Annotated in this window: 52 protein-coding genes and 7 tRNA genes (2 of these 59 cut by a window edge); 23 read left to right on the top strand and 36 right to left on the bottom strand. The window is 29.1% G+C overall.

The annotated features are described in order from the left end of the window. A protein-coding gene (locus ACKTTQ_RS15435) for a TAT-variant-translocated molybdopterin oxidoreductase (RefSeq protein WP_408049735.1) crosses the window boundary here: on the bottom strand, positions 1–1,829 show its 5' portion. Its footprint begins 1,399 nt before the window's first position; 1,829 of the gene's 3,228 nt are visible here — the first part of the coding sequence; its start codon is at positions 1,827–1,829; its stop codon lies off the left edge, out of view. 31 nt (positions 1,830–1,860) lie between these two features. Continuing rightward, complete coding sequence (locus ACKTTQ_RS15430) at positions 1,861–3,153, bottom strand: c-type cytochrome (protein ID WP_408049734.1); 1,293 nt, start codon at positions 3,151–3,153, stop codon at positions 1,861–1,863. 216 nt (positions 3,154–3,369) lie between these two features. Between ACKTTQ_RS15430 and ACKTTQ_RS15425 the strand changes: the two genes are divergently transcribed. Further along, entirely contained in the window at positions 3,370–3,732 is a 363-nt protein-coding gene (locus ACKTTQ_RS15425; protein ID WP_093869832.1) for an SPOR domain-containing protein, read from the top strand. Between the two features lie 25 nt (positions 3,733–3,757). On the opposite strand, the gene ACKTTQ_RS15420 is transcribed toward ACKTTQ_RS15425, so the two are convergent. Continuing rightward, a complete protein-coding gene (locus ACKTTQ_RS15420; RefSeq protein WP_093869831.1) occupies positions 3,758–4,276 on the bottom strand; it encodes a CvpA family protein in 519 nt (172 codons plus the stop codon). A gap of 111 nt (positions 4,277–4,387) precedes the next feature. Here ACKTTQ_RS15420 and ACKTTQ_RS15415 point away from each other — a divergent pair, with 111 nt between their 5' ends. Both ACKTTQ_RS15415 and ACKTTQ_RS15410 read left to right on the top strand, forming a co-directional pair. Then, a complete protein-coding gene (locus ACKTTQ_RS15415) occupies positions 4,388–4,744 on the top strand; it encodes a hypothetical protein (protein ID WP_093869830.1) in 357 nt (118 codons plus the stop codon). Positions 4,745–4,947: 203 nt separating this feature from the next. After that, positions 4,948–6,327, top strand: coding sequence for a TlpA family protein disulfide reductase (locus tag ACKTTQ_RS15410; RefSeq protein ID WP_093869829.1), 1,380 nt, complete (start codon positions 4,948–4,950; stop codon positions 6,325–6,327). Positions 6,328–6,384: 57 nt separating this feature from the next. Here the strand turns inward: ACKTTQ_RS15410 and ACKTTQ_RS15405 are convergent, their stop codons facing one another. The 3 genes from ACKTTQ_RS15405 to ACKTTQ_RS15395 are packed head-to-tail and all read right to left on the bottom strand — an operon-like array spanning position 6,385 to position 8,169. Then, positions 6,385–6,744 (bottom strand): YraN family protein, encoded by a 360-nt coding sequence (locus ACKTTQ_RS15405; RefSeq protein ID WP_299133325.1) that lies wholly within the window; start codon positions 6,742–6,744, stop codon positions 6,385–6,387. Beyond that, on the bottom strand, positions 6,744–7,727 hold the full coding sequence (locus ACKTTQ_RS15400) for a S66 peptidase family protein (protein ID WP_408049733.1): 984 nt from the start codon (positions 7,725–7,727) through the stop codon (positions 6,744–6,746). Before ACKTTQ_RS15400 ends, ACKTTQ_RS15405 begins: the two co-directional genes overlap by 1 nt. 1 nt (position 7,728) lies before the next feature. Further along, the gene (locus ACKTTQ_RS15395) at positions 7,729–8,169 is read right to left on the bottom strand and encodes a GNAT family N-acetyltransferase (RefSeq protein ID WP_113786080.1); all 441 of its coding nucleotides are present in this window, start codon (positions 8,167–8,169) and stop codon (positions 7,729–7,731) included. A 103-nt stretch (positions 8,170–8,272) separates the two neighbouring features. Between ACKTTQ_RS15395 and metG the strand changes: the two genes are divergently transcribed. Together metG and ACKTTQ_RS15385 are read left to right on the top strand one after the other, a co-directional pair. Then, complete coding sequence (gene metG / locus ACKTTQ_RS15390; RefSeq protein ID WP_408049732.1) at positions 8,273–10,327, top strand: methionine--tRNA ligase; 2,055 nt, start codon at positions 8,273–8,275, stop codon at positions 10,325–10,327. Between the two features lie 65 nt (positions 10,328–10,392). Next, positions 10,393–11,976 (top strand): hypothetical protein, encoded by a 1,584-nt coding sequence (locus tag ACKTTQ_RS15385; protein WP_408049731.1) that lies wholly within the window; start codon positions 10,393–10,395, stop codon positions 11,974–11,976. Positions 11,977–12,266: 290 nt separating this feature from the next. Here the strand turns inward: ACKTTQ_RS15385 and ACKTTQ_RS15380 are convergent, their stop codons facing one another. Then, positions 12,267–13,367 (bottom strand): serine hydrolase domain-containing protein, encoded by a 1,101-nt coding sequence (locus tag ACKTTQ_RS15380; RefSeq protein WP_408049730.1) that lies wholly within the window; start codon positions 13,365–13,367, stop codon positions 12,267–12,269. A gap of 89 nt (positions 13,368–13,456) precedes the next feature. Continuing rightward, the gene (locus ACKTTQ_RS15375) at positions 13,457–14,254 is read right to left on the bottom strand and encodes a LytTR family DNA-binding domain-containing protein (protein WP_408049729.1); all 798 of its coding nucleotides are present in this window, start codon (positions 14,252–14,254) and stop codon (positions 13,457–13,459) included. Between the two features lie 107 nt (positions 14,255–14,361). On the opposite strand from ACKTTQ_RS15375, the gene ACKTTQ_RS15370 reads away from it, so the two are divergent. The 3 genes from ACKTTQ_RS15370 to ACKTTQ_RS15360 all read left to right on the top strand — a co-directional run bounded on the left by ACKTTQ_RS15370 (position 14,362) and on the right by ACKTTQ_RS15360 (position 21,112). Further along, positions 14,362–16,485, top strand: coding sequence for a Tex family protein (locus ACKTTQ_RS15370; protein ID WP_408049774.1), 2,124 nt, complete (start codon positions 14,362–14,364; stop codon positions 16,483–16,485). Between the two features lie 237 nt (positions 16,486–16,722). Next, positions 16,723–18,819 carry a PAS domain-containing sensor histidine kinase gene (locus ACKTTQ_RS15365; RefSeq protein ID WP_408049728.1) on the top strand — a complete coding sequence of 699 codons (2,097 nt, stop codon included), beginning with the start codon at positions 16,723–16,725 and terminating at the stop codon, positions 18,817–18,819. A 229-nt stretch (positions 18,820–19,048) separates the two neighbouring features. Further along, positions 19,049–21,112: a PAS domain S-box protein gene (locus tag ACKTTQ_RS15360; protein ID WP_113786086.1), complete on the top strand. Its 2,064-nt coding sequence runs from the start codon at positions 19,049–19,051 to the stop codon at positions 21,110–21,112. Positions 21,113–21,147: 35 nt separating this feature from the next. Here ACKTTQ_RS15360 and ACKTTQ_RS15355 read toward each other — a convergent pair whose 3' ends face one another. The 8 genes from ACKTTQ_RS15355 to ACKTTQ_RS15320 all read right to left on the bottom strand — a co-directional run bounded on the left by ACKTTQ_RS15355 (position 21,148) and on the right by ACKTTQ_RS15320 (position 24,053). After that, complete coding sequence (locus tag ACKTTQ_RS15355; RefSeq protein ID WP_093869818.1) at positions 21,148–22,248, bottom strand: slipin family protein; 1,101 nt, start codon at positions 22,246–22,248, stop codon at positions 21,148–21,150. Between the two features lie 377 nt (positions 22,249–22,625). Continuing rightward, positions 22,626–22,717, bottom strand: a tRNA-Arg gene (locus ACKTTQ_RS15350). A gap of 434 nt (positions 22,718–23,151) precedes the next feature. Next, positions 23,152–23,224: transfer RNA gene (locus ACKTTQ_RS15345), tRNA-Arg, on the bottom strand. Between the two features lie 40 nt (positions 23,225–23,264). Further along, positions 23,265–23,336, bottom strand: a tRNA-Gln gene (locus ACKTTQ_RS15340). Positions 23,337–23,375: 39 nt separating this feature from the next. After that, positions 23,376–23,457 (bottom strand) — tRNA-Leu (locus ACKTTQ_RS15335). An 11-nt stretch (positions 23,458–23,468) separates the two neighbouring features. Further along, positions 23,469–23,541: transfer RNA gene (locus ACKTTQ_RS15330), tRNA-Pro, on the bottom strand. A gap of 5 nt (positions 23,542–23,546) precedes the next feature. Then, positions 23,547–23,619 (bottom strand) — tRNA-Asp (locus ACKTTQ_RS15325). Between the two features lie 361 nt (positions 23,620–23,980). After that, positions 23,981–24,053: transfer RNA gene (locus ACKTTQ_RS15320), tRNA-Cys, on the bottom strand. Between the two features lie 802 nt (positions 24,054–24,855). Between ACKTTQ_RS15320 and ACKTTQ_RS15315 the strand changes: the two genes are divergently transcribed. Together ACKTTQ_RS15315 and ACKTTQ_RS15310 are read left to right on the top strand one after the other, a co-directional pair. Next, a complete protein-coding gene (locus ACKTTQ_RS15315; RefSeq protein WP_408049727.1) occupies positions 24,856–25,416 on the top strand; it encodes a TetR/AcrR family transcriptional regulator in 561 nt (186 codons plus the stop codon). Positions 25,417–25,476: 60 nt separating this feature from the next. Next, positions 25,477–26,037, top strand: a complete 561-nt coding sequence (locus ACKTTQ_RS15310; protein ID WP_408049726.1) for a carboxymuconolactone decarboxylase family protein — start codon at positions 25,477–25,479, stop codon at positions 26,035–26,037. 50 nt (positions 26,038–26,087) lie between these two features. Here the strand turns inward: ACKTTQ_RS15310 and ACKTTQ_RS15305 are convergent, their stop codons facing one another. The 12 genes from ACKTTQ_RS15305 to ACKTTQ_RS15250 all read right to left on the bottom strand — a co-directional run bounded on the left by ACKTTQ_RS15305 (position 26,088) and on the right by ACKTTQ_RS15250 (position 38,870). Then, positions 26,088–26,657, bottom strand: coding sequence for a hypothetical protein (locus ACKTTQ_RS15305; RefSeq protein WP_408049725.1), 570 nt, complete (start codon positions 26,655–26,657; stop codon positions 26,088–26,090). Positions 26,658–26,727: 70 nt separating this feature from the next. After that, positions 26,728–27,420, bottom strand: a complete 693-nt coding sequence (gene prfH, locus ACKTTQ_RS15300; protein WP_408049724.1) for a peptide chain release factor H — start codon at positions 27,418–27,420, stop codon at positions 26,728–26,730. Between the two features lie 221 nt (positions 27,421–27,641). Continuing rightward, positions 27,642–29,033, bottom strand: a complete 1,392-nt coding sequence (locus ACKTTQ_RS15295; RefSeq protein ID WP_093869814.1) for an RtcB family protein — start codon at positions 29,031–29,033, stop codon at positions 27,642–27,644. Further along, positions 29,018–29,704 carry a hypothetical protein gene (locus ACKTTQ_RS15290; RefSeq protein WP_408049723.1) on the bottom strand — a complete coding sequence of 229 codons (687 nt, stop codon included), beginning with the start codon at positions 29,702–29,704 and terminating at the stop codon, positions 29,018–29,020. Before ACKTTQ_RS15290 ends, ACKTTQ_RS15295 begins: the two co-directional genes overlap by 16 nt. A 655-nt stretch (positions 29,705–30,359) precedes the next feature. Beyond that, entirely contained in the window at positions 30,360–30,656 is a 297-nt protein-coding gene (locus ACKTTQ_RS15285; RefSeq protein WP_113786091.1) for a phage repressor protein, read from the bottom strand. A gap of 117 nt (positions 30,657–30,773) precedes the next feature. Next, entirely contained in the window at positions 30,774–31,445 is a 672-nt protein-coding gene (locus ACKTTQ_RS15280; RefSeq protein ID WP_408049722.1) for a hypothetical protein, read from the bottom strand. A 10-nt stretch (positions 31,446–31,455) separates the two neighbouring features. Continuing rightward, complete coding sequence (locus tag ACKTTQ_RS15275) at positions 31,456–32,157, bottom strand: DUF434 domain-containing protein (RefSeq protein WP_408049721.1); 702 nt, start codon at positions 32,155–32,157, stop codon at positions 31,456–31,458. Further along, positions 32,144–33,208 carry a nucleotidyltransferase domain-containing protein gene (locus ACKTTQ_RS15270; protein WP_408049720.1) on the bottom strand — a complete coding sequence of 355 codons (1,065 nt, stop codon included), beginning with the start codon at positions 33,206–33,208 and terminating at the stop codon, positions 32,144–32,146. The genes ACKTTQ_RS15275 and ACKTTQ_RS15270 overlap by 14 nt, the downstream gene beginning before the upstream one ends. 41 nt (positions 33,209–33,249) lie before the next feature. Further along, a complete protein-coding gene (locus ACKTTQ_RS15265) occupies positions 33,250–35,727 on the bottom strand; it encodes a T9SS type A sorting domain-containing protein (protein WP_408049719.1) in 2,478 nt (825 codons plus the stop codon). A gap of 136 nt (positions 35,728–35,863) precedes the next feature. After that, entirely contained in the window at positions 35,864–36,607 is a 744-nt protein-coding gene (locus ACKTTQ_RS15260) for a nucleotidyltransferase domain-containing protein (protein WP_408049718.1), read from the bottom strand. A gap of 9 nt (positions 36,608–36,616) precedes the next feature. Further along, the gene (locus ACKTTQ_RS15255) at positions 36,617–37,516 is read right to left on the bottom strand and encodes a hypothetical protein (protein WP_408049717.1); all 900 of its coding nucleotides are present in this window, start codon (positions 37,514–37,516) and stop codon (positions 36,617–36,619) included. After that, on the bottom strand, positions 37,458–38,870 hold the full coding sequence (locus ACKTTQ_RS15250; RefSeq protein WP_408049716.1) for an RtcB family protein: 1,413 nt from the start codon (positions 38,868–38,870) through the stop codon (positions 37,458–37,460). Before ACKTTQ_RS15250 ends, ACKTTQ_RS15255 begins: the two co-directional genes overlap by 59 nt. 119 nt (positions 38,871–38,989) lie before the next feature. On the opposite strand from ACKTTQ_RS15250, the gene ACKTTQ_RS15245 reads away from it, so the two are divergent. From ACKTTQ_RS15245 to ACKTTQ_RS15215, 7 genes are all read left to right on the top strand, one after another. Beyond that, positions 38,990–39,640 carry an HD domain-containing protein gene (locus ACKTTQ_RS15245; RefSeq protein ID WP_408049715.1) on the top strand — a complete coding sequence of 217 codons (651 nt, stop codon included), beginning with the start codon at positions 38,990–38,992 and terminating at the stop codon, positions 39,638–39,640. Beyond that, a complete protein-coding gene (locus ACKTTQ_RS15240) occupies positions 39,641–40,663 on the top strand; it encodes a helix-turn-helix transcriptional regulator (protein WP_408049714.1) in 1,023 nt (340 codons plus the stop codon). 192 nt (positions 40,664–40,855) lie between these two features. Continuing rightward, a complete protein-coding gene (locus tag ACKTTQ_RS15235) occupies positions 40,856–42,337 on the top strand; it encodes a M20/M25/M40 family metallo-hydrolase (protein WP_408049713.1) in 1,482 nt (493 codons plus the stop codon). A gap of 9 nt (positions 42,338–42,346) precedes the next feature. After that, positions 42,347–43,312 (top strand): pyridoxal-phosphate dependent enzyme, encoded by a 966-nt coding sequence (locus ACKTTQ_RS15230; protein ID WP_158530819.1) that lies wholly within the window; start codon positions 42,347–42,349, stop codon positions 43,310–43,312. Then, complete coding sequence (locus tag ACKTTQ_RS15225) at positions 43,296–44,249, top strand: Rossmann-fold NAD(P)-binding domain-containing protein (RefSeq protein WP_408049712.1); 954 nt, start codon at positions 43,296–43,298, stop codon at positions 44,247–44,249. Before ACKTTQ_RS15230 ends, ACKTTQ_RS15225 begins: the two co-directional genes overlap by 17 nt. A gap of 1 nt (position 44,250) precedes the next feature. Then, positions 44,251–45,702, top strand: coding sequence for a threonine synthase (gene thrC / locus ACKTTQ_RS15220; protein ID WP_408049711.1), 1,452 nt, complete (start codon positions 44,251–44,253; stop codon positions 45,700–45,702). A 1-nt stretch (position 45,703) separates the two neighbouring features. Then, positions 45,704–46,651, top strand: coding sequence for a phosphotransferase (locus tag ACKTTQ_RS15215; RefSeq protein ID WP_093869797.1), 948 nt, complete (start codon positions 45,704–45,706; stop codon positions 46,649–46,651). Positions 46,652–46,786: 135 nt separating this feature from the next. Here ACKTTQ_RS15215 and ACKTTQ_RS15210 read toward each other — a convergent pair whose 3' ends face one another. Continuing rightward, positions 46,787–47,122, bottom strand: a complete 336-nt coding sequence (locus ACKTTQ_RS15210) for a single-stranded DNA-binding protein (protein WP_299133267.1) — start codon at positions 47,120–47,122, stop codon at positions 46,787–46,789. A gap of 169 nt (positions 47,123–47,291) precedes the next feature. Between ACKTTQ_RS15210 and ACKTTQ_RS15205 the strand changes: the two genes are divergently transcribed. Both ACKTTQ_RS15205 and ACKTTQ_RS15200 read left to right on the top strand, forming a co-directional pair. Further along, complete coding sequence (locus ACKTTQ_RS15205; RefSeq protein ID WP_408049710.1) at positions 47,292–47,642, top strand: hypothetical protein; 351 nt, start codon at positions 47,292–47,294, stop codon at positions 47,640–47,642. A 60-nt stretch (positions 47,643–47,702) separates the two neighbouring features. Then, positions 47,703–48,398 carry a hypothetical protein gene (locus ACKTTQ_RS15200; RefSeq protein WP_408049709.1) on the top strand — a complete coding sequence of 232 codons (696 nt, stop codon included), beginning with the start codon at positions 47,703–47,705 and terminating at the stop codon, positions 48,396–48,398. Here the strand turns inward: ACKTTQ_RS15200 and ACKTTQ_RS15195 are convergent, their stop codons facing one another. Continuing rightward, entirely contained in the window at positions 48,399–48,866 is a 468-nt protein-coding gene (locus tag ACKTTQ_RS15195; RefSeq protein ID WP_113786105.1) for a CBS domain-containing protein, read from the bottom strand. It lies immediately after the preceding gene. Between the two features lie 100 nt (positions 48,867–48,966). Between ACKTTQ_RS15195 and ACKTTQ_RS15190 the strand changes: the two genes are divergently transcribed. Then, entirely contained in the window at positions 48,967–51,264 is a 2,298-nt protein-coding gene (locus ACKTTQ_RS15190; protein ID WP_408049708.1) for a M20/M25/M40 family metallo-hydrolase, read from the top strand. A gap of 74 nt (positions 51,265–51,338) precedes the next feature. On the opposite strand, the gene pyk is transcribed toward ACKTTQ_RS15190, so the two are convergent. The 5 genes from pyk to ACKTTQ_RS15165 all read right to left on the bottom strand — a co-directional run bounded on the left by pyk (position 51,339) and on the right by ACKTTQ_RS15165 (position 55,565). After that, positions 51,339–52,766 (bottom strand): pyruvate kinase, encoded by a 1,428-nt coding sequence (gene pyk, locus ACKTTQ_RS15185; RefSeq protein ID WP_408049707.1) that lies wholly within the window; start codon positions 52,764–52,766, stop codon positions 51,339–51,341. A gap of 3 nt (positions 52,767–52,769) precedes the next feature. Continuing rightward, positions 52,770–53,243: an IPExxxVDY family protein gene (locus ACKTTQ_RS15180; RefSeq protein WP_113786108.1), complete on the bottom strand. Its 474-nt coding sequence runs from the start codon at positions 53,241–53,243 to the stop codon at positions 52,770–52,772. Positions 53,244–53,335: 92 nt separating this feature from the next. After that, complete coding sequence (rnc, locus tag ACKTTQ_RS15175) at positions 53,336–54,064, bottom strand: ribonuclease III (protein ID WP_093869785.1); 729 nt, start codon at positions 54,062–54,064, stop codon at positions 53,336–53,338. Between the two features lie 6 nt (positions 54,065–54,070). Then, on the bottom strand, positions 54,071–55,321 hold the full coding sequence (gene fabF, locus ACKTTQ_RS15170) for a beta-ketoacyl-ACP synthase II (protein WP_093869784.1): 1,251 nt from the start codon (positions 55,319–55,321) through the stop codon (positions 54,071–54,073). Between the two features lie 7 nt (positions 55,322–55,328). Continuing rightward, on the bottom strand, positions 55,329–55,565 hold the full coding sequence (locus ACKTTQ_RS15165; RefSeq protein ID WP_093871978.1) for an acyl carrier protein: 237 nt from the start codon (positions 55,563–55,565) through the stop codon (positions 55,329–55,331). A gap of 180 nt (positions 55,566–55,745) precedes the next feature. Between ACKTTQ_RS15165 and purN the strand changes: the two genes are divergently transcribed. Together purN and ACKTTQ_RS15155 are read left to right on the top strand one after the other, a co-directional pair. After that, on the top strand, positions 55,746–56,315 hold the full coding sequence (gene purN, locus ACKTTQ_RS15160; RefSeq protein WP_113786109.1) for a phosphoribosylglycinamide formyltransferase: 570 nt from the start codon (positions 55,746–55,748) through the stop codon (positions 56,313–56,315). Beyond that, positions 56,308–56,943, top strand: a complete 636-nt coding sequence (locus tag ACKTTQ_RS15155) for a ribonuclease H1 domain-containing protein (RefSeq protein WP_408049706.1) — start codon at positions 56,308–56,310, stop codon at positions 56,941–56,943. The genes purN and ACKTTQ_RS15155 overlap by 8 nt, the downstream gene beginning before the upstream one ends. 55 nt (positions 56,944–56,998) lie before the next feature. On the opposite strand, the gene ACKTTQ_RS15150 is transcribed toward ACKTTQ_RS15155, so the two are convergent. Then, the gene (locus ACKTTQ_RS15150) at positions 56,999–57,343 is read right to left on the bottom strand and encodes a toxin-antitoxin system YwqK family antitoxin (protein WP_113786111.1); all 345 of its coding nucleotides are present in this window, start codon (positions 57,341–57,343) and stop codon (positions 56,999–57,001) included. 150 nt (positions 57,344–57,493) lie between these two features. Between ACKTTQ_RS15150 and ACKTTQ_RS15145 the strand changes: the two genes are divergently transcribed. Beyond that, positions 57,494–57,671 carry the 5' portion of a dodecin family protein gene (locus ACKTTQ_RS15145; RefSeq protein ID WP_093869781.1) on the top strand. Its footprint extends 23 nt past the window's final position, so the window shows 178 of its 201 coding nt (coding positions 1–178); it begins with the start codon at positions 57,494–57,496; its stop codon lies beyond the right edge, outside the window.

The raw sequence follows: 57,671 nt of genomic DNA, 5'->3' as shown, positions 1-57,671 counted from the left end.
CCTAATTCTTTAGCATCAGCCATAGAAACAGTTAAGTAGTTATCCCAAGACGCACGTGTTATTGGATCCGGTAATTCTTGTAACCAAGGATTGTTGGCTTGTTTACCATCTCCTAAGGCAGTTGATGTATATAGGTTTAATTCAAATCCTGAAGATTTAACAGAACCTGCTAATTGAGAACCTGCAACATTGATATCAACAACTGTTTCTGTCTCTGTAGCTTCAGTTGTAGTTGCCTCTTCAGCTACAACCGTTTCTCCTTTAAAGAATCCATCATGTAATGCTTGGTTCCAAGATTTTTCACCTAAAACATTTGCACTCCAAAATTCTTTTAAAGTATCATAATAGTTTTTAGTACTCCCTGACCACTTTAATAAAACATCTTGTAATTGACGTGTATTAAATAATGGTTGTATAGTAGGTTGCATTAAACTATAAGTACCAGCATTTGCCATAACATCTCCCCAACTTTCTAAATTGTGAGGTGCTGGCAATGTATATTCTGTAGCATTAGCTGTTGCATCATTCTGAGTAGAAATTGCAACAGATAATTTCAAGTTCTTTAATCCGTTTACTAAATCAGTAGCATTCGCTAAAGTATAAACTGGGTTTACATTATAAGTAACTAAACCTTTTACTTTACCTGATTTTACATCAGCTACTAATTGAGTAATTTGAGCATCGTTACCTTGACGAGTTAAATTAACTCCTTTCGTATCGATTACTTCACTATTTAATGCTTTGTTAATTGCTAAAGCAATTAATTGAGCATTTTTGTCATTTATTCCTGTAACTACTACTCCTTTTGACCCTGCCTTTTTAAGATCTGTTGCTAAACTTTTTATTTTAGCATCAAATGGAGTTGCTTTTGAAGGAAGACTACCTCCAACTACAGCATTGTATAAATTGATTAATGCATATACCTGATCAGATGGCTTAGCAACAATTCTTCTGTCGGCATTTGCACCAGCTAAAGACATGTTACTTTCTATTTGAACATGGTATGACATGTTTCCTGTTTCTGCTCTACGACCTTCTGCATATGACTTTTCATATCCACCTTGCCAATCTCCTAAGAAATCTGCACCGATAGACACAATAACTCCTGCTTTACTAAAATCGTAATTTGGTAAAGCACGCTTACCATACATCGCTTGAAAAGCATCAGCAGTAGCACTTTCAGATACTGCATCATAAATTACATGCTTTACATTTGGATAAGCAGCAATAAAATCAGCAATCACTTTTTCAGTAGAAGGACTTGCTAATGTTCCAGTTAGTAAAACTACAGGTTCGTTAGCGTTTTTTAATTGAGCTAATTTTGCTATAATTTCTTTATCAGCATCAGCCCAAGATATTTGAACTTTTCCTTTTTTAGGTTCTTTTAAACGTAATTTATCATCATATAATGATAACACAGATGCCTGTGTACGTGCATTAGTTACCCCACCCGCCTCTTTATTAGGCATAATTTGGATTGGACGACCTTCGCGTGTTTTTACTAGTACGTTTGCAAAATCAAAACCATCAGCAATTGTAGTTGCGTACCAATCTGCTACACCTACTACAATATCATTTGGTTGTACTACATAAGGGATTGATTTTCTTACTGGACCTTCACATGCAGCTAATGATGCAGCAGCAGTTGTAAATCCAACATATTTCAAGAAATCTCTACGTGAAGTTGATGAAGTTTCTAATGTTTCTTTATCACCTAAAAACTCATCTGTAGGAATATCTTGTACAAACTCATTATTACGTAGCGTTTCAACAACAGAACTATCTTTTAGTTCTTCAACACTTTGCCAGTATTTTTTGTTTGAAGCCATTTATATACGTGTTTTTCTACTTTCTAATTGATTAATAGTGGCACTTACCACACTCTTTTCCACCTAACTGTGCAATAGTTACTTGCTCAACTCCATACTTCTTAGCTAATTCTTTATGAATTTTAGCGTAGTACTCGTTACCTTTCAAGTCAACTTTTGTCTCTTTATGACAATCAATACACCAACCCATTGTTAATGGAGAATGTTGCTTAACTTCATCCATTTCCTCAACAGGCCCATGACATTTTTGACATTTTACACCTCCAACAGTTACGTGCTGTGAGTGATTGAAATATGCGAAATCTGGTAAATTATGTACTCTAATCCATTTTACTGGTTTCGTTTTACCTGTATATTCTAATTTATCAGCATCCCAACCAGCTGCGTCATATATCTTAGCTATTTCTTTATCTAATTCAGCTTTACCTAACATTTCGTCATTGTGTTCAACTTGTAAACCATCAGCAACCTCAGAAATATTTTTATGACAGTTCATACAAACATTAACAGATGGAATTCCTGAATGCTTACTATGTTTTGCCGAAGAGTGACAGTATTGACAATCAATCTTATTATCTCCTGCATGAACTTTATGTGAAAACGCAATTGGTTGTACTGGTTGATATCCTTGATCCACACCAACTTTAAACAATGTTCCAAATAAAACATATGCTGTCATTAACACTCCAAAGATCACAAATAAGACATGTAAAAATGTATTCTTCTTTATTCCTTCCCAAAGCTCAGCAGCTTGACCTAATAAACCTGGTGTTTTTGGAGCACCTTTTAACTCGCTAATTGTTTTTAGTAAACTTCCTATAATCAAGAAGGCAACAACAATAGCAGCAGCTAAAATGTACAATATCCATTTTGGAGCATCCCCCTTTTTACCTCCGTTATCATCCCCTGTTTCTGGACCTCCAACAGGCTTAAGCTCACCAACAGTAGTATAATAAAGAATATCATCAATATTCTTATCTGTTAACTGAGGAAAAGCGGTCATGTTAGACCCCTTATACTCTTCAAAAATCGCAATTGCATCTTTATCTCCAGATGCTCTTAAAGCCGCATTGTCTTTAATCCATGCCTTTAACCAATCATTTTCTCTTCTTTCTTCAACACCACCTAATCCTGGTCCGATAAGCTTTTTATCCAACTTATGACAAGAAGCACAAAGAGATTTGAATAATTTTTTCCCTTCCTTTTGACGAGCCTCATCAACATCTTGTGAATAGGTCGAAAAACTTACTAAAAAGATTAAAAAGAAAGCTAAACTCTGTAAGAGCGTTTGAGTCAATTTACTGTGATGTTTCACACTTTTCATACTATAAAATATAAGTTTTGTATCTATTTTGGTACAATTTTTTCTATACCCTAATTATAAAAACAGGTTACAGAAAGTTGCACAAAAGTACTACTTATCTCTAAATTGTGAAATGTTAAGAGTTTCCTAATTCATAATTTATACTAATTCTAAATAAAGTTTTTAAACAATCTATTATTTAACAAGTCGTTACTTTTGTAAAAAGTTTAATATCTCATGAAAAATAAACAATCATTTATACTTTTCTTATTTTTATTAATTGGTAGCATTTTTACCATAAACGCTCAGTCAGACTATAAAAATGAAGAAGCAATAAAAAAATTAATAGAAAAAAAGAGAGAGTATAACAAGTCAAATAAAACTGGTTATAGAATTCAATTGTACAATGGTCTTGAAAAGAATGCTAAACGAATTAAATATAGATTTCAAGTTGAATATCCAGGAGTTACTACACACTTAGGATACAAAGCGCCTGAATGGAAAATTCAAGTTGGCTATTATAAAACTAGGCTAGATGCTGATAGGGCTCTAAATAAAATTAGAGAAAAATTTTCTGGTGCTATTGTAATCCCAATGTAAAATATTTTAAAAAAGAAGAGACCGTTTAAACGGTCTCTTCTTTTTTTTCTTCTACTAAACCATCATCTTTTATGATGGACGGGAATATGGTCGGAGCTATTTTTTTAACTGGTTTATACAATATAGATTCTTCTAAATTTTCTTGACTTACAAAAGGTATTGTGTCATTCATTTTACCAAAGAAAATAAATAAAACGCTTAATATCAAGCCAATTTTTAAAGCTCCAAACACGCCTCCTAAAATTTTATTCAATATACCTAAAGCTGCAAAATCGGCTATTTTCGTTAAAACTTTGCCCATTAACGCTACCACAACAATGATAGCCACAAAAGTAACTGCAAAAGCAGCTAATGAAACATATTTCTCATCCCAATCAACACTATCTTTAAGCCAGTCACCTGCAAAGTATGAAAAGTGTATAGCACCATAAACACCTGCAATTAATGCAACTAAAGAAGCCACTTCTACAAAAAGTCCTTTCATCAAACCTCTTACAAAACCAAACAATAATAGTGCAGCAATAATTATATCAAATGTATTCATGAGTTTAATCTTGTATTTATTCTTCAACCAAAACAATTCTACTTTGTTAGGTTTATAAAAGTTTACGACAAATATAAACAACTCGTTTGTATCTTTGCTTTTTTTTAAAACATGGATAAAAAAACAGACTTAAAAGAGAATTGGAATTTATTAACTGATAAGTTATCAAAACAATTTGCTGACGGTGATACTTTAGATGTTGATAGTATCATTTATTTAATAGGAGTTCAAGAATTAGGTAAAGGACACCAAACATTTAAAAAAGATGAAAAGATAAATCTTATGCATATTGCTATATGTAAACTTTTAGAACCTTATGGGTATTATGAGTTTGATTATTTTGATAATGATGGTTGGCCACATTATAAAACACTAACTGAATTGCCAAATTTAAAGCCTGGTGAACAGTCGGTTCTTATAAAAGAAGCCATTGTTAATTATTTTATTGGCCTAGGTTTTATTAACTAAACAGTTTTTAACTTCTTTTTTAATTTGTTTTATTGTTAAAATAACAAATCTCTTGTTTTTCAAATAAACTGTTATATATTTACTGAGTAATAGTCTTGTTTATTTGTAATTAAGAAGTTAATAAAAAACTTTGGTACGCTTCTTGAAAAGACAATAACAAACAACTCGTTTTAAACCCTTAATAATAACTTTATCAAAACATTATGATGAAACAATTACTAAGCCTACTAATAGTATTAATGACTAGTTCAATAGTTAATGCACAATACTCTATTAAAGGTACAATGACTCCGCCAGAAAAAAGTGACTGGGTTATGCTACATAGATTACAAGGAATAAAACCTAAATTTATATCACACACTACTATTAAGTTTGATACTATTAAAGTAGGTGCTGACAAACAAGTAATAGGTAGATTTTCTTTTGAATTACCAGAAACTGCTCAAACAGGTGTATACCGTGCTACTTATAGAAACAGTGGATCAGGTTTTGTTGATTTTATATTCAATAAAGAAAATGTTGAATTTATTTTTAACCCAAAATATCCTGAACAATCTATTACTTTCACTAGCTCTAGAGAAAACAAAGTATTTAGTAAGTACCTTGAACAATCTGCTAATGCTCAAAAAGAAATCAACTCCTATCAAGTTAACTACATACAAAACCCTGTTAGGGATGTAAAAAAGGCTTATAAGAAAGCAGTAGAAAAATTAGAAGACTTGCAAGAAGCTAACGAAAACAAATCTGAAGGAATGCTTTCGCATCACTTTATAAAAGCCTCAGCTCAATATAATTCTTCTAGTCCTATAGATAATATGGAAAAATATGTAGCTTCAAAAGTTGACAATTTTTTCAAATATGTTGATTTTGAAAGTAAACCTCTTTACCAATCTTCTTTTTTAATTGATAGAATTAATGATTTTGTTTTTTACTTAAACTACTCTGAAGATCAAGTTACTCAACAAAAATTATATAAAGAATCTATTACTAAAGTTTTAGATGATGCACTATCAAGTAAAAGTTTTAAAAAGGAAGCTATTGAGTTTTTAGTTACTTCTTTTACCGATAAAAGAAATTCAGAAGTAGTAGACTGGTTATTTACCGAATTCTATGACAAACTAGATAATAGTGACCAAAGCTTTAAAGCAAAAAAACTAGGTCAGTTAAGTGTTTCTGTTGGACGAGTTGCTCCTGATTTTTCATGGAAGGAAAACGGAACAGACTACAAATTATCTACATTAAATGATGGGCAAACTTATTTATTAATTTTCTGGAGTACTGCTTGTCCTCACTGTGTTAAGGAAATTCCTGATGTTCATAATTTCATGAAACAGTTTAGTAATACGTCTGTAATTGGATTTGGAATTGAAAGTGACGACACTAAATTTAATGAATTCAAAAAACAATTAGATGGGTGGCATAATGTTTATGGAACTCACCCTGATAACAAATTTGACAATGAAACTGTAAGAGCATATAAAATTGATGCAACACCTACTTACTTCGTTTTAGATAGCAATAAAAAAATTATTGCAATCCCTAACACTGTTGAAGACGTTCACAAATACTTTAAAAGTTTATAACTGAACAATACATATTTTACAAAAGCCAATATTATTACGATATTGGCTTTTCTATTTTTAAAAAAATAAAAAGGCATCTTCAATATGATCAACAACTATTTTATCATTCTTCTTTAGAATAGCAATAATATCAAATTGCACCTCTATATCAATATCCTTTTCAACCACATAGTTATTAATTGCTGCTACCAATAATTTAATTTTTTTAGGATTTACAAAGTCTTGTGGATTTCCATAATAATCTGTTGAACGGGTTTTCACCTCTACAACAGATAATACATTATCTTTTTTAGCAATTATATCTACTTCTGCTTTTTGGTAACGGTAATTCTTTTCTAGTATGGTATAGCCTTTGTTTTTTAGGAAATCTTCAGCTAACTCCTCTCCTTTTTTTCCTAATTCGTTATGTGCTGCCATTATTTAAAAATAACTAAAGCCTTTTTAGTATCAATAGATAATTGAACGTTTCTACCAAAAATTAAAGCTCTATTATCAGGTTCGTGACCCGCTGGAAAATTAAACATAACTGGTATATCTTTAGGTAGCACCTCTAATATTAACTGTTCAATTGAATTGCCCCAAGGAGTACTATTCTTCTTTACTTTCGTCATTCCACCAACTATGACTCCTTTTACCTTTGTAAAATAATTAGCTCTTTTTAAACTTTGCAACATCCGATCAATTGAATATTTATATTCACCAATTTCTTCAATAAACAAAATTTTACCTTCAGTAGAAATTTGACTTTTTGACCCCAACATTGAAGCTAGAATAGCAATATTTCCACCTACTAATTCACCTTCAACATTACCTCTTCTATTTTTTTTAGATGAAGAAACACTATACTCCAACTTTTCTCCAAATAATGCTTTCTTAAAAGTGGTTATAGTATGTGCTATTTTTTCAGGTGTATCTTGCATACTAGTTCCCATCATTGCATGCAATGTTTCTATTCCTAAATTATGAATATGATTATGAAACGCAGTAATATCAGAATATCCTATTACCCATTTAGGATTCCTTTTAAACTTTGAAAAATCTAATTTATCAAGAATTCTTACCGAACCATACCCCCCACGTGCACACCAAATAGCTTTTATATTAGGATTATCAAGTGCATTTTGAAAATCTTGGCAACGTTCATCATCTGTGCCCGCAAAATGGTTATTCTGATGAAACATGTTTTTACCATACATAACTTTCAAGCCCCAACTTTCAGCTAATTCTTTTGCTTTATCAATAACATGCTTTCTATTTTTTAAAATTCCAGCTGGAGCTACAATTGCAATAGTATCTCCTTTTTTTAAGTAAGAGGGTGTAATTAATTTCATTGGAATATTTTGAGCATTAACTATTGAAAAAATAAAAAATAACGCAACAGCATAATATTTCTTTCTCATTTTATATTATTTTAGATAGTAAAAGAACCTTTTCACTATAATTTTCTGGTGAATTACACCATTCTAATTTTCTTAAAATCTCTTTGGGAGGTAAACTAAGATTTGTTGTAAACCCAAACTTATTATAAAAACCTTTTAGTTTCTCAAAAGGCAAACACCAAATAACAGATTTTTTATCAGTGTTAGCTTCACATAAAAAACTCACTATTTTATCTGCCACTCCTATACCTCTATACTTATCAAACACATATATTCCGCCAAGTTCTAAATTATTTTCATCTATATACACTAATCTTCCTAAACCAGCTTTTTCGCCATTAACCTCAACAACAACTATAAGCTCATTTTTATAATCAGAAAACTTAAAGTTAATCTCTTTATATTTAGAATTAACCCAATCAATTTCTGTTTCTTTTACTTTTCTAACCAGAATGTTATTCATATTAATGGTACAGATAAAATATATACGTAAATGTATCTAATTTCTATCAGTTTTAAAAATTGCTTTTTTGTACTTTTGCGCTTTAATTTTTAGCATAAAATTCATGAATACACCAAAAAGATATACAATCACAGCAGCATTACCTTATACAAACGGACCAATTCATATTGGTCATTTAGCAGGCGTATATGTTCCTGGAGATATTTATGCTCGCTTTTTACGAGCTAAAGGTAAAGATGTAGCCTACATTTGTGGTTCTGATGAGCATGGAGTTGCCATACCTATGCGTGCTAAAAAAGAAGGCGTTTCTCCACAAGACATCATTGATAAATATCATGGGATTATAAAAAAGTCTTTTGTTGATTTTGGAATTACTTTTGACAACTACTCAAGAACATCTTCAGAAATACATCATAAAACAGCTTCTGATTTTTTTACAAAAATGTATAATGATGGTGAGTTTATTGAAGAAGTAACAGAACAATTATATGATGAAGAAGCAAATCAATATTTAGCGGATAGGTTTGTAATTGGTACTTGTCCGAAATGTGGAAATGAAGAAAGTTATGGAGATCAATGTGAAAAATGTGGAACTAGCCATAATGCTACAGATTTAATTAATCCTAAATCAGCTATTACAGGAAACGTTCCTACTTTAAAAGAAACTAAACATTGGTTTTTACCTTTAGATAAACATGAAGCTTTTTTAAAAGAATGGATTTTAGAAGGTCATAAAAATGATTGGAAACCTAATGTTTTAGGACAAGTAAAATCATGGATTGATGATGGTTTACGTCCTAGAGCAGTAACACGTGATTTAGATTGGGGAATTCCTGTACCTGTGCAAGGTGCCGATGGTAAAGTTTTATATGTATGGTTTGATGCTCCTATTGGTTATATTTCTGCTACAAAAGAATGGGCTGAACGTGAAGGTAAAAACTGGGAAGACTATTGGAAAAAAGACGACACTAAATTAGTACACTTCATTGGTAAAGATAATATTGTGTTTCACTGTATTATTTTCCCTGCAATGTTAAAAGCACATGGAGACTATATTTTACCAGAAAATGTTCCTGCTAATGAGTTTTTAAACCTAGAAGGAAATAAGTTGTCTACTTCTAAAAACTGGGCAGTTTGGCTACATGAGTATTTAGAAGATTTTCCTAATCAACAAGATGTATTACGTTATACGTTAACAGCCAATGCTCCTGAAAGTAAAGATAATGATTTTACTTGGAAAGATTTTCAAGCAAAAAACAACAATGAATTAGTTGCTATTTTTGGAAACTTCATTAATCGTGTAGTTGTTTTAACAAACAAATATTATAATGGTATTATTCCAACTCCTAATGATTTTAGCGAAATAGATGAGGATACTTTAGCTCAATTAAAAGAGTTTCCAAATATTATAGCCAAATCTGTAGAGCGTTACCGTTTTAGAGAAGCATCTCAAGAGCTAATGAATTTAGCACGTTTAGGTAATAAGTATTTAGCTGATGAAGAACCTTGGAAGGTAATTAAACAAGATGAAGAACGTGTAAAAACTATTATGTATGTAGCTTTACAAATAGCTTCTGGTTTAGCAGTATTATCTGAACCTTTTTTACCTTTTACTTCTACAAAACTAAAATCAATATTAAATTTAGACAACTCACTTACTTGGGCTAGTGTTGCTGAAAAAGATGTGTTATTAAATTCTGAACATCAAATTAACAAAGCTGAATTGTTATTTTCAAAAATAGAAGATAAAACTATTCAAGCTCAATTAGACAAATTAGAAGCTACCAAAAAAGCAAACGAAGCAGCCAACAAAGTAATTGAGCCTCAAAAAGACACCATAGAGTTTGACGATTTTACTAAAATGGACATCCGTGTAGGAACCATAGTTGAAGCTGAAAAAGTTGCTAAAACAAAAAAACTATTAAAGCTTACTGTTAATGTAGGTATAGATACACGTACAATTGTTTCTGGTATTGCTGAAAGCTTTAAACCAGAAGATATAATTGGGCAACAGGTTTCTGTTTTATGTAATCTAGCTCCTCTTAAATTGCGTGGTGTTGTAAGTCAAGGTATGATTTTAATGACCGATACTCCTGATGGAAAACTAGCTTTTGTTCAACCTTCTGAAAAAGTAAACAATGGAGAGTTTATTGCTTAGTTAAAACATTTATTATATTCGTAACCTCACAAATTAATTTGTGAGGTTTTTTGTTTCAAAAAAAGATGAAAAAAATTATTTCCCTTTTAATACTAATTAGTTTAAACTACGTTTATTCTCAAGAAAAGGTTGGTGGTTTTAAAACTGATTTAAAAAATTTTGCTAAACCAATTAAAAAATCATTTTCAATATTTAATAATTACAATGAAAATATTTCAACCTTTTTAATAGGACATAAAACTATCTATTCATACTTATTAAACAAAAATTTTAAGGTTAAGCAAAAATTAACTTTAAAAAATATAAAACGAAATTACAGCGTTTTTATTGGAAAAATATATGATGAGTATAATAATTACACTCTTATTTTTTCCAATAATAAAAGAAATAAATTTGCCTTAATTAAATTTTCCTTTAGCACAAAAGAAACAGTTTTAATTGAGGATAAATTTAACACAAAAGGCTTTCGTTTCCTTCAAAGTGTAAATAAAGGAAATACATCACATTTACTTTTCTTGGATGAAAAATCATCAAATATAGTATCTAGAAATTATTCCATAAATGGTAAAAAGACTTCAACTCTTTTTAATTTTGAAAAAGAGCGTTTTTTAATTAATCAAGCAAAGAAAACATCTTTAAAAAAGCTATTAATAGACTATACTAATCCTAATTATAGAGAAGTTAAAAACATAGGATATGAACTTACTAAAATCAATGACACTCCATATAAAAACAAAACAGTTGACAAATTTTTCTCTACAACCACAAAAAGAAGTCAAATTCCACCTACATCATTAGAACTTACCTCTAGAATAAATAAAATATATGTTAACCAAGATAATGTTATTATTACTCTTGATAAAAACAGGTTCTATACTCAAATTTTAACCTTAAATTTAAATGATGGAAATTATTCACTTGAAAAAATAAAAAAACCTTTATTCAATAAAAGTAATATGTATAAAAGGTCTAACTCTTTTATTTATAATCATTTTATTTTTATTGTTACTTCTACTAAAGATGCTTTAGTTTTTTCTATACACAACCTAAAGAATAAGAAACTATTAAAAAAAATTATTGTCAAATCAAATGAAATCATTAAATTTAAAAACTCTCCTATTCTTCAAGAAGGTGGTGCTTTTAAAAAATATAGAAATCTAGAAAAAACAAGTGGTTTTTTACGTAAAATATCAGAAAGTAATATAGGAATTGGAGTCGTAAAAAATAACGATGGTTATGAAATAGTAATTGGAAGTGAAAAGCAATTTGTTAAAGGATCATCTACTATTTCAATTATTTTAGCTATGGGTTTAACAGGCGTACATGCCAATAGACTTTACACTGACGGTTTTTCAAGAACAAACCTTAATTCTTTCACTAATTATTTAACAACAAAATCAGTCCGTATCCATTGTCTTTTTGATAATAATTTCAACAACAAAGCAGGAGAGATTGAAGTTAATTTATATGACAAGATAACTAACTTTATAAAACCAAAACTAACAAATGATAATGATGGAATTTATTCGATGAATTCAGAAAAAACAAAAGTACTTCAAACTTTTGATGTTTTCAAAATCAGTGATACAACTATTGTTGGTCTTTACTTCCCATATAGAAATAAATATTCTTTCTATAAATTTAACTAATATAATTTTTTAAAAAAATTAGTTCAGAATACTATAAATATGGAGTTATAGATTGGATTCCTAATTGTAAAATAGACGATAATGGTAATTTAACTTTTAAAATATACAACCCTGCTAAAACTAGTATATCTTTTTTTATAGAAGGTATGACACAAAAAGGCACATACATCGTAGGTAGTAAAACTCTAAATACAAGTCAAAATCAATAATAAACTAAATAATATCACTAAAAGCAACTAACCAACTTTTATACTGTTCACCCCTTTACTATTAAGTGAAGGGGTGATTTTTTAAATACTCACAGCTTCTTTTACTTTTGATAAAAACATTTTACCAGATGATTTACCTAAACGAATAATAATTAAATCTTGACTAGGTACGATATATATAATTTGCCCTAAAATACCTAGAGCATAATAATCATCTGAACATTCATTGCTATACCACTGATATTGATAACAATCATTCATTTTATTAGGAGTAGTTAATTTATTTATCCATTTTTCTGAAATAATTTGTTTTCCATTAAATCGTCCTTTATTCAATACCAATCTAGCTAATTTGGCTAAATCAATTGCAGTTGTATTTAAACAACAAAATGCTTTAGTGTTTTTACGAATTTTATCATCTAAACTCCAGGTAGCATTATTTTCCATTTGTAATGGTTTCCATAATTTTTCTTCTAAATATTTACCTAATTGTTTCTTTGATACTCGTTCAATAGCTATACCTAATAGCGTAGTACAAACACTTTGATAATCATGATAAGTACCAGGCTCATGAATAAATTCCATACTTGAAATTTGTTTCATTTGATTTTTCCCATAATACAACTTACTAACCTCATCAAAAGGACTACTGTATGTTTCATTAAACTTTAAACCAGATCGCATATTTAATAAATGTTCTATAGTTAATTTATTAAATGTTTTATTAGCTTCTGAAAGCTCAGGGATATATTTGGTAATTGGATCGTTTACATTATTAATTAGACCTTCATCTAAAGCTATACCTACTAATAAAGACGTTACAGATTTAGATACCGAAAAGATATTAGATATTGAATCTCTTTTATATCCTTCGTAATACTTTTCAAAAAGTATGGCATCATCTTTTATAACTAAAAAAGCTGTAGCTTCTGTTTCTTTATCTAAAAAATCATCAATAAAATGTTCTCTTTCATTTTCTAAAACCTTTATGTTCTTTATTTTTTCTGATAGTTTAGAATTAGTACTATCTTTAAAATAAAACACTTCTTCTCCTTTATTCACTTCAGTATAAGGGAATATTTTGTGATCATCAATATCTGCTTTATAATACCGAATCATTCTTCCTATGTGGCAAGATTGTAAAGTTAAAAACATTAAAAAAAGTAGCACTTTTTTAATCATTCTAGTAAGTTTTAAAATTAATTTATAGTTTCAAAATTAATTTCAAAAACCTTAAAAATGTTTTATTTTACTAGCTGTGTGGTGAAACGCTACTTATTTGTGGTAATTGGTAATTTAGATTTTATTGAAGTTTGTAAATTTCTAGATACAGGAATTTTTTTTCCGAAACCTATATCAATATAAAGTTTTTTATTTTCTATTTTAAATTGTTTAAAATGATTGGGATTTATTAAAAAAGAACGATGAGTTTTCATTAAAAACGTAAATGATTTTTCTAACCCAGATAGTGTTTCTCTAAGTGTTTTTTTCTTTAAAATATTTTTTTCAATGAAAAAAACGTCAACATAATTATCAGATGAATGAATAAAAACTAATTCATCCATATGTAAAGTAATAAGATCATACTTTCCCTTTCCTTTAATGATTATCTTTTTCTTATCAGTTTTAATTTCATTCTCAAAAAATTTACCCATTACATATCTTCCTATAATTATAAAAGGAAGAATTATAGCTAAAGCTGGAGCATAAATCCATTTAAAATAATGGTAATACTCATAAGTATCAGGCTCATTATATGCTACAATATTTTTGTAAAACAAAAAGTTAATTCCAAAGCCAACAACAATCATAAGTACAATAAAAATCAATTCATTTTTTACACGCCAAACACTATTTTTAAATTTGTTTTGATACCAAATAGGCAAACAATAACATATTCCTTGAATTACCCCATAAACAGGAAGAAAAATTAACTTTTCAGTAGTTGTAAACTTATGAATATCAAAAGGCTCAGCAAAAAACAAGAAAACAAAAACCCAAAGACACAAAGTTATCCCTAACAATAAATGATTTTTAATATTTTTATTTAAAGGATATTCTTTCTTCATTTTCTTTATTTATAATTTCAAAACTAACAATTAGATTATTTATTAAGATAACATCTGCCTATTTTTTATTTCATTATTTTTGCTTGACTCCATCAAAATTTAAAATTATACTCTTGATAAAATATATTACCTCTCGTTCAGAAATTTCAGAAAAATCAATTCAAAACACTATTGAATTATTAAATGAAGATTGCACTATTCCATTTATAGCAAGATATAGAAAAGAAAAAACAGGAAATTTAGATGAAGTTGAAATAGGTCAAATTGTTCAATTAAAAGAACAATATGAAACTTTAGAGAAAAGAAAAACTACAATACTAAAAGCTCTCGAAGAACAAGAGGTATTAACAAATGAGTTAAAGCTAAAAATTGAAAACACTGAGAGTCTTACCTCTCTTGAAGATATTTATCTACCATATAAGAAAAAGCGTAAAACTAAAGCAGAAACTGCTCGTAAAAATGGATTAGAACCTTTGGCTAAAATGATTATGAGTCAACGTGTGAATGATTTAGAATTTACAGCATCAAAATACACTTCTAATGCAATTGAAACCATTGAAAATGCTTTAGAAGGAGCACGCCATATTATTGCTGAATGGATAAACGAACGAAGTGATATTAGAAATAACATTCGTTACCAACTAGAGCGTTTTGCAATTATCTCAACTAAAATAATTAAATCTAAAAAAGACGAAGACGGTGCTCAAAAATTTAAAGATTATTTTTCTTGGGAAGAAAACTTAAGTCGTATCCCGTCTCATCGCTTATTAGCAATATTACGTGCAGAAAAAGAAGGCTTTATTCGTATAAAAATTGAAATAGATAATGACCGAGTACTTCAAAAAATAGAAGATCGAATAATTCGTTCTCATAATGAGTCTGCTCAACAAATTGAATTAGCAATCTCAGACTCTTATAAACGTTTATTATTTCCTGCTCTTACTAATGAAACAATGAGTATAGCAAAAGAAAAAGCTGATGAAAATGCTATAAAAGTATTTGCTAAAAATTTACAGCAACTTTTACTTGGTTCCCCTTTAGGTGAAAAACGAATTTTAGCTATTGACCCAGGTTTTAGAACTGGATGTAAAATTGTTTGTTTAAACAAACAAGGTGATTTATTACACAACGAAACTATTTTTCCTCACGCTCCTCAAAATAAAGCTACCGAAGCTATAAAAAAAATTAGTACACTAGTAGATGCTTATAAAATAGAAGCTATAGCTATAGGAAATGGAACAGCTTCAAGAGAAAGTGAGCAATTAATAAAACGAATTCATTTTAAAAACAACATAGAAGTTTTTGTAGTAAGTGAAGCTGGTGCATCTATTTATTCTGCTTCAAAAATTGCTCGTGATGAGTTTCCTAATTACGATGTTACTGTTAGAGGGGCAATTTCTATTGGCCGTAGATTAGCAGACCCATTAGCTGAGTTAGTAAAAATTGACGCAAAATCAATTGGTGTAGGACAATATCAGCATGATGTTGACCAATCTAAACTTAACAAATCATTAGACACTATTGTGCAACATTGTGTTAATAAAGTTGGTGTAAATATAAACACAGCAAGTGCATCGTTATTAAGTTATGTATCTGGTATAGGTTCCAAATTAGCAGAAAACATTGTAAACTATAGAAATGAAAATGGTGCATTTAGCAATAGAACTGCAATAAAAAAGGTACCTCGTTTAGGAGGGAAAGCTTTTGAACAATCTGCTGGATTTTTACGAATTAAAAATGGAGATAATGTTTTAGACGATTCAGCGGTTCACCCAGAACAATATTCTTTAGTTAAAAAAATAGCTAAAGATTCTGGAAATAATATAACAGAATTAATAGGAAATACTTCTGCATTAAAACAAATAAAATTACAACAGTACGTTACTGACTCTTTTGGGTTACCAACACTACAAGATATTATTAAAGAGTTAGAAAAACCGGGATTAGATCCAAGAAAAAAAGCTAAAGCTTTTAGCTTTAACGAACATATAAAAACTATTAATGACCTTAAAACAGGGCAAATTTTACCTGGTATTGTAAACAATATTACAAATTTTGGTTGCTTTGTAGATATAGGCATTAAAGAAAGTGGTTTAGTTCACGTATCAAACCTATCAAATACCTTTGTACAAGATATTAATGAGCATGTTAACTTACAACAACATGTTCAAGTTAAAGTTTTAGAAGTAGACATTCAAAGAAAACGTATTCAATTGAGCATGAATTTTTAGTAAAACTGTAAATCTTATTCTATAAATATATTTTTAATCAAAAAGTAAGACGCAACCTGTCTTACTTTTTGATTTATTTGCTCCTCTTTTTTTACCTAATCATTTAAAAATCTTCAAAATAACTGTAATGAAATTGATAAATTATATAATAATTTATTAAATTTAGTACTTAAGTTAAAAACCCCCATGTGTACATTAAAAATAATAGTTTAATAGTACCATTTTATTTACAAAAAAATGGATGAAAAGAAAATACAGTTATTAGAAGAATCTCTTGCACTTGAACGAAAAGCCCGCAAAGAGGCTGAAGCAATAATGAAGCAAAGATCATTAGATTTACATGATAAGAATCAAGAGTTAGAAGAAACTAACCAAACCCTTTCTAAAGTTATTAATGAAAAACAAATTGAGTTAAACAATTTGTTTAAAACAATTATTGATCCATACATTTTAATGGATTTGTACGGTAATGTTTTAAAAATGAACAATGCTTCTATCGATTTTTTTGGAATTGATAATGAAAAGAATCCTTTCAATGTAATGGATACCCTATATGAGGAAGATATTGAATATGCTATGAATTCATTTCAAGAATTTTTAGAAACTGGGATTTTTAGAAATTTTCAAGCAAGAATTTACAACAATCTAAAAGAAATAAAATGGGTGGATATTAATTGTAATGTAGTTTATGATACTGAAGGAAATCCTACTTTCGCTCAAGGAATAATTAGAGATATTACTCAACAAAAAGTTCAACAACAAGTTTTTGACGAACAAAAAAATCAATTAAATGCTATTGTCGATTATTCTTCATTAGGTATTGTTTTAACAAAAAAAGGAGAAATTATAAAAAGCAATAGAGCTTTTCAAGAGTTACTAAATTATTCTGAAGAAGAACTTTTAGCTTTATCTGTTGGTGATATTTCTTTAAAAGAAGACAAAGAAACATCTGAGTTATACATGAAAAAGCTTGATAACAATGAAATAGAACATTTTTCTATTAACAAACGTTATAGAACTAAACATGGCACTGTAATTTGGGCAAAAACAAATGTTTCTACTGTAAAAACAGGCAGAGGAAACAATAGCTACCAAGTAGCTGTGGTTGAAGATATAACTGAAGAACTTCAAAATCAATCACTTCTTAAAGCCTTAAATAGTTTAATGTCTTCAATATTAGGAAAAACTGATATTTACGATATTGCATGGGAAATCTCTGAAAGAACAACTGAACTTTTAAATTTTGAAGATTTAGTAATTTACTTATTAGATTATAAAACTGGTAAATTAAAACAAATTGCTGCACACGGTGGTAAAGTTGAAAAAAGAAAAATTATACAAAACCAACTAGAAATTAGTATAGGAGAAGGAATTGCTGGTTATGTTGCCAAAACTGGTAAATCAGAAATTATTAGCGATACCTCTAAAGACAAAAGGTATTTAGTAGATGATAAAGTACGCCTTTCTGAAATTTCAGTTCCTATTATTGCAAACAACGAAATCATTGGGGTTATTGATTCTGAACACTCCAATAAAAACTTTTATACAGATTATCATTTAAAAACATTAGAAACCATAGCTAATTTAGCTGCTACTCAATTAAAAAACGCACTTAATTTACAACTTCGAATTGAGGCAGATATTGAAAATAAAGCATTGCTAAAAAGCTTAACTAAAAGTAACCAAGAGTTAAAAGATTTTGCCCATGTAGTATCACATGATCTTAAATCACCTTTAAGGAGTATGAATGCTTTAGCTAGCTGGATTAAAGAAGAAAATGCTAAAACTACCAATCAAGTAATTGATGACGATATTAATTTACTTTTAAAGAAAATTGATAAAATGGAACATTTAATCAATGGTATTTTAAAATATGCTAGTATAGATCAAGTTAAATCTACCAAACAAAAAACAGACCTTCATAATCTAGTAAAAGATATCATAGATACTATTTACATACCTAAAAACATTAAAATAAATATTTTAAACAAGCTACCTAAATTAGAAGTTGAAAAGTTTAGAATATATCAATTATTTCAAAATTTAATAAGTAATGCTGTAAAGTATAACGATAAGCAAGAAGGAATAATAAACATTACTTGTAAAGAAGAAGAAGAAACCTGGTTATTTAGCGTTCAGGACAACGGAATTGGTATTTCTGACAAATACCATAAAAAAATATTTGAAATTTTTCAAACTTTAGAAAAAAGTGAAGATTCAACAGGAGTCGGACTATCTATTGTAAAGAAAATAGTAGATATTTATGAAGGGAAAATTTGGCTTACTTCAAAAATAAATGAAGGTACTGTGTTTTATTTTACGCTGCCTAAATAGTTCTTTTTTCTATTTTTACCCCCTACCATTCTATTTAATTTAATAAAAATTAAATTAAAACTTTCTCTTATCATTAAACACTTGCATTTGAACGAAAGTTAACTTCTCTTCATCAATATAACTTATCTAGCTCGACCTTTTTTTTTAATTTCATTATTCACAACCCTTAACTATAAGAAAGCATTTTGATTCTAAAAGTTAGTAATATACTGTTATAAAAACCTGAAGAATGGATTATCATAAAATACGATTTTTAGAAGAATCTCTTGCTCAGAAAGATGCTGCTCTTAAAAAAGCACAAGAGGATATTAAGAAAATATCTTTAGATTTAGATTACAAAACCGAAGAACTTGAAACTACTAGACAAAACCTATCTTCAATTGTAAACAAAAAACAGCTTGAAATAAATAGTTTATTTAAAAGTATTATTGATCCATATATTTTAATGGATCTTTTTGGTAATGTTATTAAAATGAACAAAGCTTCAATTGATTTTTTTGGTGCGAATAATAACATCGAATCATTTAATGTAATGGATACTCTTTTTCATGATGATTATGAATATGCCATGAAATCTTTTTATCAATTAATTGAAAAAGGTACTTTTAGAAATTTTAGAACAAGAATTTATGACAAACATAAAAATCTTAAATGGGTTGATATTAACTGTAATATTGTATATGACCACAAAGGAAACCCTACTTTGGCTCAAGGAATTATTAGAGATATTACCAAACAAAAACTACAACAAGATATTTTTGATGAACAGAAAAAACAATTAGATGCAATTGTTGAACATTCTTCTATAGGAATTGTATTAACTCAAGAAGATAAAATCATTAAATCAAATAAAGCTATTCAAAAATTATTAGGTTATACCGAAGAAGAATTAACCACACTAAGTATGTCTAGTATTATAGAAAAAAAAGAAATTGACAATGAAGAAGTTAGTAATACCTCCACTAATAAATGTTATCGTTCAAAAAGTGGAAAAACAATTTGGGCAAAAACAAACACCTCAGTTATAAAAACAACTCACAAAAACAACTATCAAGTAGCCTTAATTGATGACATTACAGAAGAATTACAAAACCAGTCTTTACTTTTAGGTTTAAATAGTTTAATGTCTTCTATTTTAGGAAAAACAAACATTCACGAAATTGCATGGGAAATAACAGCAACTTCTGCAAAGTTATTAGGTTTTGAAGATTGTGTTATTTATTTATTAAACTATAAAACGGGTAAGCTAGAACAAATTGCTGCTTTTGAAAATAAAATTGACGCTAACAACATCATAACAAATCAATTAGAAATATCAATTGGTGAAGGCATTGTTGGTAGTGTAGCAAAAGAAGGCAAATCAGAAATTATAAACGACACCTCTAAAGATAAAAGATACATTGTAGATGATAAAATTCGTTTATCCGAAATTTCTGTTCCAATAATTGCAAACAATGAAGTTATTGGTGTTATAGACTCTGAACATTCAACTAGAAATTATTTTACAACATATCATTTAAAAACATTAGAAACCATTGCTAATTTAGCTTCTTCTCAGTTAAAAAATGCTCTTAATTTACAGCTTCGAATTGAAACTGATAAAAAGAACAAAGCATTATTAAAAAACTTAACTTCAAGAAATAAAGAGTTAAAAGATTTTGCACATGTAGTATCACACGACCTTAAATCGCCTTTAAGAAGTATAAATGCTTTAGCAAATTGGATTAAAGAAGAAAACACTATTCATCCGAATAAAATCATAGATGAGAATACGAAATTACTTTTAAAAAAGGTTGACAAAATGGAATATTTAATCAACGGTATTTTAAAGTACACAAGTATTGATCAGGTAAACTCTAAAAAACAAAAAACTGATTTAAATGGCTTAGTTAAGGATATTATTGATACTATTTATGTTCCAAAAAATTTTACCGTCAACATTTTAAATAAATTACCAAAATTAAACGTAGAAAAATTTAGAGTATATCAATTATTCCAAAATTTAATAAGCAATGCTGTAAAATATAACGATAAGCAAACTGGTATCATAAATGTGAAATGTAAAGAGGAGCAATCGCATTGGCAATTTAGTATTGAAGATAATGGTATTGGTATTTCAGATAAATACCACAAAAAAATATTTGAAATCTTTCAAACTTTAGAAAACAATGAAAATTCAACAGGAGTTGGACTCTCCATAGTAAAGAAAATAATAGATATTTGTGAGGGGAAAATTTGGCTAACCTCAAAAGTTAATGAAGGTACCATCTTTTATTTTACGTTACCTAAATAAAAAAGAAACTATAAAAGCCCACAGGTATCTGTGAGCTATTTATTTACTGAAAAAATTTCTTTTAATTGTTTTACCATGTTTCCATTTCCTGAAACAGTAATCTCTCCTATTTTATCTGCTATTTTTTCTACATATTCCATTTCTTTCAACTTGTATAACATCTCATTATCTTCCATTAATTTGGCAGTGTTTAATAAACTTCTAGTAGAAGCTGTCTCTTCACGTCTTGTAATAATATTAGCTTGCGCTTTTTTCTGCGCTACTAGAACTTGATTCATAATTTCTTTCATATCACCTGGTAAAATAACATCTCTAATTCCACAATAAATCAATGTTACTCCTAAAGCCTTTGTGTTTTTAGAAACTTCCTCAAATACAGCATTTCCAATATCTTCTTTTTTCTCTAATAACTCATCTAAAGTATATCTACCTACATAAGACCTTAAAGCTAGTTGCATTAAAACATACAATTGCTTTTCAAACTCCTTATTTGCTAACAATGCTTTTTCGATATCTATAATTTTATACTGTGTATAAAAATTGATTCTAATATTCGCTTTATCCTTAGTTAACAATTCTTGTCCAGAAACCTCTAATTGCAATTGTCTTGTATCAACTTTAGCTATTTTAATAGAAATATCATTTCTCCAAAATCTATATACACCACCAGTTATGGTTTTAGTATATACATCATCTATTAACAACACTGCTTTCTCATACGCAGCTACTTCAAATACTCTTATGTATTTATTTACAGCATAATTTTTAAACAACGCTTTATCTAAATTTTCAGTGATATAAATTTTACTAATATCAATGGTTTGAAAAGTTCTTTTTACTAAACCTTTCCAAAATGTATATCTCCCAGCTTCTAAAGCACGCTTAAAATTATTATTTTCATATACAAAAACTAACTCATTATCTTTTACTTCAATAACCTCTAACATCGCAACCAGCTCTTCATCTTTTAATAAAACTTCTAATGCTAGTGAAATATTAAAATCTTTAGTTAAATCATATGTATTTACATATTGATTAAAACCTAACCAATGCAAGCCACTAGTAATTACTTTTTGATAGTCTCCATTTTTAAAAACTAAGCCTACATTTCCTTGATTAATTCTTACTCTTTTCATTTTTTCTTTTGTTTTTAATTCAACTTCTTTTATAACAATTCATTCCAATAAAGGAGAAACTTGTTCTTTTTTAATGAAAAGTATTGAGTACTCATGCTTATAAAAACACGGAAACAATAATTTTAAAAAAGTCCATATTTTAATTTAACAAATGGATTACAGTTTATACTCAACAATAATTGACTTACTAAATATGAATACTTCACTTATTTAAAAGTTATTCTTTCAAGTACGTTTACAAGTGTTTATTTAAAAACTTCATTAAACACTCAATACTTTTACTTTTTCATCAGTTTTATAAGATGATGAGCTTCCTAAAAAACCTACATTATGAGTGTAGTGCTCTAACCAACTGAGCTACAAAGCCTTTTTTTTAGTGGCCTTGACAGGAATCGAACCTGTGCTAAAACAGATAGTGAAAGTATCTGAATTCACTAGAACCGAAATCTAGCGCGTCTACCGTTCCGCCATCATATATGAAATATGAGTGGGATTCGAACCCACATGAATTTTGGAGATTATTTTTTGGCTAATAATCAAACCTTCAAGTCAAGTTACACATACAAACTCAATACAAAACTGTAAAATTGTATACAATGGTGCTATACAGAAACACGCAACAAGATTTACTTGATATTTTAATGTCATTAAAATGAAGTAATGAAGAAGTTCTTTAACAGGTTACTTCATTTCACTTCGTTACATTCGTAATGACCTTTTCATTTTAATATGTTAATGAACTTCTTTAATTTGCCTCATCATACTCCATGTTATGATGAGGTCTTTCATCTTTTTTCTTTTGCAATTCTCCCACTTTTAACGGCGTTCTTTTTCAATTACTATGCAAATATTTAACACAGCTACGTAGTCTTTTTGCGTAATTAAAATATTTTTGATTTTTTGTAGGAATAGCAAGATTCGAACTTGCATCTTTAGAATCGTACTCTAAAATTTTATCCAATTAAACTATACCCCCTTTTTTAATAATTACTATTTTGATTAATATTCAAATTTTGTAAACCTGATAGGATTTGAACCTATACAACAAGAATCAAAATCTTGTATGCTAACCATTACATCACAGGTTTCTCTTCTAGAGAAAGAAATAAATCTTTATTCTTTATTAGTACGGGAAGAGAGACTCGAACTCTCACATCTTTCGATACTAGATTCTAAATCTAGCGTGTTTACCAATTTCACCATTCCCGCATTTAATTTTGTCTGAGAAGTAGGGCTCGAACCTACAGCCTCCTGCATCCAAAGCAGGTAAACAACCAATCGTTATCTTCCCAGTTTTGCAGTACTGACGGGATTTGAACCCGCAACTTTCCGAGAGACAGTCGGACACACTAGCCATTGTGCTACAGTACTATTTATATAAGTGATAGAATCCAAATCTAATAAGTTGTCTAATTACTCCACACTTTCTTTTATTAAGTCATTGCGAATGAAATGAAGCTATCTTTTAATAGATTCCTTCTTCGTTCCTCATCAGAATGACACATTTTATTATTTGATCAATTCTCAAACAAGTTTCAATTACTTCAATCATCGAGACAAGGATGAGATTACTTCGTATTCTCATCTAATCTAGAATTGGATTTCCGTAATTCTCAAACAAGTTTGGATTACCTCAATCATAGAGACAAGGATGAGATTGCTTCGCGTTCTCATCTAATCTAGAATTGGATTTCCGTAATTCTCAAACAAGTTTGGATTACCTCAATCATAGAGACAAGGATGAGATTCGAACTCATAAAAAACGGAGTTGCAGTCCGCTGCCTTTGCCATTCAGCCACCTTGTCGTTTTATTCCATAAAAAAAGCATCTCCTTAACCGGAGATGCTTTACAATTATGTATGAATATATAATTAGCTTATATCATCATAATATATCTCCTTTTTAAAATTGAACTCCTGATCATCACATAGTATACATAGGCTACTCGGTAAGCGAAACTCGAAGTAGTTTTGTTTTATATGTTGTGAATACTGTTTCATTTTATGTTCTTATTTTTATTTTTAATAGTATATCTAGTCAATATCAAAACAATAATTTCTCTTGTTTTGATGTTGCAAATATGTAACACATTTTTTAATTACACAAGGAAAAAATAAATTTAAACCACTGATCTACAAGTGTTTAATTTGATCTTATCCACTAGGAATCCTGTCCGTTATTTAACGGATAATAAACTTTCACACAATAGTCTGTCTCTCAATTGTTTGTTACTTTTTATTATTTGATTTTCTTAACTAAAACATTTTTATTTTTTTTCATAAAAAAAGCGTCCAATTGTTAATTGGACGCTTTGTATTGTTCTGTGATTAATTTAAAAGTATTAAATCACTGTTTATTTTTACATACATAACATCCTTTTCGCCAAATACTCGGGCGAAAATCAAATGAACAAAGCTGTATTTGCTCTTTAGTATGTATATATTTTAATTCCATTTCTTAATTATTACTGCAATATTACTATTTTTTAGTTTATGATAGACCAAACCAACTCTAATTTAGCACCAAAATAAATAAGGTTTCATAAAAAATGACAAACATTTTTTTATTTCTAAACGATTGTTTAGATTTGTAGTGTATTAATATTAGATGTCCAGAAAAAAGCAATATATAGAAGAAGAGGTTATAGACAAAGCAATGCGATTGTTTTGGAGGAACGGTTATGAAAATACTTCTATGCAAATGCTTGAAAAAGAAATGGGGATAAATAAATTTTCTATTTACTCTAGTTTTGGTAATAAACATGGTGTTTTTATTAAAAGTATAGAGTTATACAAGCGTAAAACAAACAAAATGTTTACTAAGTTAAAAGAGGAAAATAATGGAATAAACGACATTAAAACATTTTTTTATGATTCTGTTGATGTTTGTTATCAAGAAGGTAATCATAAAGGTTGTTTAATGACTAACACTTACAATGAGTTTTCAAATACTACTGATTCTGAAATAAACGAATTAATTAATTTTTTTATGAATTCATTAAAAGAGATATTTATTCAAAAGTTAAAAGATGAATCAAAAAATGATGAAACAATATTAAAAGAAGCTAACTTTTTACTCTTAGCAAAACATGGATTAGCAGCTGCCACAAGAGTTAACAATAAAAAAGAGATATCTGATTATATTGAAATGATATTTAAAAATATTTAAACATTTTTTTTACAACAAAACTAAACGATCGTTTAGTTTTATAATTAAAAACCAATAATTATGAGTACATTAAAAATTCACACAATTGAAACAGCTCCTGAAGGAAGCAAAAAACTATTAAATAAATCATTAAAAGCTTTTGGTATGGTACCCGGATTACATGGCGTATTAGCCGATTCACCAGAAACATTAGATGCCTATCAAAAACTACATGAATTATTTTCAAACTCCTCTTTTAATAATGAGGAACTAACTGTAGTTTGGCAAACCATAAATGTAGAACACGGATGTCATTATTGTGTTCCTGCACATACTGGAATAGCTCATATGATGAAAGTTGATAAAAATTTAACTGATGCGTTAAGAAACAAAACTGCTATTGCCAATGAAAAATTAGAAATACTAAGAAATACAACTTTAGCTATAGTTAGAAATAGAGGTAGAATTTCTGATGCAGATTTGAAAGCATTCTTTGATGCTGGCTATCGTCAACAGCAAGTCTTAGAAATCATTTTAGGCTTAGCACAAAAAGCAATTAGTAATTACACTAATCATATTGCTAACACCCCTATAGATAAACCTTTTAAAAAGTTCGCTTGGGAAAATGAAATGCAAAAATAACACGAATAAAAAACCACATTAAAATAAATAATGTGGTTTTTAGTTTTAAATCATTTCTTCTTTTTCTTAGATTTTTTATCTTTTTTCTTAGATTTTACTTTCTTCTTTTTGGGCAATTTCCCCTTAATACGCTTTTCTTCTTCATCAATAGTATATGAAAATTCACTATTAAAACTGTGCTCTCTAGCTTTAATAACGCTTTTTAACGCCTTTTTGTATTTCTTTTTGGTCTCAAATAAAACTGCTTTTTTTAAATACAACACCGCTTTATCTGATCCCTTTACCCCCAAAGCAAAATCTATTAGCTTTTCTGCCTCTTCAAAATCTTCATTCCATAATAGCACATTGATGTAATTAGGATAAATATTAAATGCATGAATGTTTTCAGCTAAAGCCTCTGCATAATATTCTTTTGCTTTGTGATAATTGTATAATGCTTCGGCATGAATTCTCCCCATTAAACATAAGGCAATCGTGTTTTTTTCATCATATGCTAAAGCATATGTTAAAGCTTCAATTGCTTCCTCTAAATCATATGGATAAGCATCTATTGCTTTAAATATGTAATTATTTGCTAATGTTCCCATTTTATTTTCTTTTTTGTCATTTTGAAGAATCATCTAAATTTGTTAATATATAGAGAGATTACCTCTTTACCCTTCGCTACAATCGTAATGACGTTTTATATTGTTATTCTAATTGTTTTCTTAAATCAGTTTTTAGTTGATTCCGTTTTGTTTTAAAAGATTTCAATTTCTTTTGTTGTTTAAAATCTGAACCTGTAAATGTTCTAGTAGGATTACCTCTTTCTAAACTCAAATGATTTTCCCATTCACTTTTTATCGATTCTTTTAATTGACCAATATTATGATCTGCTATTTTTTCTTTTAATCGTAGTATTGCAGTCTTCTTATTTTGATGTTGTGAACGACTATCAGAAACCAATACTTGAGCTCCTGTTGGTATATGTTTTGCTCTAACAGCAGAACTTACCTTGTTTACATGTTGCCCACCAGCTCCTGAACTTCGAATTGCTTGAAATTGAATATCGTTTTCGTTAATTGTTTTTTCTTTATGTTGATTCAATTCATAACAACCAATAAACCAGTTTTTACGTTTATGATATTTTCTAAAAGTTGAGGTTCCAATCCATTGAATTGATCCTAACCAGTTCTTTAAAAAATCAGAAAGTTTTTTTCCTTTTAACTCAACAGTTACAGATTGTACTGTTCCATTTTCAATTCCATTAACTTTATGCAACACTGTATATTCAATCTTAGCTTCTATTAATTCTTTTAAAAATATTTTTAAAATTTTTGCAACTACCCATGCACATTCTGATGGGCCTTTAGCTGCTGTTATTTGTATTATTTTTGTGTCCATTATTTCTTATTATTTATATAATCCCTCTATTACAATGCTTGCGTTAGGGATTGAAGTGGCATCCTTTTTATAGCTTACATAAATTAGCGCCATTGCGAGGGACGAAGCAATCTGTTTATTAATTATAAGATTGCCACAGTTTACAAAACAGTAAACTTCGCAATGACAGCTATAAAAAGATATAGCGTAAAGCGCGACCTTTAGGTAACGCTCAAAGAATGCTATTTATCCATTCTTACAATTTTCGGCGTAAAGGTTCCTAACACTTCAACCAGTTCTTGTTGATTTGCCATTACTTTTTTAATGTTTTTATATGCCATTGGTGCTTCATCTACTCCACCTCCAATAAGACTTACTCCATTCATTTTTAATTGGTGTTTGATATCGCTTTTTGTAAATTTCTCTTTACACTTTCTTCGAGAATGTTTTCTACCAGCTCCATGAGAAGCAGAATTTAAACTTTCAGTATTTCCCAAGCCACGTACTATGTACCCAGGAGCTGTCATGGAACCGGGAATGATACCTAACTCACCTTTGTTAGCGGGAGTTGCTCCTTTTCTATGAACAATTAATTCTTGTCCATTCACCTTTTCTTTCCAAGCAAAATTATGGTGATTCTCAATTTTTGCAATTGCTTTTGCTCCTAGTAATTTACCAATTCGTTTATGAATATTATCGTGACATGCTTTTGCATAATCACCCGCTAAATTCATTGCTAACCAATATTCTTGTCCGTCATGAGTATTCAAATCTAACCACGCTAAATGTTGTACATTTTTTGGTAAAGGACATTGTTTCGTTGCTAAATACGTATAATGTTTTGCAATGTTTGCTCCCAATCCACGACTTCCACTATGCGTTAATAATCCTATATATTCTCCAATAGGCAAATCAAATTCATTATTTTCATCTGTAATAGTTACCACTCCAAACTCTACAAAATGATTTCCTCCACCTGAGGTTCCTAGTTGATTATATGCTTTAATTTTTAACCGCTTTAACAACGGTATATCTTGAAACTCGGTACGTTCAAATATTTCATGATCATGCTTCATTTTGTGCGTTTCATACATTCCGAATTTAGTATGCTCAGACAATATATTTTCCAACTGATGAACTTTCCCTTTTAAATAAGATGCTTTTACTGGATATACTGTTAAACACATTCTACAACCAATATCAACTCCTACTCCATAAGGAATCACGGCATTTTCTGTGGCCAATACACCACCTATTGGTAAACCATATCCTGCATGCGCATCTGGCATTAAAGCTCCTTGTACAGCAACTGGTAATTTTAAAGCGTCATACAATTGGTATTTTGCTAAATCGTCAATTTCATTTTCTCCATAAATACTAAATGGAACCCTAGTGTTTCGTAATTTGTGCATTTGTACCTCAACAGGTTTTACCAAACCTTCTGCAACTTTACCCCAAATAGCATTTCCCTGATATTTTTCTGGTGCTAACAATACTTGCTTTGCTTCCTCTAAAATGCGTTCTTTCTTTTCTCTTTTACGATATCTATTAATTTGCCCTAAGGCTATATTTATACTATTATTTTTTGGAAACCCTAATTTTATTAAGTCCTTTCCTTTTAATTTATTTCCCATGATATGTTGTCATTTATAATATCCTGTAAAGGATACTTTTTAAGAGCATTCAACTGTTTAGTTACTTGAAATTTTTGCTTGTGTTCTTCAGGAGTTCTCCAATAATTTCTCCAATAACTCTCTTGCCAAATTTCATAATAACCACTTTTATACAATTGTTGTTCTAAAAGATCTAACTCACTTTCAAGTTGAGGATCAATTCTTTTAGAATGTGTTATATAAGCTCTTGTATATTTAATTTTATAAGCTCCTTTTGGAATTCTTATATAAAATCGTTTTTTTATTTTTTTGTTTTCGTTTCTAAAAGAGAATACCGTACACATAGCTTGCGCCTTATATGTTAATCGATTAAATTGTTTTTTAGATATGGTTGGAAATTCTTTATATATTAAGTGTTTTGAGATTTTATGAAACCACTGTTTATCAGCTTTTTCTTTTGTTCTACCCCAAAAACTTTTTTCTATACAATCGTACAACTCTAAAATAGCCGCCTTGTTTTTATAGCGTTCTACATTTTCTGTTATTACAATTTCTTTAAACCAACCATGTCGTATAGGTTCTTTTAATTTTATGTACCCTAATTCTTTAATTTTTTGATAAATCTCTCTTTGCCTCTTTCTTATAATTCGAATGGCTTTCTGTCTTTGTTCTTTGATGTGTTTTGGTTTCAATGAACATATATTTAACTATTTATCACCTATCGGAAATAATTATTAACTCGTATGTTATTTGAAAAAGAGCATAAAAAAATCCGAAACTTTTTGGCTTCGGACTTTTCATATATAGGATAATTCTTATCTATGTGTGAAGAAAGTCGCGAAGCATGTGCACACAAGAACCTGGTTCTATTAGTGTACTTATGTTTAATTGGTATTTGAACATGTTACTTCGTTTTATAATTGTTTTGTTGCATAATTGCGATGCAAACTTAGAATCTATTTTTGAATTACACAAATAAAAACACTTTATATTTTACTGATAATCAATTAGTTGTGTTTGTTTTTAGAAAATAAAAATCCCGTCCGCCTTTTGCAGATTTATTAATTGACTGATACTTTGTTATGTACATTTTGTACTACACGATTCAAAGTGGATTTCAGGTTTTAAAATTTTTTATAAAAAAAAGCGTCCAAAAATTAATTTTGGACGCTTTTTACTTTTTATACTGTGAATTTCTACCTAAAATACAACTCACTAAGTCGCTTATTTGCGTCCTGATATGTGAATTTTAGTATTGTCATAGGTTTAAATTTTGTTTTATTCTTTAATTTATAAAATATATAAGAGAGTTTTAACTCTCTGTACTCTTGTTTCTTTTAGGAATGCCTATGGCATTGTAAGTATTTCTACTACTTTTCCATACACATTTTTAGTCCATCCGTTAATTCTTCCATGATTGTTACCTATTTGTAATCCTCTTTTATCATTTTTACCTTTTACAAGATGTGTAAAGCAGTTTCCACGAACTTTACAATAAACAATATCTCCAACTTCACATTGTTCCCAATTAATAGGCTTCAATTTTACTGGTTGTTTAGATTTTAAAAGAGGTAACATAGAATTACCTGGTTCTTTAGAAATAATGGTTTCGCCATTAGTCAATTTTTGAATTTTCCAATTCATATTATTATATTTTATAAATTATGTAACGCATTATTGTGTTACATATCTCATAAAATGATATAAGAACCTGTCAATGAACTGATGCAAAGATGCAATAAATTTTAATAAGCTGAAAATTTAATTTAAAAACGGCTCTACAAAACCAATAAATTCTAAATTTTCTTTTTTCCAACGAGCTCCATGTCCTGACGCTATTCTTATCTCATATACTATTTCATGTTTGTAATGATAATAAACATTCCACCATGTTTTATTTTTTAACATCCCAGCTAATAAATCTCTTACTTTTTCTTCTTTTTCAGCAGGATTTCCAATAGCCTTTCCCCAAAAACTATTTGTGGTTCTTTCTGAATGCTTTTCAAAAGCTCTCACAGCTTTTGAAATTTGTGCATTATAAAACGTAAAGCTTGCATTGTACACTTCCTTGTTTATTGGCGGAATTGCTTTTTCATCTTTAATTGTTGCTGATGTAATTCTTTGCCCTAAAACTATAAGGAAATCTTTAATTTTTACTTCCTCTAATTTTTGAATTAATTCAGGTATATTCTTTTCTTCTATTAAAAACTGAAATTTATTAAAGACCAAGATTCTATCAATTTTTATTTCTTCTTCAAAGTAGGGCTGCTCATATTTTTCGAGAAAACATTCTTGAGAAAAATAATTCTCGATATTAAATGCTATTGTTTCAATATGCTCATCCTTACATTTCAATAGGTAATGTTCTTCGTTTTCGCACAAAAACAACCTTTGTATTTCTTTTAACTTAAATAATATCTTTTCTTCTTTCATTTTATTTTTACTAACAGGTGATCAAAAAAGGATAATTTTCAGGAATTAAAACGTCAATAATATTAGTCCAGGATTTTGTTTTATCTAAAACCCAAGCATCAGAACTTACTCCAATAAAATTGCTTTTTACTATGAATTTATCAGGATTATTCTCTTGTATCACTTCCCAATTATACCCTTTTTCATTTGCATACTCTGTTAGCTTTGTTTTCATGCGTCCACTATTAGAAACTGGAGCATCAAATACCCAAACAACTTTTAAAACACTATACTTTTTAAAGAACTCAGCAAAAACTTCAATGGCTTTTTCAGTTTGACGTACACTTTTATAGGTTCCATATAAATTCGATAGATCTCTATACGCTCCATCTCTTCCTTTAAACACATAGGCTTCTGATAGTATACTTTCTAATAATATTAACTGATTAAATCCGTCAATAATTAATGTAGTTCCTTCTAAATTTTCAACAGGTATTTTAGTCTTTTCTCGATGCACAACAGCAGTTTCACTTGCCGACATTCCTTTTATTGCTTGTTGCTGTCTTTTATTCAATTTATAACGACTTCCTACTAATTCACAAGAAGAAGATTCACCATAACCCCGTTCTAGTAAAAAAGACATATCAAATACCGCTTCTTTTATTTTTCGTTGCATAAATACTTCTCCAAATAAATAATCGTCTCTTCCTTCTTTTCCTCTATTTTTTGACATTAAGTGTATAGTATTTGTTTCTTATAGAAATTAGTAATGAGTTTATTCTATCTAAATCAGGCTTTTCAAGCAAGTCAGATGCATTATAAATCAAGTCTAATTCTTCTCTCATTAATTCTGCTTTTCTAACTAGATCATCATATTCATATTCAGCATTTTTTATAGCTAATAAAAATTCTCTATCTTTTCTTCTAATATGTATAACTCCTTCTTTTCCTATTTCTTTTGCCATGTGTAATAATCGAAACGTATGCATCATATTTTTAGCGTCATAATTCTTATCATGAGAAATATTACTTTTATAACGTTCATCATTTCTTTTTTCCACCCAAGACCAGTACTCCTTATATTTTTTACAATACGATGAATATCCCTCCAAATTACAATATAACATTGCTATTGGTTGTTCTTCTTTTGAAATAGAACTCGTACAAACTTCATTTGCTCCTTCTCTTGAAATTCCTTGATAATTTGAAGACTCACTATAAAATAAATTAAAACAATTTTTCATATTCGGTATTTTTGTCAAACCGATATTTTCTTTTTCTAATGATTTTTCTTTTAGAAAATCTTCAATTTTTATAGCTCTCTTATCTGTTCTTATAGTACAAAAATCCTCAATAGTTTTTCGTTCGTTTTCAACTGGATTGACAATTTTCTTGTTTAATCCTCTTGCTTTTTTAATTTGTGTAAACGCATAATTAGCAAAGGACTTTCTACATAGTTTAGATAAAAAGTATTCTTTTTTAATCTCATCAAATAATGGATGTTTGTATAAAACACAATCTTCAGGAACGTTCAGCATCTCTAAAATATTCGGATTGTTCTTAGAGCATAATTCTATAAACTTTCTTAATTCATAATAAGCTATATCATTTGTTTCATTGTTTACCTGCCCAATATAATCTAAAGAATAAAATTGTTCTTTTGGCAAGATAAATACACCTCTAATATCAATGTCTGAAGTTGGTGTTTCTAAGCCATAGGCCCTACTTCCACTAATACATTCGAATAAAATACTTTCTGATTTTTTTAAATCCTCTAATGTCATTTTGTAATATTTTTGAAAAAGAGGTTAAACAAACCGTTTATTTACTCTTTTAAAAACTTAACTATTTCTTTCTTTTTATTAGATTTTATCTCTATAAAATACACACCAGGAGATAAGTTTGACACATTTAACTGATGGGTTAACTTAGGTTTTTTTAGTTCTATATTTTTTAATACTCTTCCACTTACTCCATAAATAGTTATAGTATTAAATACATTTTTATTTTTTACATTAACTATATTTCTTGATGGATTTGGATGAACAGAAAAATTATGTATAGAATATCCATGAACAGATAACGTATTTACCTTTAAATTTTCAGTATATATTAATTTATCTTCTCTACGCTTTATGGAAACAACATCTATATCACCATCAAAATCCATGTCTTTTACAAAGAAATTTGTAATAGAATTCGTTGTCCAATTATCACCTGGCACACTACTTATTGTTGTTCCATAAGTTTGAAAATCTCCTTTTCCGTCTAGATTTTCATACCATTTAATATTATTATTTGGTCCATATTCAAAAACAACATCTAAGTCTCCATCGAGATCCATATCTGCTAATTCACAATATTTAGTTGAGCTATAGCTTATTCTTTTACTATAACTAAATTGCCTATCTCCTCCTATGTTTTCATACCAAGCTAAATCTGAATCGTCATCACTTGGAGTTAAAATATCTAAATCGCCATCGTTATCTATGTCATCTATATCAAAATTTGGGTTCGTACCAGACACACCATATGAAATAACTTGTTTAGCACTAAAATTGCCTTTTCCGTCTTCATTTTTATACCAAGAAATTTGACGATCATTAATTGATTTAATAAATAGATCATTATCTCCATCATTATCAAAATCTGCAGTATAAATACAAAGTGGCTCATCAGATTCAGTAGATATAATTTGTTGCTCTCCAAAATTCCCAAGACCATCTAAATTTTTATACCATGCAATTTTATCATCTCTGCGTGACACAGAAACAACATCTAAATTTCCATCTTTATCTATATCTGTTATAGCTACCATTTGAGGAGACTTCACATCAGCAGTTAAGACAATTTCATCACCAAAAACACCATTTCCTTGATTTTTAAACCAAATAATTTTATTTCCAGATTCAGATACTGCAAAAACATCCATATCACCATCATTATCTATATCTTCAGCTATTACAAACTTAGGACTATAAACTGTTGTTGATATAATATGCCTTATGCTAAATTTTTGCTTTCCATTTACATCCTCAAACCAAGAAATTCTATTATCTCCATTTGATGCAACTAAAATATCAAGATCTCCATCATTATCAATATCAACTGGAAAACTTCCTATTGGATTACTAAAATATTCCGATAAAATATATTCAGCTTTAAACTCTCCAGTAGATTGATCATATTCACTGTAGGCCATTCCTGATTTTTGATTAGTAACGCAAGAAGAAATTACATCCTTATCACCATCACCATCTATATCAGCGGCAATTATTACTCCATTATTACTATTTGAGCCAATCTTATAAATATTTTTTCTCCCTGTAAATTTTTCTTCTCCATCATTTATAAAATAATATAAACCATCTCCATCTATTAAAATGTCAATATCATTATCACCATCTATATCATCCGCGAAAACAGCACTAATATCTCCACTGATATTCCCAATTATTTTTTTGGCCCCAAAAGTTCCTAATCCATCAGTATTTTCATACCATAAAAGCCTATCATAATAACCCTCTGCTACTAATACATCAATATCTCCATCGTTATCTATATCTATAGGAAAACCATTATTACTTACCTCTCTCTCATTAGTTATCTTATGTTTTTGGGTAAAAGTTCCTTTTCCATCTATATTCTCAAACCAAAACTTACTTCCTATAATTACGTCACCGTCACCATCTAAATCAATATCCTCAACAAAAGAACTTCCATAACTATCAATTGTCGTAATAGTTTGTTTTACTCCAAAATCTCCTTTCCCATTTTTGTTTTCATACCAGGCAGTTTGATATTTATAATCAAAAGAATTAAACGATATTAAAACATCATAATCTCCATCTCCATCTATATCATAATAATCTAATGATGAAACGCTTTCACTATCTTCAGTTATAAGATGTTTTTTTTCAAAATTCCCAAGTCCATCAAGGTTTTCATGCCAAAATACTTTTCCATTACTATCTGATGCGAATATATCTAGATCACCATCTTTATCTATATCAACAGCAAAAAGATTTGAATTAGAACCATTATTACTTTTATAAATAACTTTTGGTTCAACCAACCCTCCTTTATTAGGTTTGTTTTCATACCAAACTAAATTTCCTTCATAGTAATATGCAATAACATCCAAATCTCCATCACCATCTATATCAGCAGCATGAGAACCCGAAATACTAGAACCATAATTATGATTGTTAGTTATTACATTATCCTCAAATTTCTTTTGAGCATTTAAAACTGAGTACGTTGAACAAAAAAAGATTACTAAAATATATAAGTAGTTTTTCATTTTAATTTTTGTGACAAATTTAAAAAAATTGCTAATAAGTACAAGGAGTATGTTAGTTATTGATAACTAAGCAACCCATATTATCTCCAAATAGAAAACAGATTGCTTCTTTCGTACCTCAATCGCAATGACCTTTTTAAACGTTTTTTATAAAAAACCTATTAAAATCTTCTTTGTTGGGTTTTGTATTTAATAAACTGTTTTTCATCTCATTATTTTCTTCAACAATATTTTTCACCAAATTGATTAAATCATTATCAATATTCAACGTACTCTTTTCTATGTTTTTACTTTTTAACAAAATTAAATCATCTAATTTTTTTTGATATTTTTCTTCCAATAAAGAATACATTTCTCTTAATAGTACTGGCGGAATCGTTTTGTTTTTCACTATCCAATTAGCACATAAAGCTGTTCTAATAGCATAAAAAAAGCTTTTTATAGTCATTTCTGAAGTTCCTAATTTTTCTTCAAATCCTTTATTCATGCTGTGATAGTGATAAAACCCTGAAACTGGATTAAAATTTGAGCTAGCTAATTCTTTAATATCTTGAAGAAAAACCTCATCTGCTCTATAAACAACTGATGAAAACAACCACCCTAAAAACGATGCGTTTGATTTAGATAACAATTGTAATGCCTTTCGGATATCCCATCCTGAACCATCCAAGTCATCATCGGTCATAAATTGAATCGTATCTTTTTGCTCCCAAAGGTTTAAGTACCATTCTCTTTTGTGTTTATATACAAATCGTATATCATAATCAGAATCTGGAGAAGCAAAGTCCCAAGCTCTGCTCCCCGATTCTACTGCAAATAATATTTCAATATCTTTTTCACGTTCTAAATTTGCTAAGTACTCTAAAATTCTCTTTTCCATTGTTTTTAATTATTTTTTGTACAACATAAATGAAGTATACAAAAGACCAACTCCTACTAGACCAAAACCCCAAACAAGTTTAAAATTAATTTCTCCTTTTAAAATTGCAATAATTCCAACTAAAGTATACACTAAACCTACTACAAAAAATACCTGAGACCTTTCTTTTGACTTTCTTTGAATCTCTTTCTTTGATTCTTCAAACAAATTAACTATTTCTGTATCATCAAACCCTAATTCTTGTAATTCTCCATCTATTACTTTTTTCGATTTAAAATTGACTACACTTTCTATAACATAATCTTTAATACTATCTTTTTTTAATTTAAAATCATTATCGTTTTTATCAGATAAATCATCGTCAAAAAAAAATTCATAACCATGGCTATCATCATGTTTTTCGTATTTTTCAATAGCAACTCTTGCAGCTTTTTTAGCCAAAATCAAAAGATCAAATTCAGTATACCCATTTCCAATTTCCATGGAAAAACAATATCTTTCATAAGCTATATAAAAATCATACAATCCTTCAATCAAATCATTTTCAACAGACAACTTACGTATCTGTTCAATTATAGTGAATATCTCTTCTAAGTCAATTAACTCTATAATTAATCTACTCTTTTCATATATTTCTAATGCTATTAATTCATTTTTATGGGTATGCTCAATCAATATTCTCAAAAGATCATTTTTCAAATTATCTCTTTTAAAATTTAAAGTTATCAAATCGAAAAATAAAGACTCTGGTTTTATAGTTGCTATTTCAGCTAAATAATATAAATCTTTTTCAAAATGATTTTTATCAAGCCTATCAATAATTACTTGATAAGCTTGCCTTTTTAATCTTCTATTTATTTCTTTTATTTTCATTTTTCCTTTGTCTTCTTTTATTCTTCCAAGGTGCATTTTTTTGCCAATCACCTGCCATAATACAACCGTAAGGCACAACCTCATCAATAACTTCACCTAAACCAAATTCTTCCATTTGGTTACGAACACTCTCTGCATTTTTATAAGCAGAAGGTAACTCAGTAATATCAATTTCATTAGAAAAAAAACGAGCATCTATACCTTTAGTTTCTTCTTTAAAAATTTCTTCAAAAGTTCCTGTTTTACTCTTTCTATGCTGTGTTCTACTAACATTTCGACCAGCTCCATGCGGTGCAAATCCTAAATTACTTTTAGTCGTTTTTCCTTCCACAATCAATACTGGTTCACTCATGTTTAATGGAATTAAACGTGGCCCAGTAATATCTGGCATAAACTTAGCATCTAACGGAGTTGCCCCCTTTGCATGGTAAAACAAATCGCCCTCTTTAAATACAAAATTATGCTCATTCCAATACCTGTTTTCTTTTTCAATTCCTAACTTATCTAAAGTTGCATCATGTAAAACTTCATGGTTTAACTTTGTCCATTTTCTTATAATTTGTAATGCTTCCCAATAGTTTTCTCCTTCTTCAGAATCAAACGGAATCCATGCATTTTGTTTTAATGTTTGTGGAGACAATTCTTTTCTAAATTGTTCTGCAACTTGCATTCCTCTTGAATACAAATTCGCTCCAAAACCTCTACTTCCATGATGTGTTACCATCATTGTATTTCCTGTTTTTTTAGAAGTACCAATAAATAGAAAGTGATTTCCATCTCCTTGTGTTCCTAAATGGCTTCTTGCAGCAGAAATACATTTTTGAGTATTCAAAAAAGGATTCGCTTCAATTTCTGCTAATAAATCCATCGGAAAACGAAACTGTGTGTTTCTATCTCTACCTCCTGACCCAAAATGTGTGCTACTATGTGCAGCATCTAACACTTCTTTCGGATCCGCTTTTCCAAAGTCAGTTAACATAACAGAACAACAAATATCAGCACTATGCATCCCTGGATGAATCGCATTTTTAGCGACCACTACTCCACCTACTGGAATAGTTCCAGCTGGTCCAGTAGGACAAGCATCTGGCATTATAGATCCATCAACAATCGTTGGGGTTTTCATTAATACTTCCATTGAAGTGATTACTTTATGTACATTGTCTTCTTCTAACTCATTCTCTGCTTTAATATTAATATTAAAACTCGCTGGATTTTCTAACAATGGAATTTCAGGTCCTGAACGAAATTGCTCTAAGTATTCTAATGTTTCTTTTTCTGACAACTCATTTGAGTTTATATATTCCATCGCTTCTGGAAACCATTTTCCTGATTTGAATCCCATTTCAATTAATTCTTTTCCTGTAATTTTAGTTTTATTTTCCATCATTTTAATTTTTTAAGCTCCACAAACTCCTTGTTTTGTGGAGCAATTACTATTGAAAGTTATTTACTTTCTTATGATTCCGGTACAAATATTACATACCATTACGCAATCTTTTTGCGTAGATGAAATTATTTGTTATTTTTATAAAAAAATTAGCCTTGGACTTAAAAAATCGTTTTAAAAACCTTGTTTCAGCTTATACTTCAAATAAAGACTTAATAGATTCTTTTTGGAATACTCTTGAAAACAACTACACTGAAAAACATAGAGTTTATCATAATTTTTCTCATTTAGAAGAACTATTTACTTATTTTGACACCTATAAAGTTGAATTAAAGAATGCTGATATAGTTTCTTTTTCTATTTTTTATCATGATATAATCTATAATATTTGGAAAAAAGATAATGAAGAAAAAAGTGCCCTCGTTTCTTTAGATCAACTCTCAAAGATTAATTTATCTTCTGATTTCCTAGAAAACATTCACCAGCAAATAATTGCCACAAAAACACATGATGCTATTGATAATGACACAAAATGGATGATAGATTTTGATTTAGCAATTTTAGGTACATCTTCTGAAGTTTATTCAAATTATTCTAAATTAATTAGAAACGAATATAAACTAGTTCCTAATCTTCTTTATAAAAAAGGGCGTAAAAAAATTTTACAACACTTTATTGATAAACCTTTTATTTATGCTACTAATGAATTTAGACGCTTATACGAAAATCAAGCAAAACTTAATCTTACTAATGAACTAAATGCTTTATAAATGGCTTCAAATAAAAATGCATTAATCCGCTATAAAACTATTGATCAATGTTTACGAAATACCATGCGAACTTGGACTTTAGATAATTTAATTGAAGCTTGTTCTGATGCGTTGTATGAATATGAAGGAAAAGATGTATATGTAAGTAAGCGTACTATTCAGTTAGACATTCAGCATATGCGCAGTGATAAGTTAGGATATAATGCTCCTATTGAAGTATATCAACGGAAGTATTATAGATATTCAGAAGATGATTATAGCATAAAAAACATTCCTGTTACTGATGCTGATGTAAAGGTTATGAATGAAGCCATAGAAATGTTACGTCAGTTTAAAGACTTCTCTTTGTTTAAAGAAATGGATGGTGTTTTACAACGATTGGAAGATTCAGTTTATTCTTCCAACAAAAGTAACAGAGCCATTATTCATTTAGATAAAAATGAACAGTTAAAAGGCTTAGAGTTTATAGATCCTATTTATAACGCTATTCAACAAAAAAAAGTTATTAAAATTACCTATCAATCTTTTAAAGCTAGAGATGCAAACATCATGGTTCTTCACCCTCAGTTATTAAAAGAATATAATAATAGATGGTTTTTATTAGCTACCCATAAAAATAATTATATAACATTAGCATTAGATAGAGTTTCTAACATTGCTATTGAAGAAAATATAGAGTTAAACGATTTACAAATTGATGGCGATATTTTTTATAAAGATGTAGTTGGAGCAACCGTTACTAATTCAAGACCACAACGTATTCAATTTTGGATTGAAAAAAGACATGCTCCATACGTAATTACTAAGCCACTTCATAAATCACAACGTTTAATAAAACGTGTAGAAGATGGTGTTATATTTAACATATTTGTGAAAACTAATTTTGAACTCGAACGTTTGTTATTAGGATATGGAGATTCTATAGAAATACTAAAACCTGAAAAACTAAGAAACCAAATACTTCATAAACTAAAAAATACTATTAACAGATACTCTAATTCTGAAAACAATGAAGGTGACTAAAAAAACTTATTATAATTTTTATATATTTGTAACAGAGAAATTCATGTAACTCTTGTTACAAACTTATTTTCTATCATAAGGAAGACATTGGGAAAATAGGTTTTATTTCTTACGGAAACTCCGTATACCTTAATTAGTAATAACTAATTGGTGTACGGAGTTTTTTTTATACCAATTTTAAAAACATAAAAAATGAAAAAATTCATTAAAAAAAGTCTCATTGGACTATTAACAATTGGTGTTTTAACTGTAATTCTAATTTTCTTTTTCCCTCAAGTACTATACGTATCTGCATTAGGACAAAAAATGCTCATGAAAATGGAAGGTGAACAAGTTGCTGAATTCTATTTTAAGGAAAACCAAACAAGTAAAGACACTCTTTACATGAAAGGAATTATATATAGTAATACACTTACTGATATAAAAAAAGTATTAGATAACAATTCACAAATAACAACAATTACTATGGTTAATGTTGGTGGATCTATTGATGATGAAGTTAACTTGGTAGCATCTCAAGAAATTAGAAAACGTAATATAAACACCTATCTTCCAAAAAATGGAATGGTAGCTTCTGGAGGAACAGATATGTTTTTAGCTGGAACTAAAAGACAAGTACATCCAACAGCTAAGCTAGGAGTTCATTCTTGGTCAGGTGGAGATAAAGTTGCTTTAGATTTTCCTAAAGAGCATGAAGAACATAAAAAGTATTTAAACTACTATAAAGAAATGGAAATCCCTACTGATTTCTATTGGTACACTCTTAAAGCTGCTCCTGCTGATGGTATTCACTGGATGACTTCAGAAGAAATTATTAATTATAATATTACAACAGATACGAAATCAGAATTACTGAGTTTACAAGAAAAACTCTCTTCTAATGAATTTAAAGGTAGAGGGACAGGAAACAATCAACTAGCTCAAGATTTAATTACTACTTACTTTGAAAATGTTGGGTTAAAGAAATTTAACAACACCTATAATTCTCCTTTCACCTTCATTAATAAAAAAACGACTAAGAAACGAGAAGGGACAAACATCATTGGGTACATAAAAGGAAAAAAATATCCAAACAAATATATTGTTATTGGTGCTCATTATGATCATTTAGGTATTGTTAACGATACTATTTATAATGGAGCTGATGATAATGCATCGGGTACTGCTGCATTATTAGTTTTGGCAAAACACTTCAAAAGTCATCAGCCAGAACATTCTATCATTTTTGCAGCTTTTGATGCTGAAGAATTAGGATTACATGGCTCTAAGTTTTTTGTTGAAAATCCACCAATACCTTTAGAAGATATTCAATTGAATTTTAATTTTGATATGATTAGTCGTAATCCAAAAAACGAAATTTATGTTGTAGGTACTTATCCATATCAACAATTTAAATCTTTGGTTGAAAAAGTAGCAAAAACAAGTTCTTTAAAAGTGTCTTACGGACATGATAATCCTAATGATAAAACGAAAGATTATTGGATGTTCTCATCAGATAATGGTCCATTTCATAAAAAAGGAATTCCAAACATCACTTTTAGTGAAGAAGATCATCCTAGTTATCATAAACCAACAGATGATTTTGAAAATATAAATCCTACGTTTTATAAAAATGTTGTGAAACTAATTCAAAAGACCATTGAAAATATAGATCAAAATTTCCCAACTAAATAATTCATCAAAGTGGTACATAAAAAAGATATTGAGATCGCTTATAAAAATATTAAAGATGATATTTTAAAAACACCTTTAGTACACTCTCCAAAATTGAGTGCTATTTCTGGCGCGAATGTGTATTTAAAAATGGAACATTTACAGATAACAGATTCATTTAAAATACGAGGTGTTCTAACGAAATTAAAGAGTATTAACAAAAAGGACTTTAACAAAACCTTTGTAGCAGCTTCAACAGGAAATCACGCAGCAGCATTTGGATATGCTTCAGATAAATTTGGATTTAAAGGGAAGTTATTTTTACCAAAAAACATTAGAGAAGAAAAATTAACAGGAATTTCTAAATATGCTTTTGAAACCGTTTTGTACGGAAATTCTAGTATGGAAACTGAGCGGAAAGCAAGAGAATATGCTAAAGAAATTGATGGAGTTTTGATTCACCCATATAATGATCCAGAAATTATAAAAGGGCAAGGAACAATTGCTATTGAAATAGCAGAACAATTTCCTGAAGTAGATACGGTTATAGTTCCTATTGGTGGTGGTGGACTTATTTCTGGAATTTGTTCTTATTTTTCAGAAAACAAAAATGTAACTATTGTAGGTAGTCAACCAATAAATGCTTCAGAAATGGAACAATCTATAAAAATAAATAAAATTGTTTCTCCAAGTAAATATAGTACGATTGCTGATGCAGCTGCAGGAGGAATAGAAGAGAACTCCTTAACATTTATTATTTGTAAAAAACACCTTTCTCATGTTGAAACAATTAAAGAAGAAGATATAAAAAAAGCAGTAGCCTTTTTATATAAATTTCATGAAACAACAGTAGAACCTACTGCTGCATTACCAGTTGCAGCATTATTAAATGGAGATAAATATCGCAATAAAAATGTGGTAGTAGTTTTAACAGGAAAAAAAATAAACAAACAATTATTAACTGAAATAAACAAAAATTATGGCGACTGTTATTAATTTAGAAGAAATAAAATCCATACTAAAAAACATAGATATAATAGCTGCTATGGAAGAAGGATTCATTCAATATAGTAATGGAAATACAGTAGTTCCTCCTGTTGGAGAATTATTATTTGAAAAACCTAAAGGAGATGCACATATCAAATACGGATATATTAAAAATGATGACTATTATGTAATTAAAGTTGCATCTGGATTTTATGATAATGTAAAATTAGGAATTGCTTCTAGTCAAGGATTAATGTTATTATTCGATCAAAAAACAGGAGTTCCAAAAGCTATTTTATTAGATGAAGGGCATTTGACTGATATTCGTACAGCAGCAGCAGGTGCTTTAGCGGCAAGGTATTTTGCTCCAAAAAAAATAAAAGCAATCGGAATTATTGGAACTGGAATACAAGCAAAATTACAATTACAGTATCTTCAAAAACATACTCCTTGTTCTTCTATTTGGATTTGGGGAAGAAACAAAGAGAATGTAAAAAAGTTTGTTCAAGAACTTGGTACTGATTTTAATATTCAAATTGCAGAATCACCTTCTGAAATCGCAAAAAATTGTAACCTTATAGTAACTACTACACCTTCTGAAATCGCTTTATTAAAAGCAGAAGATATTCAAGTAGGAACACATATTACAGCAGTTGGTTCAGATACAGAACATAAACAAGAATTAGAAAGTGAATTACTAAAAAAGGCAGACATTGTTATTGCTGATAGTATTCCACAGAGTAAAAGTAGAGGTGAAATTTATAAAGCTGTTAGTGATGGTAAAATTTCAGAAAATACAGTCATTGAATTAGGAACTGCAGTTCAAGATTTAAAATTACAACGAACAAGTGAAGATCAAATTACAATTGTTGATTTAACTGGAGTAGCTGTACAAGATATTATGATAACTAAAGCGGTGTATAACGGCTACTTAAAAAATAAATAAAATGCTTCAATTTGTTAGTAATAAAGGAGGTGGAAAACCTGTTGATTTTGAAACAGCAATATTAGATGGTTTTGCTCTTGATGGAGGATTATATGTTCCTGAAATATTGCCAGAAATTAAAGAAGAGCAATTAAAAGAATGGAAAGATTTAAGTTATGTAGAATTAGCTTTCGAAATCCTTTCTTTATTCATAGATCGCTCTATTATTTCCGAAAATGAATTAAAAGGCATACTGCAAACGGCCTATGCTCCTTTCGAAAAGAAAGAGATTATTCCATTATATAAAATAAAATCTAGAAAAGATACCTATATTATGGAGTTGTTTCATGGTCCAACAATTTCATTTAAAGATGTAGGGTTGGCTTTTTTAGTGAATTTGATTAATTTTTTTTTAGAACGAAAAAAAGAGCACCTTACTCTTGTTGTAGCTACCACAGGTGATACCGGTCCAGCCACAGCATATTTTGCAGCGGGAAAATCAAATATAGATGCCTGGGTGTTATACCCTAAAGGGTTAATTACTGAAGAACAAGAACGCCAAATGACCACCTTACAGCAAGCGAATGTTCATCCTGTTGGTGTATCAAACTGCCCTGATGGTGGTGATGATTTAGATGCAGTAATAAGTAAGCTATATGCTAATAAATCATTTAAAGAAAAGCTAAAATTATCAAGTGTTAACTCTATTAATTGGGGACGTGTGATGATGCAAACTGTTCATTATTTTTATGGATATCTACAAATAGTTGATACCGTTGGTGAACAAGTTAATATGTCAGTACCTTCTGGTGGGTTTGGTAATTTATGCGCTGGCGGACTAGCCCGTAAAATGGGATTACCTATAAAGTATTTAGTAGCTGCCAATAATAAGAATGCTTGTTTACATCGTATATTTTCAGAAGGAAGATTTACCAAAGAAGAAATCATTGAAACACCTTCTTCTGCAATAGATATTTTAATTCCGTTTAATTTTTGGAGGTATTTATATTTCTGTATAGATAAAGATACTGAAAGGATAAAAAAATGGATGGATGAGTTTAAAACTACTGGAAATGTAACATTCGATAAAGAAATTTTTGAAAACTATAAAAAAGGATTCCTTTCAAACAGTTCTTCTGACCAGGAAACACTAAATATAATTAATGAAATTTACACTGCTGAATCTTATTTATTAGATCCGCATGGGGCAGTATCATTAAATGCTACTGATGTTTTAAAAAATGTTTTAGGTAATGAGAAATTGATTTGTTTGGCTACTGCACATCCATCAAAATTTCCTGAGGTAATAAAAAAGGCACTATCCATTTCTGTTCTACCTAAAGCAGGTACACATCAAAGTATAGAAAATGAAAAACGCCTTTGTGAAAAAGTTCATTTATGCAATCATGAATATTTAGAAGAAGCTCTTATACATGCAATGGAAACAAATTGGGATTTAACAAAAGGAAAATAATATGGCACAGTATACAGTTTTAAATGATGAGAGCATACAAACCATTTTAATTCATTACGGTATTGAAAAAGTAACTTCTTATAAAATATTAAGTGGTGGTTCTGAGAATACTAATTATTTAATAAACACAAATGGTAAAGCGTTTGTATTAACAGTTTGTGAACAAAAGTCAGTTCAAGAAGCAGAAGAATTAGCTTCTTTATTAAACTATCTTGAACGTAATAATTTTAGTACTTCAAAATTAGTAAAGGCAAAAACAGGAAAACTTACTGTAACATTTAGTAATAAACCTATTATACTAAAAGAATTTATTGAAGGTGATATACTACAGGATTTTCCTGATAACCTACTAGTTTATTTAGGTGAAGAGTTAGCTAAGCTACATCAAGTAAAAGTACCTAATTATGTTCCAAAAACTTTAAATTATGGTAGTATAGATCGTTTTGATGAAGTACAGGTTTACGCACCAGATTCTTCTTTTTATAAATGGTTAAAAGAGGTAAAAACCTATATCAAAAAATACATATATCCAGAACTACCAAAATCATTGATACATAGCGATATTTTTTACAGTAACATTATTGTTAGTGATGACCTAAAAACTGGTACTATTATGGATTTTGAAGAAGCTTGTTATTACTATCGTGTATTCGATATTGGAATGATGATTGTTGGAACTTGCTGTCAAGAAGAAACAATAAACCTACATAAAGCTAAAAAATTACTTAAAGGATACCAGCAAAACATAAAATTAAAAGAAGTAGAAATTGAAGCTCTACAAGCTTTTACAATTTACGGAGCAACTGCAACTGCTTTTTGGAGGCATCAAAACTTCAATTATATAAATGTTATACCCTCAATGAAAAACCATTATGTTTCAATGAAAAATTTGGCTGATTCAATATTAAGTATTTCTATTAATGAATTTAAAACTGTATTTAATAAATAACTTGCCTAAAACACAAAAAAGAGACTGTCATAGCTTTTGAAACAGTCTCTTTTATTCTTTTCTTTTTCAATTTGAAGTTTTAAAAACTTCGGTTTTGTGCTCTTTATGCACTTAGTTTAATAGCAAATTCCCCACTTATTTGTTTCCTAACATTAATAATTCATTACAAACTACCTCTGTTACATATCGTTTATTACCTTCTTTATCATCAAAAGAGCGTGATGTTAATTTCCCTTCAATAACAACTTCGTTTCCTTTTTCTAAATATTTTTCAATGATTTCTGCTGTTTTGTTCCAAGCTACAATATTGTGCCATTGTGTATCTGATACTTTTTCTCCTGAAGAGTTCTTGTACGTTTCATTAGTTGCTATTGAAAATTTAGCTAGTTTTTTACCACTTTCTAAAGTGATAATTTCTGGATCATTTCCTAAGTTTCCAATTAACTGTACTCTGTTTTTTAGTGCGTTCATATTATTATTTTTTTCGTTAAACAGTTAAGATTTTGTCATTCATATTAATTGACTCTGCAAAGATGCAATACAAACCAAATCATAATAGGTTAGTAAACATTTGTTTTCGTTTGTAAATGAATGTAATCGTTTAATTATTTTTAATATATTTGTTTTCAAACAATTAAAAATGAGTTCAAAAAAATGTTTAGAGTGTAATGAAAAAGTAGTTGGACGAATTGATAAAAAGTTTTGTTGTGATTATTGTAGAAATGCATATAACAACAAAGTAAATAAAGAAAGTAAAAATCTAATTCGAAATACCAACAACCGGTTACGAAAAAACTATAAAATTCTTTCTGAACTTAATACTTCAGGAAAAACAAAAACAACTAGACGAAAATTATTTGATAAAGGTTTTGAATTCAAATTTATCACCTCTATATATATTACAAAAAAAGGAAGTACTTATTTTTATGTATATGATCAAGGTTATTTAGAGTTAGAAAACGAATGGTTTTTGTTGGTTAAACAAGAATAACTGAAAACCGTATATTACAAATTCAACTTAATTATTTTTAATTTCTTTAAATTATTCTTTATGCCTTTATCAGGAAAGTCATCTATCATTATCTTTGTAATTCTTTCATTTGCCATAATAGTTTTCTTGTTTATTTATTACAGTAAAAAACAAATAATAATAAGAACACTAAAAAAAATACCCTTTACAAGAATTGGCAATATACAGACCAATCGATTAACTAAAACAACTGGTAAAGCCCATGCTATAGAAGAACCACTTATTGCCCCATATAGCAAAAGAAATTGTGTTTTTTATACTATAAAAATTGAGCAAGAAAAAAAGAATGGAAAAAATTCACACTGGGAAAACTTAGTTAATGAGGAAAAAATTCAATCATTCTTTATAGAAAAGAACAGCGATTTAATTATGATTAATCCTACACAAAATCCAAAAAACTATAAAAGCTATTTAGTTGTTGACAAAAAAGTAACTTCAGGAACCTTTAATGACGCTTCCCCTAAGTTTGAATCTATATTAAAACAATACGATATTAAAAGTACTGGGCTCTTTGGTTTTAATAAAACATTACGTTATACAGAGGCTATCATTGAATTAGGTGAAGAAATAACTGTTGCTGGAATAGCTAAATGGAAAAATTTAGATAAACCAATACCTGGTTATTCTTATTCAAAAATTGCAACACTTATCAGTAATCAGAAACAAAAATTAATTATTACTGATTTACCAAAAGAAAAAGTTTCAAAAACATCCTAGTTACTTCCAGGTATTTCCTTTAAGTTTCATCGCCGCTTTTAATATATCTTTCTGACTTATTTGTCCTACCAATTTTCCATTTTCAACAATAGGAAACCTTCTACGTTTAGACTCTAAAAATTTATTAACTGCATCAAAAACATTCATATTACCATCAATTGTTTCTACTTCTTTAATCATTGCCTTACCTACAGTATTATTTTTATCCATTGGTAAATTATAATACCTACTTTCAGATATTTGTTTCATACAATCTCCCTCCGAAATAATTCCTATTAGTTCATTGTTTTCATTTACAACAGGACCACCAGATATTTTATTCTCAATTAAGGTTTGTATTACGTTTTCAATTGGCTCAGATTCTTTAAATGAAATAATTGTAGTTGTCATATAATCAGAAACCAAAATTGGTTCAGTTTCTTTTTTTTCAGCGTTAGTTCGTTTCCCTTGAAAGTTAATTATCCCCATAATAGTTATTTAAATTTACTAAATATACTGATTTTTAATAACTTACGTTTATTTCTAGAAAAGGTATTATTTAACTAAATTTATAACATAAAAATCCTCTATGAGATCAACAAATAAATTTTGGGCTATTTTAATAATAGCATTCACTATTTTTTGGGCTTTTAATGATAGTATTCCAACAGTGTCATCAAAAGTAACCACAGATAAAACTAAGTTTTCGTTAGATAATGCATTATATCATTTAAAAAACATTTCTAAGAGACCACATTATACAGGAAGTAATGAACATAAAGAGGTTCAGAATTATATTATAAATGAATTAAAAAAACTTGGCTTAAGTTCAGAAATTCAAAGTCAAACTGCTATAAATAAAAAGTGGAAAGCTAGTACCACTACTGAAAATATAATAACCAGGATTAAAGGTTCAGAAAATGGTAAAGCTTTATTATTATTAACTCACTATGATTCTAATCCACACTCATCAATTGGAGCAAGTGATGCTGGATCTGGTGTAGTAACAATATTAGAAGGAGTTAGAGCTTTTTTAGCAAAAAAAGAGAAAGTAAAGAATGATATTATTATTTTATTTTCTGATGCTGAAGAGCTAGGTTTATTAGGAGCACAAGCATTTGTTGAAAATCATCCTTGGTCCAAAGATATTGGGTTAGTATTGAATTTCGAAGCTAGAGGTAGTGGAGGTTCTAGCTATATGTTAATGGAAACAAATGGTAAAAACAAGAATCTTTTATCTGAATTCATAAAATCAAATCCAAATTACCCAGCTGCAAACTCATTAATGTATAGTGTTTATAAAAAATTACCTAATGATACTGATCTAACTGTTTTTAGAGAAAATGGAAATATCAATGGTTTTAACTTTGCTTTTATTGATGATCATTTTGATTATCATACTGAGCAAGATTCTTACGAACGATTAAACAAAGAAAGTCTTTTACATCAAGCAGATTATTTTACAAGTTCACTTAATCATTTTTCAAATATTGATTTAACACTTTTAGATAGTAATGAAGATTTTGTTTTTGTCAATTTTCCTTTAATCAAAATGTTATCATATCCTTTTTCATGGGTTTTTCCAATGTTAATTCTTGCATGCCTACTTTTTTTAATAGTTTTTACTATTGGGCTAAAACGTAAGAAAATAACGTTTAAAGGATCTTTGAAAGGTTTTATACCATTTGTGTTAAGTTTAATTATTTCTAGCGTAATTAGCTTCTTATTATGGAAATTATTAGTTTTTATAAACCCTCAATATAATGATATACTTCATGGTTTTACCTATAATGGATATCAATATATTGCTGCCTTTAGTTTTTTAACTTTATGGATACTTTTCAAAATATATAGTTATTTTAAAAATGAAAAGACTATTGATTTATTCATTGCTCCAATAGTAGTAGGTTTAATCCTAAATATTTTTATATTTCAAAATTTAAAAGGAGCCGCTTTTTTAATTATTCCTGTATATGCTTCTATTTTAATACTAAGTATTTTGGTTTTTATGAATGTTCGAAAAGAATCTAAAACAATTCTTTTTGCAATTATATCTATACCTACAATATATATAATTATACCAATGGTTCAATTATTCCCTGTTGGTTTAGGCTTAAAAATGCTATTTATTGCTTCAATATTAATAACATTAGTATTTGGCTACTTACTTCCTATATTTATTCAAATAAAGAATAAAAGTATACTTCAGTTTTTAAGTGGTCTTACTGCTATTACTCTTTTTTTTATTGCTACAGTTAATAATGGGTTTTCAATTGATAAAAAGAAGCCTAATAGTTTAGTTTTTATCCAAAATTCAGACAATAATACTTCGTATTGGGCTACATATAACAATGTGTTTGATAGTTATGTATCCCAAGTTTTCAATTTAGACTATACTGAAGGAAACATTCCTGAATCCGAAGGTAAAAGTAAATATAACACACGTTATACGCACTATAAGAAAACTGAGAATAAGAATATCCCTATATCAAAAATTGAAATAGATATTGATACTATTATAAATGAAAAAAGAGAAATAAGTTTTACCATATTTCCTTCAAGAAAAATTAATAAATATGAATTGTACAATACAGCTCCTATTTCTATTTATAGCTTTTGCATAAACGGTGTTTTATATAATCAAGGAAAGTCTTTTGAGGCTAATAAAGGAACACTTTTAATATATCAAATGGCAAACTCAGATAAAGAATTATCAATCTCTTTAACATTAGATAAAGATTCAAAACCTACTATTATTTTAAACGAAGTTTCCTATGATTTGCTATCAAACCCTAAGTTTAATTTAAAACCTAGGAATGAAACTATGATGCCAATGCCTTTTGTTACAAATGATGCTATTATTACTTCTAAAAAAATAAAGTTGTAATACATAAAATGGCTTGATAAATTGAAATTTATCAAGTCATTTTATGTATTTGTTCTATGAAATTCTATATTCTATTAATCAATTTGCGAAACACGTAATGTGTTTACCATTCCTTTGGCTTTTACAGGCATAGATGATAAATTAATCATAAAGTCACCTGCTTTAACAAATCCTTTCTCTTTAGCTATTTCATTAATATCTTCTACGGTATCATCAGTACTTAAATTTCTATCGTAATGATAAGCCCTAACACCCCATAAAAGATTCAACTTTCCTAAAATTCTTTTTTCAGATGAAAACGCTAACACATGAGATTTTGGTCTCCATGCAGAAATTTGAAAAGCAGTATACCCGCTATTAGTTAACGTAGTTATTGCTGAAGCTTTTATATCATCTGCCATTAAAGCCGCATGATGACATACAGATTTTGTAATAAAACGATTTGTTCTAATATGTGGTGGAGCTTGTGGAACTTCAATAAGATCAGAAAATTCAACACTTTTTATAATTTCACTCATTTTTTGAATAACTCTTATAGGATGCTTTCCTACAGAGGTTTCTCCTGAAAGCATTACTGCATCCGCACCGTCCATAATAGAATTTGCAACATCATTAACCTCTGCTCTTGTAGGAACAGAGTTATCTATCATAGTTTCCATCATCTGAGTAGCAATAATAACTGGTATTCTTGCTTGCTTAGCTCTTCTTACCAAGCTTTTTTGAATCAATGGTACATCTTGCATTGGAACTTCAACTCCTAAATCACCACGTGCAACCATAAGTCCATCACAGTAGGGTATCAAAGCATCGATATTTTCAACAGCTTCTGGCTTTTCTATTTTAGCTATTACAGGAACTCTATAACGAGATTTTTGCTTTATTAAATCGCGTAAAATTCTTAAATCTTCAGGTGTTCTAACAAAAGAAAGTGCTACCCAGTCAACTTCTTGATCTAAAGCAAAAACAACATCTTTTTTATCTTTTTCAGTAAGAGCTGGTAAAGATATTTTTGTGTTTGGTAAATTAACTCCTTTTTTAGATTTCAAAGGTCCACCAACAATTACTTTAGTGTCTACACTTTTGTTTTTATCTGTTGAAACTACTTCGAACAACAATTTTCCATCATCCACTAAAATTTGTTCACCTTCTTTAACATCTTTAGGAAAACGTTGATATGTCATATAAGCCTTTTCTTGTGTACCTATACATTCTTCAGTTGTAAACGTAAAAGCATCTCCTGCCTTTACCTCTACTCCTTCCTCCATTATACCAACACGAAGTTTTGGGCCTTGTAAATCAGCTAATATGGCTACATTATACCCTCTTTCTTCGTTAATTTCTCTAATTTGTCTAATGCGCTCTTTTACTGTATCATAATCTGCATGTGAAAAATTTACTCTAAATACATTCACACCCTTTTCAGCCATTTCTGCTAAAATTTCTTTAGTATTTGTTGCTGGTCCTAAGGTTGCTACAATTTTGGTTTTTTTGTTATGTGGCATATGCTAAAAAATTAAAAAATCTTTAGATTTTAACGTATCAACTTCTATTTGATATGATGTTATTACTTGAGGTATTTGCTTTATTTTGTTTATAGCATTTTCTATAAACGTGCATTCAAAATCCCCCTCTATTTTTATAAAATAATCAACTTTTTTCTTTTCAGGAACAAGGTAATTTGTCACAGTATTTTCTGTAAACAGTCCTATTTCTTCTGATTTTATTTTATGTTTACTTACATTATTTATTAAAAACCAATTATGATCTGACTTTAAGTTTAAATATTCATATACAGAAAATGATGTTTTCACATCATTTTTACTTTTAATATCTAGGCAATAATTCGCTTTTTTAAATAAGCTATTTAAAATACCATTTAAAAGATATGCTAATTTATAATCATTTAAAGTAGTATGGATTCCAATTAATATATACTCATTAGTATCAAAGTCATTAAAATCCAGCTCATAAACAGGCATAAAACACTGATTAGTTTTTTGCTAAGTTAGTAAATGTATCTATATTACAATGTGAAATTAACGAAAAGCTTTTCGTTGAAAAGTTAAGCACTCTACATTTTATCTTGCATGGTATAATATACTCTCTTAGCTGCAATTTCTTCAGCTTTTTTCTTTGAAGTAGCCCTTCCTTTAGCAACCATTACTCCATCGATACTTATCCTAACACTAAAATGTTTTTTACTTTGATTACCTGTATCTTCGTATGAGTCAAAACTATATTTCTTTTTATTTTTTTGACACCATTCTATTATATAACCTTTATAGCTAGATATTTTACCTTCTAACCTTTCAATATCTACATAAGGTAATATTACCTGCTCATAGATGAATTGATCGCAGTAATTATATCCTCTATCAAGGTATATGGCACCAATTAATGCTTCAAAAATATTTCCATGAATATTATTACTAACTTGATTATTAGCAATATTACTTTTTACGAATCTAATAAGGTCTAAATCTTTACCTAATGTGTTTAGATGTTCTCTACTAACAACTTTCGATCTCATTTGAGTAAGATAACCTTCATCACCTTTAGGTACTTTCTTATATAAATAAGAAGCTATAACTGTACCTAAAATAGCATCTCCTAAAAATTCAAGACGCTCATAATTTATAGGATTACCTTTCTTATCTACCATTTTTAAAGACCTATGAGTAAACGCTTTTTTATAATGCGATAACTTTATAGGTTTAAAATTAAGCAGTTCTTTTAATTCGTAGTAAAAGTCTTCATCCTCTTTATTCTGGGGTTTAACTATTCTACGAAGAAAATTCATATGAGATTAATCTAGTTTTTTGAAAACAACACAAGCATTATGCCCTCCAAATCCAAAAGTATTACTCATTGCTACTTTAACATCTCTTTTTTGAGCCTTATTCAAAGTTAAGTTTAACTCTGAATTAATATTCTCATCTACATTATTATGGTTAATTGTAGGAGGAATAACTCCATGCTCCATAGCTAAAATTGAAGCTATAGCTTCAATAGCACCAGCAGCACCTAACAAGTGACCAGTCATAGATTTTGTTGAATTAATGTTAATGTTTTTAGCATGATCTCCAAATACTTCAGAAATAGCCTTTAATTCAGCTACATCACCCAACGGAGTAGAAGTACCGTGAGTGTTAATATGATCTACATCTTCAGGTTTTAAACCTGCATTTTCAAGGCAATTTTTCATTACAGCAATTACACCAATACCTTCAGGATGTGGTGCTGTCATATGATGTGCATCAGAAGATAAACCACCACCTACAACTTCAGCGTAAATTTTAGCACCTCTTGCTTTAGCATGCTCATATTCTTCTAAAATAATAGCACCTGCTCCTTCTCCTAAAACAAAACCATCACGTTCAGCATCAAAAGGTCTTGATGCAGATTCTGGAGTTTCATTTCTTGTTGATAAAGCATGCATTGCATTAAAACCTCCCATTCCTGCAATAGTTACCGCGGCTTCACTACCACCAGTAACAATAACATCACAATGTCCAAGTCTTATGTAATTTAACGCATCAATCATAGCATTAGCTGATGATGCACATGCAGATACTGTTGTATAATTAGGCCCCATAAATCCATTTTTAATAGATATATTTCCTGGAGCGATATCTGCAATCATTTTTGGGATAAAGAATGGATTGAATTTAGGGGTTCCATCACCTTTAGCATAATTGAATGCTTCGTTCTGAAAAGTTTCTAAACCACCTATTCCTGCTCCCCATATAACGCCAACTCTTAACTTATTAACGTCATCTAGATTTAACTTTGCATCAGCTATGGCTTCATCTGAAGCTACCATTGCATATTGTGTAAATCTATCCATTTTACGAGCATCTTTCCTATTCATGAAGTCAGTCACCGTAAAATTCTTTAACTCACATGCAAAACGAGTTTTGAACTTGGCAGCATCAAAATACGTTATAGGTGCTGCTCCGCTAACTCCGTTAACTAAGCTATTCCAATACTCATTTTTATTGTTTCCTATTGGCGTTAATGCGCCAAGTCCAGTTACTACAACTCGCTTTAATTGCATATAATTCTTATTTTTTTGCGTCTTCTATATAGCTAACCGCTTGACCTACTGTTCCGATGTTCTCAGCTTGATCATCTGGAATTTGAATATCAAATTCTTTTTCGAATTCCATAATTAACTCAACAGTATCTAATGAATCTGCTCCTAAATCGTTTGTGAAGCTTGCTTCGTTAGTTACTTCGTTATCGTCTACTCCTAATTTATCTACGATAATTGCTTTTACTCTTGATGCAATGTCTGACATAATTTTATAAGTTTTAAAATTTAAAATCGGGGCAAAAATACAAATCTTAAGTTTTAATTCTAATTTTTGTCCAAATAATGTGATGTCTAAAATAAAAAAAATACTTGAATCTTTTATTATATAGCTCATCATTGTTAATAATTATTCTTTTTTTTGCAGTAACAATACAACTTAATCAGTATGAAACGTATCGTAATTTTTGCTTCTGGATCTGGTACCAACGCCGAAAACATTATTAAATATTTTCAAACTTCTAAACATGCAGTAGTTACTCATGTGCTTTCTAACAATGAACATGCCAAAGTTTTTGAACGTTGTGAACGGCTTGATATCGACGCTTCATTGTTTGATAAAGAGAGCTTTACAAAAGATGACACTGTGCTGAATTTTTTACAGGTTGAAGCTGACATTATTGTTTTGGCAGGTTTTTTAAGAAAAATACCTTCTAAAATTGTAGAAGCTTTTCCTAATAAAATAATAAATATACATCCTGCTTTACTTCCTAAATATGGTGGAAAAGGAATGTATGGCATGAATGTTCATGAAGCTGTCAAAAAAAATAATGATTCTGAAACTGGTATCACAATTCATTATGTAAATGAAAATTATGATGAAGGAGCTATCATTTTTCAAGCAAAAACAGAGTTAAATAGTAAAGATACACCTGAATCTATAGCAAAAAAAGTTCATATTTTAGAATATGAGCACTTCCCAAAGGTAATTGAAAGCGTAATTTTAAAAAATGGGTAAAAAAAAATATTATGTTGTTTGGAAAGGCAAGAAAACTGGAATTTTTTCTTCTTGGTCAGAATGTAAGAAGCAAATCCATTCATACGACGGTGCACAATACAAAGCTTTTATAGATAAAAAAGAAGCTGAAATAGCATTTAAAAAAAGCTATAGTGACTACAAAGGTTTAAACACCAAGAAAAAAGTTTTATCAAACAGTGAGAAAGAGAAATATGGAACACCTATTTTAGAAAGTATTTCGGTAGATGCTGCGTGTGCAGGAAACCCAGGTATAATGGAATACAGAGGTGTTTTGACACATAATAAAAAAGAAATTTTTAAAATGGGGCCTTTTAAAAACGGCACAAATAATATTGGTGAGTTTTTAGCATTAGTTCATGGAATAGCTTTACTAAAAAATAAAAAAATAAAAAATATTCCTATTTATTCAGATTCAAAAATTGCTATTAGTTGGGTTAAAAAAAAACAATGTAAAACAAACGTTCAATTTAATAATACCAATAAAGATATTTTAGAGTTAATAAAACGAGCAGAAAGTTGGTTACATAAAAACCCTGTAGAAGTAACTATTTTAAAATGGGAAACGAAAGCATGGGGAGAAATTCCAGCTGATTTTGGTAGAAAATAAAAAATCCGAGTACATATATACTCGGATTTTTTATCTATTTGAAATAAATTAAGTGCTATTTAACTGCAATCTTAGTATCATCTTTCCAATTCTGAACACTAGCTATTGCATTGTTTTCATAATCAATCTCTTTTAATCCATCCTTTTGCCACATAAACCACTTTCCAACTTTTTTACCAGCTTTATAGTGAGCTATTGCAGTTTTATTACCTTCTTTACTAAAAGTAATCCAAGTGCCAGTTAATTTCTTATCTTTAAAAAAACCTTGTTCTTTAACCTTTCCATCTTTATAAAAATAAGTAGCTTTAACTAAATCTCCTGCTTTCTCAAACTTAGGTCCTACCTGTGCTTGTAATACTGAAACAGCTAAGATACAAGCTAAAATAATTATTTTTTTCATGTCTATCATTTTAATCATTAACACTAACATTACAAATATATATATAATTTTACACTTAAACAACAATTACATAACATTAAATTAACATTAGGTCTTTTTCCCTATTTTTTGTACTTTTACAAGTAAGTATTAATCATAAAAAAAATTATTATGGCTGTAATGAAAGTTATTGAGATTTTAGCTAACTCTGACAAAAGTTGGGAAGAAGCAACAAGAAAAGCAATTAAACAGGCTTCTAAATCTGTTAAAAACATTAAATCTGCTTTTGTACAATCTCAAAGTGTTGTGGTAAATGATGATGAAGTAAGTGAATTTAGAGTAAACTTAA

It is taken from the genome of Tenacibaculum halocynthiae (assembly GCF_964512825.1).
Taxonomy (GTDB): Bacteria; Bacteroidota; Bacteroidia; order Flavobacteriales; family Flavobacteriaceae; genus Polaribacter; species Polaribacter halocynthiae.
Note: the sequence above shows the minus strand (reverse complement) of the source record. Positions and strands in the feature narration are given on the sequence as shown.

What these genes read in the sequence shown, in the direction of transcription:
- ACKTTQ_RS15155 (WP_408049706.1), top strand. Translation starts at nt 56,308, where the DNA reads ATGGGTAAAAAAAAATATTATGTTGTTTGGAAAGGCAAGAAAACTGGA.
- ACKTTQ_RS15430 (WP_408049734.1), bottom strand. Translation starts at nt 3,153, where the DNA reads ATGAAAAGTGTGAAACATCACAGTAAATTGACTCAAACGCTCTTACAG.
- ACKTTQ_RS15365 (WP_408049728.1), top strand. Translation starts at nt 16,723, where the DNA reads ATGGATGAAAAGAAAATACAGTTATTAGAAGAATCTCTTGCACTTGAA.
- ACKTTQ_RS15405 (WP_299133325.1), bottom strand. Translation starts at nt 6,744, where the DNA reads ATGGCAGCACATAACGAATTAGGAAAAAAAGGAGAGGAGTTAGCTGAA.
- ACKTTQ_RS15425 (WP_093869832.1), top strand. Translation starts at nt 3,370, where the DNA reads ATGAAAAATAAACAATCATTTATACTTTTCTTATTTTTATTAATTGGT.
- ACKTTQ_RS15285 (WP_113786091.1), bottom strand. Translation starts at nt 30,656, where the DNA reads ATGAATTGGAAAATTCAAAAATTGACTAATGGCGAAACCATTATTTCT.
- ACKTTQ_RS15255 (WP_408049717.1), bottom strand. Translation starts at nt 37,516, where the DNA reads ATGCACCTTGGAAGAATAAAAGAAGACAAAGGAAAAATGAAAATAAAA.
- ACKTTQ_RS15400 (WP_408049733.1), bottom strand. Translation starts at nt 7,727, where the DNA reads ATGAGAAAGAAATATTATGCTGTTGCGTTATTTTTTATTTTTTCAATA.
- ACKTTQ_RS15245 (WP_408049715.1), top strand. Translation starts at nt 38,990, where the DNA reads ATGAAATTATTTGTTATTTTTATAAAAAAATTAGCCTTGGACTTAAAA.
- ACKTTQ_RS15280 (WP_408049722.1), bottom strand. Translation starts at nt 31,445, where the DNA reads ATGAAAGAAGAAAAGATATTATTTAAGTTAAAAGAAATACAAAGGTTG.
- purN (WP_113786109.1), top strand. Translation starts at nt 55,746, where the DNA reads ATGAAACGTATCGTAATTTTTGCTTCTGGATCTGGTACCAACGCCGAA.
- fabF (WP_093869784.1), bottom strand. Translation starts at nt 55,321, where the DNA reads ATGCAATTAAAGCGAGTTGTAGTAACTGGACTTGGCGCATTAACGCCA.
- ACKTTQ_RS15310 (WP_408049726.1), top strand. Translation starts at nt 25,477, where the DNA reads ATGAGTACATTAAAAATTCACACAATTGAAACAGCTCCTGAAGGAAGC.
- ACKTTQ_RS15180 (WP_113786108.1), bottom strand. Translation starts at nt 53,243, where the DNA reads ATGCCTGTTTATGAGCTGGATTTTAATGACTTTGATACTAATGAGTAT.
- ACKTTQ_RS15260 (WP_408049718.1), bottom strand. Translation starts at nt 36,607, where the DNA reads ATGGAAAAGAGAATTTTAGAGTACTTAGCAAATTTAGAACGTGAAAAA.
- ACKTTQ_RS15210 (WP_299133267.1), bottom strand. Translation starts at nt 47,122, where the DNA reads ATGAACGCACTAAAAAACAGAGTACAGTTAATTGGAAACTTAGGAAAT.
- ACKTTQ_RS15315 (WP_408049727.1), top strand. Translation starts at nt 24,856, where the DNA reads ATGTCCAGAAAAAAGCAATATATAGAAGAAGAGGTTATAGACAAAGCA.
- ACKTTQ_RS15305 (WP_408049725.1), bottom strand. Translation starts at nt 26,657, where the DNA reads ATGATTCTTCAAAATGACAAAAAAGAAAATAAAATGGGAACATTAGCA.
- ACKTTQ_RS15200 (WP_408049709.1), top strand. Translation starts at nt 47,703, where the DNA reads ATGCCTTTATCAGGAAAGTCATCTATCATTATCTTTGTAATTCTTTCA.
- ACKTTQ_RS15360 (WP_113786086.1), top strand. Translation starts at nt 19,049, where the DNA reads ATGGATTATCATAAAATACGATTTTTAGAAGAATCTCTTGCTCAGAAA.
- metG (WP_408049732.1), top strand. Translation starts at nt 8,273, where the DNA reads ATGAATACACCAAAAAGATATACAATCACAGCAGCATTACCTTATACA.
- ACKTTQ_RS15380 (WP_408049730.1), bottom strand. Translation starts at nt 13,367, where the DNA reads ATGATTAAAAAAGTGCTACTTTTTTTAATGTTTTTAACTTTACAATCT.
- ACKTTQ_RS15150 (WP_113786111.1), bottom strand. Translation starts at nt 57,343, where the DNA reads ATGAAAAAAATAATTATTTTAGCTTGTATCTTAGCTGTTTCAGTATTA.
- ACKTTQ_RS15295 (WP_093869814.1), bottom strand. Translation starts at nt 29,033, where the DNA reads ATGGGAAATAAATTAAAAGGAAAGGACTTAATAAAATTAGGGTTTCCA.
- ACKTTQ_RS15205 (WP_408049710.1), top strand. Translation starts at nt 47,292, where the DNA reads ATGAGTTCAAAAAAATGTTTAGAGTGTAATGAAAAAGTAGTTGGACGA.
- ACKTTQ_RS15270 (WP_408049720.1), bottom strand. Translation starts at nt 33,208, where the DNA reads ATGACATTAGAGGATTTAAAAAAATCAGAAAGTATTTTATTCGAATGT.
- ACKTTQ_RS15415 (WP_093869830.1), top strand. Translation starts at nt 4,388, where the DNA reads ATGGATAAAAAAACAGACTTAAAAGAGAATTGGAATTTATTAACTGAT.
- ACKTTQ_RS15275 (WP_408049721.1), bottom strand. Translation starts at nt 32,157, where the DNA reads ATGTCAAAAAATAGAGGAAAAGAAGGAAGAGACGATTATTTATTTGGA.
- ACKTTQ_RS15240 (WP_408049714.1), top strand. Translation starts at nt 39,641, where the DNA reads ATGGCTTCAAATAAAAATGCATTAATCCGCTATAAAACTATTGATCAA.
- ACKTTQ_RS15190 (WP_408049708.1), top strand. Translation starts at nt 48,967, where the DNA reads ATGAGATCAACAAATAAATTTTGGGCTATTTTAATAATAGCATTCACT.
- ACKTTQ_RS15165 (WP_093871978.1), bottom strand. Translation starts at nt 55,565, where the DNA reads ATGTCAGACATTGCATCAAGAGTAAAAGCAATTATCGTAGATAAATTA.
- thrC (WP_408049711.1), top strand. Translation starts at nt 44,251, where the DNA reads ATGCTTCAATTTGTTAGTAATAAAGGAGGTGGAAAACCTGTTGATTTT.
- ACKTTQ_RS15410 (WP_093869829.1), top strand. Translation starts at nt 4,948, where the DNA reads ATGATGAAACAATTACTAAGCCTACTAATAGTATTAATGACTAGTTCA.
- ACKTTQ_RS15225 (WP_408049712.1), top strand. Translation starts at nt 43,296, where the DNA reads ATGGCGACTGTTATTAATTTAGAAGAAATAAAATCCATACTAAAAAAC.
- ACKTTQ_RS15195 (WP_113786105.1), bottom strand. Translation starts at nt 48,866, where the DNA reads ATGGGGATAATTAACTTTCAAGGGAAACGAACTAACGCTGAAAAAAAA.
- ACKTTQ_RS15250 (WP_408049716.1), bottom strand. Translation starts at nt 38,870, where the DNA reads ATGATGGAAAATAAAACTAAAATTACAGGAAAAGAATTAATTGAAATG.
- rnc (WP_093869785.1), bottom strand. Translation starts at nt 54,064, where the DNA reads ATGAATTTTCTTCGTAGAATAGTTAAACCCCAGAATAAAGAGGATGAA.
- ACKTTQ_RS15235 (WP_408049713.1), top strand. Translation starts at nt 40,856, where the DNA reads ATGAAAAAATTCATTAAAAAAAGTCTCATTGGACTATTAACAATTGGT.
- ACKTTQ_RS15385 (WP_408049731.1), top strand. Translation starts at nt 10,393, where the DNA reads ATGAAAAAAATTATTTCCCTTTTAATACTAATTAGTTTAAACTACGTT.
- prfH (WP_408049724.1), bottom strand. Translation starts at nt 27,420, where the DNA reads ATGGACACAAAAATAATACAAATAACAGCAGCTAAAGGCCCATCAGAA.
- ACKTTQ_RS15215 (WP_093869797.1), top strand. Translation starts at nt 45,704, where the DNA reads ATGGCACAGTATACAGTTTTAAATGATGAGAGCATACAAACCATTTTA.
- ACKTTQ_RS15420 (WP_093869831.1), bottom strand. Translation starts at nt 4,276, where the DNA reads ATGAATACATTTGATATAATTATTGCTGCACTATTATTGTTTGGTTTT.
- ACKTTQ_RS15375 (WP_408049729.1), bottom strand. Translation starts at nt 14,254, where the DNA reads ATGAAGAAAGAATATCCTTTAAATAAAAATATTAAAAATCATTTATTG.
- ACKTTQ_RS15395 (WP_113786080.1), bottom strand. Translation starts at nt 8,169, where the DNA reads ATGAATAACATTCTGGTTAGAAAAGTAAAAGAAACAGAAATTGATTGG.
- pyk (WP_408049707.1), bottom strand. Translation starts at nt 52,766, where the DNA reads ATGCCACATAACAAAAAAACCAAAATTGTAGCAACCTTAGGACCAGCA.
- ACKTTQ_RS15355 (WP_093869818.1), bottom strand. Translation starts at nt 22,248, where the DNA reads ATGAAAAGAGTAAGAATTAATCAAGGAAATGTAGGCTTAGTTTTTAAA.
- ACKTTQ_RS15265 (WP_408049719.1), bottom strand. Translation starts at nt 35,727, where the DNA reads ATGAAAAACTACTTATATATTTTAGTAATCTTTTTTTGTTCAACGTAC.